Raw genomic sequence first — 56209 nt, 5'->3', positions numbered from 1 at the left:
CGCCTCGTTCTCGTTCTGCAGCTGGTGCCAGTCCAGCGCCGCCCGCTGGAACACGAGGGAGCCGGCGCTGTCGAAGGCGTAGGCGCCGGTCGGGGCCGCGGTGTCGATCCGCTCCACGCCCGGAGAGGTCTCCTTGATGATCATCTGCGACCAGAGGTCGACCGCCGCCAGCTCCTGCCAGCGCTGGTTGATCTCGTCGACGTCGAGGTCGAACTCGACATCGAGGAACTCCAGCAGGTGGAAGAGGAACAGCGGTACGTCGGCGTACGCACCCGCCGTGACGTTCGTGATCGACGAGGCGCCGCTGATCCGCGGGTTCAGCTCGCCCAGGTAGATCTCGTCGGTGTCGACGTCGACCAGGACGTCGACCTCGAAGAAGCCGCGGTAGCCCTCCTTGCCGAGGCGGTCGCCGAGACGACGCACGAGATCGCCCGCCTTGCCCCGGAGCTCGTCGGAGAGGACCTCGGGGAACATCTCGTTGCCGCACCAGCCCCCGCGGTACGGCGTCAGCTTGGCATGCCCGGTCAGCTCCGACATGAACGGCCCGACGACCGTGCCGCTCGTGGTCAGCACGGCCTCGACGGCGACGGGGCGGTTGTTGATCCGCTTCATCACCTTGACCTCGGCGCCCGCGATCTCCTTGTGGTGCTTCTTCCAGTCGGCCTCGGAGGCGATGAAGAAGGTGGTCTTGCCGGAGTCGCCGTACGCCGTCTGCACGACCAGGTCATCGCCGAGCCCCGCGTCCGCGGCGGCCTTCATCAGCGCGTCGAAGTCGTCGACGGTGGTCATCACGTTGGGCACGCTCGGCACCCCGACCTCGTTGCCGAGGCGGGTGGTGACCATCTTGGAGTCCAGGTGGTTGCGCAGCTCGGCGGGCGGCAGGATCAGGTCGTAGCCGAGCTCGTCGCAGATGCGCTCGGTCTCCTCGTCGAAGAAGACCATGGCGATCTTGGGGCGCTGCCCCTTCGCCCGCCGGCTCGCGATGAACGCGCGGACCTCGGCGTTCTCCAGCAGCCAGTTGTTGATGTGCTCGCCGCTCTCGAACTCGACGTACGGCTTGTGCTGGGGCGTGAAGACGCGCGGGTGGGCGCCGTCCCAGGCGTCGTAGTAGGTGACGTAGGTGAAGTTGCGGACCCAGCGGTCGAGGCCGAGCAGGTTGAACGGGGTCGCGCCGAGGAAGTAGATCGGGACGTCGTTGGTGCGGAAGAAGTGCCGCACCTCGGACATGTTGCGCAACGGGCGGCGGGCGGTGTCGCGCGGCGCGGCCGGCGCGAACGCGGCGTCCGTGGCCATCGTCGCCACCGGCGCCGGTCCCTGCGGTACCCGGGCCAGCGGAGCGGCGGCCTTCTTCGTGACCGTCCGCTTCGCCGCGACCTTCTTGGCAGGCGTCCTGGCGGCCGAGGCCTTCTTCGTCGGAGTGGCCATCACGCCGTCCTCTCAGCTCGTTAGGGGCCGAACTATCACCCTCCGGAAACGAGCCCGTCAAGGGTCGATCTCGTACCGACGAGTAGGTCGCGACCCTTGCCGCCTGCGCCGCCGAGTCCCTACTGTTAGGCCCCGAATCAACTTTCCGCGCGGGGGTGCGCATGCGGACGACGCCAGGGCTGGTCGGCCTGCTCAGCGACCTCGGCTCGCTCGCCGGACCCGAGGAGACGTCGACCGAGCTCCCCCACCTGCTCGGCGAGCTCGCCGACCAGACCGGCGCGGCCGCCTGCCAGCTCGACGCCACGGTGACGAGCACCCGCGGCACCGACCACGCGGAGTACCAACACGTCACCAGCGTGGGCTACCCGCCCGAGGTCGCCGACCACCTCGCCGGCTCGTTCATGGACTCCCACCACAGCCGACTGGTCCTGGCCGCCGAGGACGGCCTGCGCATCGGCGACGTCGACCCGTACGCGTTCCGCGCGTCGGACCACTTCCGCGACGTGCTGCGACCCGCGGGGTTCGACGACGGCCTCTCCCGCGCGCTGCGCGACCGCAACCACGACGTCGTCGGGATGCTCCACCTCTCCGCCACCGGACCGGACGACTTCTCCCCCGACCTGCCCGAGATCCTCGACGCCGTCGCCGGGGCACTCGCCCGGATCACGCTCGTCGCCTCCCGCACCGCCGAGGACGTCACCCTCCCCCGGGAGTACGCCGTGGCGCGGGTCGACGCCGCCGGCCGGCCCACCCCGGTCATCGGCCGGGCCCCGCTGCACGTCGCGCTGGACGAGGAGCTGGTGAGCATCGTCCGCGGCGTGCTCGCGACCGGGATGGAGTTCGCGACCTTCCTGCACCAGCAGAACGGCCGACTCGTCGAGGTCCGGGTCCATGCACCGCAGCCCGGTCCTGGCCGCCAGCCCTTCACCATCGCCACCCGGCCGGCACCCACCACGCTGGGCCTCACGCTCCGCCAGCTCGAGGTGCTCACCGCCGTGGCCACGGGCGCGGGGAACCGGGACATCGCCGACGAGCTGTGCCTCACCCAGCGCACCGTGGCCGCCCACGTCGAGGCGATCCTGACCCGCCTCGGCGTCTCGTCGCGGGCGGGCGCAGCGGCCAAGGCGACCGCCGCCGGCGTACTTCTGCCGACCGCGGACCCCGACTCCGTGCGGTCGCTGGCGCGGGTGTTCCAGCGGCCCGTCCTCTGACCGACCCAAGACGTTCGGGACCGAAAGACTGGCAATTCTGCCAATGACCCAGGTCACACCCGACGCCCACGATGTGGGGACCGCGCCGGAGCAGCCGGCGCCCCCACGTCAGGAGCGAGCATGGCGACCGGGTACGTCTACCACGAGGTGTTCGGCTGGCACGACACCGGAACGAACGCGGGCCTCTTCCCGGCCGACCACCGCCGCGGCATCCAGCCCTTCCAGCACTTCGAGAACGCCGAGACCAAGCGCCGGATCCACGAGCTCGTCGTGGTGTCGGGCGTCATCGACCGGCTGACCCGGATCGCGCCGCGCAAGGCGAGCGACGAGGAGATCCTGCTCGTCCACACCGAGGAGCACCTGGCCCGGATCAAGGCGGGCAGCGACCAGCCCAAGGGCGGTGACTCCGGCGACGGCCTCAGCCCGTTCGGCCCCGGCGGCATCGAGATCGGCCGGCTCGCCGCCGGCGGCATGATCGAGGCGACCGCCGCGGTCGTCGAGGGTCGCGTCGACAACGCCTACGCTCTGGTCCGCCCGCCGGGTCACCACGCCCGCCCGGACACCGGCATGGGCTTCTGCATGTTCGCCAACCTGGCCATCGCCGCCCAGGCGGTACGCCGGTCGCACGGTGTCGAGCGGATCGCGGTCGTCGACTGGGACGTCCACCACGGCAACGGCACCCAGGCCGCCTTCTACGACGACCCGAACACGCTGACCATCTCGCTGCACCAGGATCGGGTCTTCCCGCCGGACACCGGGATGATCGAGGAGCGCGGAGAGGGGGCCGGTCTCGGCTACTCGCTCAACATCCCGCTGCCCCCAGGCACCGGCTTCGGCGGTTACCTGTCCGCGATGGAGCGCGTGGTCCTGCCGGCCATCGAGCGCTTCCGCCCCGACCTGATCCTGGTCGCGAGCGGCTTCGACGCCAACGCGGCCGACCCGCTGGCGCGCCAGGGGCTGACCAGCTCGACGTACCGGATCATGACCCAGCAGCTGCTCGACCTGGCCGCGAAGGTGTGCGGCGGCCGGCTCGCGATGAGCCACGAGGGCGGCTACAACCCGGTCTACGTGCCGTTCTGCGGGCTCGCCGTCATCGAGGCGCTCGCCGGCGTCACCGAGCCGCTCGAGGACCCGTACGAGCCGATCTTCGGCGGTATGGCGCAGCTCGAGCTCCAGCCCCACCAGACGGCCCTGCTCGACCGGGTCGCCCCACTCGTCTCGGACATCACCGCGCCGGCCGGCGCCTGATCACCACCAGGAGAACACCATGACCACCACCGAGACCCGCGACGTCTCCCGTCGCAACTTCCTGGCCTGGACCGGCGGCGCCGGCGCGGCCGTCCTCCTCGCCGCCTGCAGCGCCCCCAGCCAGGAGACCGGCAACGGCAAGCGCGTCGTCGGCTCCGCCGACGACCTGAAGAAGATCGCCTTCGACTACCCGTTCACCTTCCTGCCCGTGTACGCCGGCGTCACGAAGTTCGCCAAGGCGCGGGCCGCCGAGCTCGGCATCAGCCTCAACGAGACCAACGACGCCGGCAAGCCCGACGCCCAGGCCTCGAACCTGAACAGCCTCATCGCCCAGAAGGTGCCGGCCATCGTGTCGTTCCCGATGGTCTTCGAGGCCCTCGAGACCCAGGCGGCGCAGGCGCTGTCCAACGGCCTGATCTGGGTGACGTACGGCGGCACGCTGTCCCACCAGAGCGCCTCGATCCAGTTCAGCTTCGAGAAGGGTGGCCAGCTGCTCGGCGCCGACGCGGCCAAGTGGGCCAACCAGACCCTCGGTGGCAAGGGCAAGATCGCCTTCCTCGTCGACAACACCATCCAGCTCGGCATCGAGCGCACCAAGGGCATGATCGAGGCGTTCACCGCGGCCGCGCCCAACGTCGAGGTCGTCGCCAAGGAGCAGGCCATCGACCCCGACAGCGGCCTGACCAAGACCAAGGCGATCCTCGCCCAGCACCCCGACGTCAACATCGTCCTGGGGATCACCGACGGAGCGGCGTACGGCGGCTACAAGGCGCTGCTCGAGAACGGTCGCTCGCAGACCGACCCGAACACCTACGTCGGTGGCCAGGACGGCGACATCGGCTCGCTGCAGCTGATCAACCAGGGCACGATCTACCGCGCCTCCGCCGCGCTGCAGCTGCGCGACCTCGGCAACGCGATCATCGACGTGCCGCGTGCCGTGGCCGCCGGCAAGAGCGACGCCGAGGCGAGCATCAACGTCCCCATCGCGCTGGTGAAGAAGGGTGACGCGCTGCTCACCTCGATCATGGCGCAGTACAGCTGACCTGGAACCGTCATGGCACTGCGCGTCACTGCACTCCACAAGTCCTTCGGCGGCGTCCGCGCGCTGCGGGGCGTGGACCTGACCATCGAACCCGGTGAGGTCCACGCCCTGCTCGGGCACAACGGCGCCGGCAAGTCGACGCTGATCAAGGCGCTGGGCGGGGCGTTCACCCCGGACAGTGGCGAGATCCAGGTCGGCGAGAGGACGTACGCCGGGCTCACCCCGCGGCAGTCGATCGCCGCGGGCATCGCGATCATCTTCCAGCACCTCAGCCTGGTGGACTCGCTCTCGGTCGTCGACAACATCTTCCTCGGCCAGGAGGTCGGCCGGGTGGGGGTGGTCGACCGGCGCGCGCAGCGTGCGCGGGCCACCGAGCTGCTGGAGCGGCTGGGCGCGCACTGCACCGTCGACGACCGGGTCGGCGCGTTGTCCATGGGCCAGCGCCAGCTGGTCGAGATCGCGAAGGCGCTCAGCCGCGACCCCGTCGTACTGATCCTGGACGAGCCGACCGCCGCGCTCTCGGCGCACGAGATCGCCACCCTCGAGGCGACCGTGCTCCGGCTCAAGGAGCAGGGCCTGGCCATCTGCTACGTCACGCACCTGCTCGGCGAGGTGGAGCGGTTGGCCGACCGGATGACCGTCCTGCGCGACGGCCGGGTGCACTCCTCGACGAGCCTGGCCGGGAAGACCCGCGCCGACATCATCGCGGCCATCGCCGAGCCGCCCGCCGCACTCCCGCCGCGCGCGCCGGTCCACGACGCCGACCCGCCGCAGCTGCTGCTCGAGGGGCTCTCCGGGGTGGGCGTCGGACCCATCGACCTGGAGGTCCGCCCGGGCGAGATCGTCGGGCTCTTCGGCCTGATCGGCTCGGGCCGGACCCGCACGCTCGAGCTCACCTACGGCCGGCACCGCCGACGCGGACGCGTCGTCGTGGGCGGGCGCGTGGTCGGCCGGGCGACCCCGCGCGCCGGTCTCCGGGCGGGCCTCGCCCTGGTGCCCGGCGACCGGGCCGGCCAGGGGCTGTTCGCCTCGCTGTCGGCCCTCGACAACGCGCTGCTGCCCGCCCAGGGCACGCTCTCCCGGTTCGGGCTGCGCCGGCGCGCCGCCGAGCGCGCGGCGTTCGACCGGATGAGCGCCGAGCTGAAGGTGCACCCGGCGACGCCGGCGGCGCCCGCCCGCAGCTTCTCCGGCGGCAACCAGCAGAAGATCCTGCTCGGCCGGTGGATCAACGGCGTGCTGCCGACCACCGTGCTGATGCTCGACGAGCCCACCCAGGGCGTCGACGTGCAGGCCCGCCACGAGATCTACCGCGTGGTCCGGACGATCGCGTCGGAGCGGCGTACCGCCGTGCTCTTCGCGTCCACCGACCCCGAGGAGATCGTCGCCCTCGCCGACCGCTGCCTGGTCATGCGCGAGGGCCGGGTCGTCACCGAGCTGGTCGGTGACGCCATCACCGAGGACGCGCTCCTCGAGTCCATCCACCACCTGACCACCACCACCGAGGAGGCCGTGCGATGAGCACTCCCCCATCCGTCCGCCGGCTCGGGCGCTACCCGCTGCTGCCCGTCGTGCTGCTGATGGCCGTCGGCTTCCAGCTCTCCACCGGCAGCTTCTTCGGCCACCAGAACCTGCTCGGCATCGCCTCGGACAGCGCGACGCTCGCGATCGTCGCGGTGCCGTCGGCGCTGCTCGTCATCAGCGGCTACCTCGACCTGTCCGTCGGGTCGACGTGGGCGCTCGGAGCCGTCGCCGCCGGCTGGTGGGCGTCCTCGCACCAGGGCAGCCTGCTCGGCTGCGTGCTGTTCGCGGTGGTCGCCGGCCTGGCCGTGGGCGCCGTGAACGGGCTGCTCTGCTGCGGCCTCGGGCTCTCCCCGTTCATCGTGACGCTCGGCTCGCTCACGGCCGTCCGCGGCCTCGCGCAGCAGCTCGCGCCGCTGCCGCTCACCGGGTTCAGCCCCAGCTTCGCCTGGCTGGGCGGGTCGAGCACGGCCGGCGTCCCGACCCCGGTCGTCCTCGCGGTGGTCGTCGTGCTCGTCGCGGCGTTCGTGCTGGTGGCGACCCCGGTCGGACGGCACGTGTACGCGATCGGCGTGTCACGGGAGGCGGCTTACCTCTCGGGGGTGCGGGTGCGCACCGTCCCGTTCGCCCTCTTCCTGCTCACCGGCGCCTCCGCCGGCCTGGCCGGCGCGATCAAGGCCTCGATCCTCGGCGCCGTGCAGTCCGGTACGTCGGGCCTCGGCTTCGAGCTCGCCGTCCTGACCGCCGTCCTGGTCGGCGGCGTGGCCCTGAGCGGCGGCTCCGGCTCGCTGTTCGGCGTGGTCCTCGGCGTCGCCTTCCTGGGGATCCTGCAGAACGGCCTCACCCTGCTCGGCGTCCCCACCTTCTGGCAGCAGGTCGCCCAGGGCGTCGCGCTCATGGTGGCCGCCGGACTGGCCTACCTGGGTCCGCGGCTCGAGGCGATGACGGCGGTCAAGCCACGGGCGGTGGCGAAGGAGCCGGCCGAACCCGTCCCGGCCTAGCGCTCAGCTCGACGGCACCAGGTCGAGAGGTACGACGCCCACGGCGAAACCCCGTGCGTCGAGGAGTCGGCCGACCAGCTTGTGGGGACGGAGAACCACGCTGCGGTCGACCACCTCGACGTGCGGGAGCCGGCGCATCAGCTGGGTCTCCAGCCGCTGCCCGTCGGCGACATTGCGCAGCCACACCGCGACCAGCAGGTTGAACGGGCCGGCGGCGGACAGCACGGCGCGCACCTCCGGGACCGCCGCCAGGACCCCGCCGGCCTCGTCGATCCGGTCGGCCGGCACTCGCAGGAAGAACCACTCCGACACCCGCCACTCGGTGAGCCCGCGGGCCATCTCGCAGCGCAGCCGCAGCACGCCGGAGCCGATGAGCGCGTTCATCCGGCGGCGTACCGTGCTCTCGCTCGCGCCCACCTCCGCCGCGAGGTCGCCGAGCGACCGCCGCCCGTCGACCGACAGCGCGGCCACCAGCCGCTGGTCGAGCGCTCCGGCCACCCGGACCCGGGCCTCCTCGGGCACCTGCGGCAGCGTCGCCACCACCGCCTGCTCCTCGGCCGAGGTGAGGGCGCGCAGCCGCCACCGGCTCGCCTCCGTGTAGGGCTTCACCACGACGTGGCTGCGGATCCCGACCACGTCCGGCACCTGCGCGACCCGCTCGAGCAGGTAGTCGGCGAGCGCCTGCTCGTCGGCGCACGCCGCCGTCACGACCAGGTCGCGGGAGCCGGCCGCGACGTCGATCGTCATGGCCTGCGGGTCACCGGCCAGGTCGTCGGCCACGTCCAGGGTGCGCCCCGGCTTCGTCATCACCTCGATCAGCGCCAGCGAGGGGTCCAGCCCCTGCAGCGGCTGGCAGGAGACCCAGGCCGCTCCGTGCTCGACCAGGCGCGCCCACCGGCGCGCCACCGTCGAGGCGTCGACCCCGAGGAGACCGCCGACCTGGGCCCAGGTCGCGCGCGGGTTGATCTGGAGGGCGTGCACGACCTGGTGGTCGAGCTCGCTGAGCTTGAGCGATCCCTGCACAGAATCCGTAGCCATGACGGAATCGTGCAATTTCGCCGGACCGGGCGCCAGCCCTTCGCATCGTAGGGACGGAACATGACCCCGATCACATCTCGAGGAGCCCGATGAGCACCGTCAGCACCCACCCGACCACGGCCCCGGCCGAGCGCGCGGAGCGTGTCGTGCGCGACGCCGCCGGACGGCTCGTGGCCCTGAGCCACGAGGTGCACGGGTACGCCGAGCTCGCCTTCGAGGAGCACCGCGCAGCGGCCGCGGTCACGGCGGTCCTCGCCGAGGCGGGCTTCCAGGTCACGCCCGGGGTCGGTGGCCTCGCGACCGCCTTCCGGGCGACGTACGGCAGCGGCGACCTCGTCGTCGGCATCTGCGCGGAGTACGACGCTCTCCCCGAGATCGGCCACGCCTGCGGCCACAACATCATCGCCGCGTCCGCCGTCGGCGCCGGGCTCGCGCTCGCCGAGGTCGCCGACGAGCTCGGCCTCACCGTCGTGGTGATCGGGACGCCCGCCGAGGAGCACGGCGGTGGCAAGGTGCTCCTGCTCGAGGCCGGTGTGTTCGACGACCTCACCGTCTCGCTGATGGTCCACCCCAGCCCCGTCGACGTCTCCCCCACGCTCACCGCCACCCAGGGCGTGGCCCGGTACGCCGCGACGTACGTCGGCCGCCCCTCCCACGCCGCGGCCGCACCCCAGCTCGGCGTCAACGCGGCCGACGCCGCCGTCGTCGCGCAGGTCGCGATCGGCCTGCTCCGCCAGCAGCTGCCCGGCACCGCGCGGGTCGCGGCGTTCGTGCGCGAGGGCGGCAAGGTCACGAACATCATCCCCGAGCGGGTCGTCGTGGACTTCGAGGTGCGCGAGTTCGACCTCGACGCCCAGCACGCGCTCGACGCGAAGGTCCGCGCCTGCTTCGAGGCCGGCGCCCTCGCCACCGGGTGCACCCTCACCATCGAGCCGACCGAGCCGGAGTACGCGCCGCTCGTCCAGGACCCGCGCCTCGGCGAGCCCTTCGCCGCGGCGATCGCCGGCCTGGGTCGCTCGCTCCTCGACACCGCCGGGCTGAGCGGCGGGTCCACCGACATGGGCAACGTCTCCCAGCACCTGCCCTCGATCCACCCGATGATCGGCGTGGTCGGCAGCGAGAACAGCCCGCACACGCACGGCTTCGCCGCCGACGTCGTGACGCCCGCCGGTGACGCGGCCGTCGTCGACGGCGCGATCGCCATGGCCGCCAGCGTCATCGCGGTCGCCACCGACCCCACCACCCGCGCCGACCTGCTCGCCGAGCAGGCCGTCCGCCCGCCCTACGCCGCCCAGGAGAAGCAGTGATGACCGTCCTCGACACCACGAACGCGACCGGAGGTCGCCAGCGCCTCGCGCAGGCCGCGCCGCTCGTCCTGATCACGCTCGCGCTCACCGTCGTCGCCCAGTGGATCGGTCCGCACCAGCTGGACCTGGGCATCGGCACCGTCGGCCTCTACCCCCTGGTCTGGGGCCTGCTCCTCGGCGGCGCGTTCAGCTTCCAGAAGGTCCGTCCGATGCCGGCGCGGCTGCAGCACTACGCGACGTACATGGTCGAGATCGCGGTGCTGCTGCTCGGTGCCCGCCTCAGCTTCGTGGTCGGCGCCAACGTCAAGGTGCTGCTGCACGCCGGGCCCGCGCTGCTGCTGCAGGAGCTCGGCCACCTCTTCGGCACGGTGCTCTTCTCCCTGCCCATCGCGGTGCTCATCAAGATGGGCCGCCCCGCCGTCGGCGCGTGCTTCTCGATCGACCGCGAGAGCTCCTTCGCCATCGTGGCCGACAAGTACGGCGCCGACTCCGACGAGTACCGCGGCGTGCTCTCGATGTACGTCTTCGGCACCGTCGTCGGCGCGCTCTACGTGACGCTCCTGGCGTCCTTCTTCGCCAACAACCACATCTTCGACCCGCGCGCCCTCGCCATGGGCTCCGGCGTCGGCTCGGGCTCGGTGATGGCTGCTTCGTCCGCGTCGATCGCCCAGGCCCACCCGGACATGGCCAGCCAGATCCTCGCGCTCGCCGCGGTCTCCAACCTGATCACCACCGTGCTGGGCGTGTACGTCGGCATGTACGTCGCCCTGCCGGCCGCCGAGCGCTTCTACCGCGTCCTCACCCGCACCGGTGCGGTGACGGCGCCGGCCCCGGTCGCGGTCGCCTCGCCGGCCACGGAGGCCCCGGCCGCCACCGCTGCCTCGGCCGACCGTCCGCCGCTGGCCCTGACCTTCCCGCTGGTCCTGGCCGCGATGCTCGCCGCGAATGTCGTCTTCCACCACTCGTTCTCGCTCACCATGCTCGCCGGCTTCGCGCTGATGACCGCCGTGGTGCTCGTCGCGCTCGCCCTCAAGCGGTGCCACATCTCCCCGATCATCGGCATCAGCACGATCGGCCTGCTGCTGGGCAGCCCGTGGTCGCCGGTCGCCGACGCGATCACCAAGGTGCTGACGCCGATCGACTTCCTCACCCTCACCACCCCCGTCCTCGTGCTCGCCGGCCTGGGCCTCGGCAAGGACTCGGCGGTGCTGCGCCGGATCGGGTGGCGGGTGGTCCCGGTCGGGCTCGTCTCCTTCGCCGCGTCCTTCCTCCTGGCGACGCTCATCGCGCAGGCGACGCTGGGGCTCGGCTGACCGTGTCCGTCAGCGTCGTCGACCTGTTCAGCATAGGCATCGGGCCCTCCAGCTCGCACACGGTGGGCCCGATGCGGGCCGCACGGAGCTTCGCCCTCGCGCTCGAGGAGCGCGGCCTGATGGAGGCCACCACCTCGGTCCGCGTGGAGCTCTACGGCTCCCTCGCCGCCACCGGTCGTGGCCACGGCAGCGACCGGGCCGTGCTCCTCGGCCTCGAGGGCGAGGAGCCGGAGACGGTCGACACCGCGCTCGCGGCGGGCGTGCTCGACCGGGTCGTGGACGGCCTGCGGCTGCTGGGCCGGCACCGGGTACGCTTCCTCCCCGAGGAGCACCTCGTGCTCGACCGGCGCGCGCTCGAGCGGCACCCCAACGGCATGCGGTTCACGGCGTACGACGTGACGGGTGCCCGGCTGCACGAGGTGACGTCGTACTCGGTCGGTGGCGGCTTCGTCGTCACCGAGGGCGAGGAGCCGGCCGCCGCGCGGGCGGCCGCGGAGCCGCCGTACCCCTTCGACTCGGCGGACGCGCTGCTGGCGTGGTGCGCGAAGGAGGACCTCGCGATCAGCGAGGTGGTGCTCGCCAACGAGGCGGCCGCACGCCCCGCGGCGGAGGTCCTCGACCACCTCGACCGGGTGTGGGAGGTCATGCAGGGCTGCGTCGAGGCGGGCTGCCGCACCGAGGGCGTCCTCCCCGGCGGGCTGCAGGTGCAACGGCGCGCGCCGGCGCTGCACCGCCGGCTCACCGGCACGACGGCGCACGACCCGCTGGCCGAGGTCGACTGGATCAACCTGTTCGCGCTCGCGGTCAACGAGGAGAACGCCGGCGGCGGGCGGGTCGTCACGGCGCCGACCAACGGCGCGGCCGGCATCATCCCGGCCGTGCTGCACCACTACCTGCGGATCGCGGCCGACGCCGGCCCCGACGACGTCCGCCGCTTCCTGCTGACCGCCGGTGCGATCGGCACGCTCTACCAGCGCAACGCCTCGATCTCCGGTGCCGAGGTCGGCTGCCAGGGCGAGGTCGGCTCGGCATCGTCGATGGCCGCCGCCGGGCTGTGCGAGGTCCTCGGCGGCACCCCGCGGCAGGTCGAGAACGCCGCCGAGATCGCCATGGAGCACAACCTCGGCCTGACCTGCGACCCGGTGGGCGGGCTGGTGCAGATCCCCTGCATCGAGCGCAACGCCATGGCCGCGGTCAAGGCCGTGAACGCGGTGCGGATGGCGCTCGCCGGCGACGGCGACCACCGCGTCTCGCTCGACCAGGTCATCCGGACCATGCGCGACACCGGGGCCGACATGGCGACCAAGTACAAGGAGACCTCGCTCGGCGGCCTCGCCGTCAACGTCGTGGAGTGCTGAGGCCTACAGGCGGGACCTGACGGCCTCGCGCAGGGCCTGCTCCGGGTCGACCCCGGCCTCGCGGGCCTCGGCCACCAGCGCGAGCAGGCGCTCGCCGAGGTCGGCGGAGCCGGGGTCGGTCGCTGCCGGGCGGCCGGCGTCGGCGAGCCGGCCGAGCAGCTTGTCGGCGTACAGGAGCGCGGGGAGGGTGGGCGGGATGCCCTCCTCCGGGCGCTCCCGGCCCTTCTCGGTCGCCTTGATCCGCTGCCACTGGGCGTCGATCTCGTCGGGCGACAGGGCGGTCGAGCCGGGCGCCGCTCCGAAGACGTGCGGGTTGCGGCGGATCATCTTCTCGGTGATCCCCCGCGCCACCTCGTCGAGGTCGAAGACCCCCGCCTCCTCGGCGATGACGGCGTGGAAGACGACCTGGAGGAGCAGGTCGCCGAGCTCCTCGCGCAGGTGGTCCCACGACTCGGCACCGTCGCCGCGGTCGAGCGCCTCAATGGCCTCCAGCAGCTCGTGGGTCTCCTCGAGCAGATAACGGGCCAGCGACCGGTGGGTCTGCTCCTGCTTCCACGCGCACTCGGCCCGGAGCCGGCGCATCACGGCGACGAACTCGGCGAGCGCGTCGCCCTCGCTCACTGCGCCGTGGACCCGATCACCGGGCGCCGGCCGCACAGCTGGCTCTCGGGCAGGGCGGCGAGCTGGGCCGCGGTCGGCTGCTGCGCCTGACCCGCGACCGCGTCGCTGCTGACCGGCACCGACAGCTGGTGGTCGGTCGCGACCAGGCCGTCGCGGGTGACGCCCATGTCGAAGCGCGGGTTGATGACGATGTGGAAGTCGGCCGGGTCGAGCTTGAGCCCGCCGGCGAGCTTGTTGATCGCGGTGGCCTGGGCCTGGTCGTCGATCAGGTCCTGCAGCGCGGCCCGCTGGTCGGCCGTCATCTGGTCGAGGCCCGGGACGCCGGAGAGGTCCTGGGTGGTGCGGGCGCCGGGGAGGTCGTGCTGGGCGGCGTACTGGATGAACGCCTGGGAGGTGACCCACGCGCCGATCTCCTGGGCGGCCGCGATGCCGCGCGTGGTCGCCTGCCCCTGCGGCGCGTTGGCGGTCGCGATGCAGACCGCGTCGACCAGGTCGTCGAGCGAGCTCAGCGACAGGCTGCTGCCGTCGACCTGGGCCGCGACGCCGGGGTGCGGTGCGTCGTTGCTGCCACACCCGGAGAGCGCCAGGAGGGCGGCCGGGACGGCGACGAGGAGAGGGGTACGACGCACGCTGACTCCTTCAGGGCTTCTGCTACTCGCGCGGGTCGATCACAGCATCGATGACCAGCCGAGCCCATTCAAGCAGTGCGACGCCCTCGATCGGCTTGCCCAGCTGTCCCGGCGTGCCGGGGCGTGGCACCAGGATCGCCTCGACCTGGTTCTTGACGATCGACTTCGGGTAGAGCCGCTGCAGCCGGACCACCCTGCTCTCGGGCAGCACGACAGGCGCGAACCGGATGTTCTTGCCCACGGTCGTGATCTCGGTGAGCCCGGCCTGGCGGGCGCGGGCCCGGAAGCGCGCGACGAGCTGAAGGGCGACGACGGGCTCGGGCGGCTCGCCGTACCGGTCCTGGAGCTCCTCGGCGATCGCGTCGACGTCCTCGTCGGAGCGGACCTCCGCGAGCCGCTTGTACATCTCGAGGCGGAGCCGCTCGCTGGGGATGTAGTCGTGCGGCAGGTGGGCCTCGACGGGCAGCTCGATGCGGACCTCGTCGAGGACCTCCGGCGCGCCGCCGTCGCTGCGGAAGTCGCGCACGGCCTCGCCGACGAGGCGGACGTAGAGGTCGAAGCCGACATCGGCGATGTGGCCGGACTGCTCCCCGCCGAGCAGGTTGCCGGCGCCCCGGATCTCGAGGTCCTTCATGGCGATCGCCATGCCACCGCCGAGGTCGGAGTGCTGGGCGAGCGTCGCGAGCCGCTCGTGCGCGGTCTCGGTGAGCGGCTTCTCGGTCGGGTAGAGGAAGTAGGCGTAGGCACGCTCGCGGGACCGGCCCACGCGACCACGAAGCTGGTGCAGCTGGGAGAGGCCGAGGGTGTCGGCCCGCTCGATGATCATCGTGTTGGCGTTGGAGACGTCGAGGCCGGACTCGACGAGGGTGGTGCAGACCAGGACGTCGAAGCGCTTCTCCCAGAAGTCCAGCATCACCTGTTCGAGCTGCTTCTCCCCCATCTGGCCGTGGGCGGTGGCGACTCGCGCCTCGGGCACCAGCTCGCGCAGCTTGGCCGCGGCCTTCTCGATCGAGTTCACCCGGTTGTGGATGTAGAAGACCTGGCCGTCGCGAAGCAGCTCGCGGCGGATCGCGGCGATGACCTGGCGGTCCTCGTAGCCACCGACGTACGTCAGGACCGGGTGGCGCTCCTCGGGCGGCGTGGTGATCGTGGACATCTCGCGGATGCCGGTGATCGCCATCTCCAGGGTCCGCGGGATCGGGGTCGCGGACATCGAGAGGACGTCGACGGAGGTGCGGAGCCGCTTCATCTGCTCCTTGTGCTCCACGCCGAAGCGCTGCTCCTCGTCGACGATGATCAGGCCGAGGTCCTTGAACTTCACGTCCGGGCCGAGCAGGCGGTGGGTGCCGACGACGACGTCGACGGTGCCGTCGGCCATCCCGGCCATGATCTCCTTGGCCTCCTTGTCGGTCTGGAACCTGGAGAGCCCCTTGAGGACGACCGGGAAGCCGCTCATCCGCTCCATGAACGTGGAGAGGTGCTGGGTCACCAGCAGCGTCGTCGGCACCAGCACCGCGACCTGCTTGCCGTCCTGGACCGCCTTGAACGCGGCCCGCACCGCGATCTCGGTCTTGCCGTAGCCGACGTCGCCGCAGATCAGCCGGTCCATCGGCACGACCCGCTCCATGTCCTGTTTCACTTCGTCCACGGTCGTCAGCTGGTCGGGCGTCTCGTGGAACGGGAAGGCGTCCTCGAGCTCGCGCTGCCACGGGCTGTCGTGGCCGAACGCGTGGCCCTGGGTGGCCTGCCGGGCGGCGTACAGCTTGATCAGCTCGGCCGCGATCTCGCGGACCGCCTTGCGCGCCTTGTTCTTGCGCTTGGTCCAGTCGGCGCCGCCGAGCCGGTCGAGGGACGGCTGCTCGCCGCCGACGTACCGCGTCACCTGGTCGAGGGCGTCGGCCGGCACGTAGAGCCGGTCCGGCGGGGCGCCGCGCTTGGAGGCGCCGTACTCCAGCACCAGGTAGTCGCGGGTCGCGCCGTGCACGACGCGCTGCTTCATCTCGACGAAGCGGCCGACGCCGTGCTGCTCGTGCACGACGTAGTCGCCGGCCTTCAGCTCCAGCGGGTCGATCTGCTTCTTGCGCCGGGTCGGCATGGCGCCCTTGTCGCGCGTCGACGCCTTCGCGCCGACGATGTCCTCGCCGGTGACGATGACGAGGCGCTGCCCCTCGTCGACCAGTCCGTGCGCGAGGCCGCCGCAGGTGACGGTGACGACCTTCGGGTTGACGTCGGCGCCGGTCGGGAGGTCCTCGACCAGGCGGGCGGGGAGGTCCCGCTCCCCCAGCGCCTCGACCATGCGCTGCGCCGGGCCGTGGCCCTGGTGCATGACGACCACGGTCCAGCCGTCCGCGTGCCAGGTCGCGATGTCGGCGAGGGCCTTGTCCACGTCGCCGTGGTAGGTGGGTGCGGCCTGGAGGCGTCGTACCTGATCGTTTGGCCCCTTTTCGGGCGATTCAGGGGCCAAACCATCAGGTACGACGGCGTCCGCGTCCAGCCCGAAGGGGCTCAGCGTCCACCAGGACTCCCCGAGGTCGAGGGCGTGCGTGCGGACGTCGCCGAGCTCGCGGTACGACGCGGCCTGCAGGTCGATCGGGGCCTGGCCACCGCTGGCGGCGGCCGCCCAGGACGCACCCAGGAACTCCTCGGAGGTGGCGACCAGGTCGTGGGCGCGGGCCCGGGCGCGCTCGGGGTCGAGCACCAGCACCTGGGCGTCGGACGGCAGCAGGTCGACGAGCAGCTCGAGCTCGTCGACGAGCACCGGGATGAGGGCCTCCATGCCCTCGACCGCGATGCCCTGGGCGAGCTTGTCGGTGATCTCGAGGAGCTCCGGGTGCTCGCGGCCGAGCGCGGCGGCCCGTTCCCGCACCTCCGGTGTCAGCAGCAGCTCGCGGCAGGGCGGCGCCCAGAGCCGGTCGAGCTTGTCGATGGTGCGCTGGTCGGCGACCGCGAACGAGCGGATCTCCTCGACCTCGTCGCCCCAGAACTCCACGCGCACCGGGTGGTCCTCGGTCGGCGGGAAGACGTCGACGATGCCGCCGCGCACCGCGAACTCGCCGCGCTTCTCCACCAGGTCGACCCGGGAGTAGGCGGCGGCCACCAGGCCCTCGACGACCTGCTCGATCTCGGCGGTGGCGCCGGTGGTCAGCTCGACGGGGTCGAGGTCGCCGAGGCCCTTGACCTGCGGCTGGAGCAGCGAGCGGACCGGAGCCACCACGACGCTGAGCGGGCCGGTGGCCGCGTCGGTCCCGGGGTGCCGGAGCCGCCGCAGGACGGCCAGCCGGCGACCGACCGTGTCCGAGCGCGGGGACAGCCGCTCGTGCGGGAGCGTCTCCCAGCTCGGGTAGTAGGCGACGGTCGCCGGGTCGAGCAGGTCGCCCAGCTCGGCGGTCAGCTGCTCGGCCTCGCGGGTGGTCGCGGTGACGGCGAGCACGGTCCGACCGGTGCGGGCGAGGCCCGCCACGAGGAACGGTCGGAGCGGGGTGGGACCCGTCAGGTCCTCGGTGCGTACGCCGGTCTGGGCGAGTGCCGCCGCGAGGGCCGGATCGGCGAGGACGAGATCAGCGAGACCGGCGAGCGACACGTTGAGTCAGTCTAGGCGGCGGCGCCCTCAGCTGGTCGGGTCGGTCACCCGGCCGAGGAACAGCGGGATCCCGTGCGCGGTGTCGTGCAGGACGAACAGGAACGGGCGGTCGGCGACGAAGGTCTCGGGGTCGAGCCGGCCCGCCGTCGTCCCCATCACCACGGCGGTCGCCGCGGCGGCCTCGGTGCCGTCCTCGTCGACCTTGATGTAGCCCTGGTGCAGGACCGCGTCGATGAGGAGGCGCTCCTGGGTCGTCATCCCGGAGAAGTCCGCCGCGTCGGTGAACGCCTGCTTCACGCCGAGCCCCTGCAGCGCCGCCTCGAGCGACACCGTGGTGCGCGCGGTCCAGCGCGGGAGGGTCAGGTCGAGGGTCGTGTCGCGGCCAGCGGCGAGGGCCGCCGTGAGCCCTCCGGACGCCAGCGCCGCCTCGACCTCGTCGAAGCGGTCGGCGACGGGGAGCACGACGGTCATCGCGAGGGCGCCGCCGGCGTACGGGATGCGCGCGGCCTGCCACCCCGAGCCGCTGACCAGGTGCACCTCGACGTCGGACTGGGTCATCATCGGCGACCGCACGGTGCTGCCGTCGGCGCGGTGGAAGTCGCCGGGGCGGGTCAGGCTCCTCTCGAACGGCTTCTCCCACGGCACGGTCAGCGACACCGCGTTGACGAGCGTCAGCCGGTCGTCGCGGGTCAGGACGCCGTGCGGGATCAGCTGCGTGATCCGCTGGTCGGTGCGGTCGGCGACCCAGGCGCTGATCAGGTCCGCGACCTTGTCGGGGTCCGAGCGGTAGTCGACGGTCCGCATGCCGGCGCCGTAGTCACGCGCGAGGACCTCCAGGAACGCCTTCTGCCACGCCTCGCCCTGCTGCCCGAACAGCGCGTCGGCGGTGGTGAGTCCGATCGTGGCCTTGCTCCCGTCGGCCCGCTTCACGGGTCCGGCCAGCCCGTCGACGTACGCCGTCAGGGTGTTCATGCTGTCGTGCCAGCGGTCGCCGAGCGTGTCGGCCCCGAGCGCCGACGCGAGCTGGGTGGCGGTCGTCCCGCGCGCTCCGGCGAGCGTCATCGACAGCGCGATCGCGACGGAGTACGGCGAGATCACCAGGTTGCCCGGCCCGGCGGCCGCGCCCCGGATCGCCTTGAGCACCGCGTCGTACAGACCGGCGGCGAAGCCCTCCAGGCTGGTCACGGCCGGCGCGAGCAGCGCCGGGTCGCCGGCCGCCCGCTGCACGTCCGCGGACACCAGCCGGATCCCGCCCTCCGACGAAGTGTCCACCGTCGTCGGCTTCGGGTTGCTGCCGCACGCCTCCATCAGTCCTCCCGCCGAGGCCAGCAGCAGGCCGAGGCCGCCTGCCCGGATCAGGTCGCGTCGTCCCATCATGACCGGTACGACGCGACCGGCCCGGATCCGGTTCCCGGAAGAGTCAGGAGGACGCGGGCGGGCCAACGGCCAGCGCGACGCCGGTCAGGACCACCACCGCGACCCCCGCGACCGCGAGGCCGCGCAGCGGCTTGTCCAGCACCCAGCGCACCACACGCTCAGGGAGCGAGAGGCCCTCGGCAGCGGCACCGCGCAGCCGCCAGGTCCCGCCGATCCAGCCGTTGCGCACGGCCACCACCTCGACGGCGTACGTCGCGAACGGCGGGATCGCCGCCGCCAGCGCGAGCAGGCCGCGGCGGGCCGACCACCGCTGGTCGACCCAGACGGTGACGGTCGCGACGACGTAGGAGATGAAGACGACGCCGTGGATCATCCCGAAGACGCGGACACCGACCTGGGTGTCGGCCGGGCCGTACTTGAGGAACATGCCGAACAGCAGCAGCGCCCACGTGATCGCCTCGGCGATCGCGACGCGGCGGAAGACGGAGACGGGGCGGGACAGGAAGCTCACGTGGGTCGAGGGTACGGAACCAGTCCCAACGACGCCGACTCAGCGGGTGCGCTGGTCGTACGCGATCGCGGCCGCGTCGACCTGGTTCACGTAGTCCTGGGAGTGGTTGTAGGAGAAGATCGCCTGCGCCCAGCCCGAGGAGTTGGCAAGGTCGTACCCGTCCGCGCAGAGGTAGGCGGCGGTCGCCACGGCCGCGTCGAAGATGTCGTTCGGGTCCGCGCTGCCGTCGCCGTCGCCGTCGGTCGCGTAGCGCGCCCACGTGTCCGGGATGAACTGCATCGGTCCGTAGGCGCGGTCCAGCCCGCCGGACAACGCCGGCCCGGTGATCGGCGCGGAGGAGTAGCCGGTCGGCAGCAGGGTGCGGCCGCCGATGGTGCCGTGCTGGGACTCCACCCAGCCGATGCCGGCCAGCGTGGTCCAACCGATCGCGCAGCCCGGATCGGCCCGGCCCTCCGCGAGCACGGCGCGACCGTAGGCACGAACCGCGGTCGCGGGGATGCCTGCGCGCGCGGCGGTGCGGGCCACCCATGCTGGGTCTACGTCCTCGACCCCGGCCGCCGGTGCGGCGGCCTGCGGAGCTGCGGCGCTCGGTACGACGGCGTACACCGGCGGGGTGGTGCTGATCAGCCGGTGGGTCGTGGGCGCCGGATCCGTGACGAGCGACCACACGGTGGGAACGGCGAGCAGGGCCGCCCCGAGCAGGACGGCCCCGCCACGTGCGAGGGACGACATCGCTCAGCCGAAGCGACCGTTGACGTAGTCGTAGGTGCGGCTGTCCTGCGGGGACTGGAACATCGCCTCGGTGTCGCCGTGCTCGACGATGACGCCAGGCGTCCCCTGCGACGCGAGGAAGAACGCGCACTGGTCGGAGACGCGAGCGGCCTGTTGCATGTTGTGGGTAACGATCACGATGGTCACCTCCTCCTTCAGCTCCAGCATGGTCTCCTCGATGACGCGTGTCGACGTCGGGTCCAGTGCGGAGCACGGCTCGTCCATGAGCAGCACCCGCGGCCGGATCGCCAGCGAGCGCGCGATGCACAGCCGCTGCTGCTGACCCCCGGAGAGACCGCCACCGGGTGCGTCGAGGCGGTCCTTGACCTCCTTCCAGAGGCCACCCTTCTCCAGGCAGGACTGGACCAGGTCGTCCTTCGTCGCACGCGAGGCCTTGGTCCCGGTCAGCTTGAGGCCGGCCAGGACGTTCTCGCGGATCGACATCGCCGGGAACGGGTTGGGCTTCTGGAAGACCATGCCGATGGCGCGGCGCGCGTCGATGAGGCGCTTCTGGCGGTCGTAGATGTCCTGGCCGTCGAGCAGCACCTCACCCGCGAGCTGGGCGGACGGCACCAGCTCGTGCATGCGGTTGAGGATGCGCAGGAAGGTGGACTTGCCGCAGCCGGACGGGCCGATCAGCGCGGTGATCTGGCCGGCGGGCATCGTCAGCGAGACACGGTCGAGGACCTTGTGGCTGCCGAACCAGGCCGTGATGTCACGCGCCTCGAGCTCGGCGAGAGGGGCCAACCGCTCCTCGCCGTACGCCGACGGGGCGGGCAGCATGGCGCTGGACAGTCCCGCCGCTGCCGGCTGGACCTCGTGGTCCGGGACGAGGGGCGGGTGACCTCCCGGGGCGGGGCCGTCGACGGCAGGGATCACCTGCGTGTCGTCGATCGCGGGGACGTCGGTGCTGGTCGGCGGAACGCTGGTCATGAGCTCTCAATCATCTGAGCGGGTCGGGCGGGCCGGAGGAGGTCCGGCCCGCCCTTCCCGCGGGGGTCTCAGGCGCCCGAGCGCCCGAAGGGGTGGTGCAGGGTCACTTCTGGGTGACGGTGAACTTCAGCGACGACGCGAGGCCGTACGCGTTGCCCGCCCAGCTGGCGACCAGGGTGTGCTTGCCCTTGGGCATCTTGATCAGCGTCAGGGTGACCTTGCCGGTGGTGGCGCTGAGCGTGCCGCTGCCGACGACCTTGGTCCCCATCTTGACGACGACCTTGCCCGTGGGGACGGTGGCCGAGCCGACCAGGTCGACGGTGACGACGCCCTTGGCCCGCGCGCCGACCTTGGTCGCCAGCGGGAAGGTCTCGGTGATCTTCGACGCGGCCTTGGTGACGACGCTCTTCGAGGCCGAGGAGTCGGTGAAGAGGGTGTCGGCGTTGTGGGTGTACGTCGCCGTGTACGAGTGCGCACCCGGCGCGTTGGTGACGACCTGGCTGACCTGACCGCCGATGAGGTTCAGGCCGCTGGCGACCACGGTCGAGCCCGACATGATGTCGACCTTGCCGGTGGGGGTGCCCGAGCCGCTGGTGACGTTGACCTCGAGGGTGGCCTTGCCGGCGGTCGTGCTGGTGCCGGTCACCGTGGTGGTCGTGGCGACCGGGGTCGGCGCGACGTTCGCGGTGAAGTTGGTCGAGGCCGTCTGCGACGCGAGACCGCAGTCACCGGGGGTGGCGGCGTCCGGGCGGGCCATCTGCTCGAAGCCGGCCTTCTTGATCAGGTCGTAGGCCGGGTCGGAGCAGAGGAAGCCGTTCGGGCCGAACATCGCCAGGATGGCCGGGTTGCTGGCGTCCGCGCCGCGCACGACGTCGTACAGCGCGCGCTTGGCGCTCCAGCCGCCGGTGGCCTTGTCGGTGTTCTCGATGTGGATCGGGCTGCCCGGCAGGATCGAGGCGCGGCCGACGGAGAACGGCGCGATGGCGTTCGGGTTGCCCTCGATCGGCGTCGGGTCGTGCTCCTGGACGGTCTGGACCGACGCCGAGTAGGTGATGGCCGTGTTGTTGTTGGCCGCCTTGAGCTGGGCGTCGAAGAAGCCGGCGGTGCCGGAGTTGGCCTGCGGCCGCATCGGGACGATCGTCGCCGTCGAGCCCGCGGCGTTGCCGGGGATCTGGTTCCAGGTCGTGTAGGTGCCGTTGTAGATGTTGACCAGGTCGTTGATGGTCAGGTTCGCCGGCGCGTTGCTGGTGTTCGCGACCGCCACACCGAGGGTGTCGATGGCGAACGGGAACTGCTGGAGGCCGTTGCTGGCGTCGGTCGCGCTCATCGAGGACGAGGCGCGGGCGAAGTCGATGTTGCTGTTGCCGGTGGGGCCGAGGAGCGCGCGACCCGCGCCCGAGCCGTTCGGCCGGGTGATGCTGGTGCCGTCGGGCAGCGGGATGGTGTCGGACGCGGTCGGCGCGACCTCGGCGCCGGTGGTGGCGTCCTTGACCGTCGCGGAGTAGGTGAAGACCCGTGCCGACGGGTTGGTGGAGTCGTAGGCGTCAGCAACCAGCTTGATCGCGTGCTGGATCGTGTCCGAACCCACGCCGATCAGGTCGCCGGCGACAGGGGTGAAGCCGGTGGTGTCGTCGGGGTCGACGGTGTAACCGGTGTTGGCACTCGCAGGACCGATCAGGCCCAGCGTGGTTGCGGCGAGAGTCGCAGCGAGGACTCCCCCCAACGTGGCGCGCTTGAACATCACATTCCTCATCTCTCGGGTTTCGTCGTGTTCGACGTCTGTGGGTGGTGCGGTTGGTGCGGTGGAGCGCGGGCGGTCAGATCAGGTTGGGCAGCAGGCGCATGACCGTGTCGGTCGTCAGCCAGCTCAGCGCCGCGAGCGGTGCGATCGCCACGACCCACACCAGCCCGAGCGACCAGCGCTGCCGGGCGGCGATGATCGCCACGACCAGACCGACCAGGAGCGCCAGCCACAGCGTCAGCAGCGGCAGGGCCTCCGTGCCGGCCTTCATCGCCTCCTCCGACGACGGCACGCTCGGCGAGTAGCCACCGGGCGAGCCGAAGCCCTTCGCGGCCTCCGCGTCGACGTACAGCGTCGAGCCGCGGGTCAGGCCCCCGAGAAAGCCATGACCGATGGAGGTCGCGAGCGTCAGGCGGGCAGCGCCGGGCGCCGCCGGCTGCGGCAGCGGGTCGCCCTCACGGCGGAGGTCGATCACGTGGAACGTGATCCGGCCCTGCCCCATGGTCACGTCGATGCGATCGCCCACGCGGAGCTCGGCGAGGCGGCGGAACGGTCCGCCGTACGTCGTCGCGCGTCCGTAGATCTGGGAGTAGCCCACCTGGCCCGGGAGGACCGTGTCGCGCTTGTGGCCCGGTCCTGCCATCAGGTCCCCCGACGAGGTGCCCTCGACAACGACCTCGTGCACGCCGATCGGGGCGATGTCGAGCAGCGCCACCGGCGTTCCCGGCTCGGTTCCCGGTCCGACCGGCGCGGTCGCGCCGGCGAGGTCGGAGCGGAGCTGACCGAACAGCAGCGACTGCTGACGGGCGTGGGAGATCGCGCCGAAGAACATCAGGTGCACGACGAGCCACAGGCACAGCACGGCGACCACGGTCAGCGTCGTGTGCCAGACGACGGCGCCACCCTGCAGCGGGGGACGCGGCGTACGTGCCGGCTTCTCGGCGGCTCGGCGCTTGCCCGCGTTGCTCGTGTCCGCGCCGCCGGTCGGGGCCGGCGGAGGCGTGTGTACGGCGGTCACGACAGCGAGCTCCGTCGGGTCCCCATGAACCAGCTCACGACCGAGCCGACCGAGGCCAGGAGGCCCAGGACCAACAGCGTGGGCAGCATCATGTAGCCGATGTCCGAGCTGGCCGCCTGCGTGGCGGCGGTGGTGACCGGGGCGGTCGGACCGCCGGACGGCGAGGCGCCGCTCGGCGAGGCGGCGGCCGATGGCGCCCCACCCGACGCGGCGGCGGGCGCGGAGACCGGACCGGACGGCACGCTGGTCGTGCCACCCGTGCCGCTGCCCGACCCGGTGGGCGAGGCGGTGGGGTCCGCCTGGGCGGCGATCTGACGGGCGGCGACCTGGGCGGCGGAGAACAGCTTGGCGGTGACGCCCTTCTTGGTCAGCGGGAGGTAGCCCGCCGGCAGCTGGCCGTTGCCGCGTCCCGGGTGCTGACCCTCGGTGGTCGCGATCCGGATGAACGAGGCGACCGTGTCGGCCTGCTTCTGCGCCAGGTTGTGGGTCTTCGCCGCCGTGTAGACGATCTGGGTGAAGGGGTAGGCGGTCCCCTTCTTCACGACGTCCTTCACGTCCATCGAGAACGGCCCCTGGGGTGCCCCGGTGGGCTCCTTGGCCACCTTGACCGCGGCCGACAGGCTGGCGCTGGTCGGGGCGACGTAGTGACCGCTCGTCGTCTGGATGGCGGCGGTCCGCAGGCCGAAGCGAGCAGCGTCGCCGAGGCTGACGATGCCCATCATGAAGCGCGAACCGAAGCTCTGCCGGTCCACCCGGCCGAGCTGGTAGGTGTTCGCGACGCCGGTGCCGTCGCAGCGGGTGGAGACCAGCGGCCACCCGGACAGGAGCGCGTCGGAGATCTGCCGCAGCGTGCTGACCGGGGCCGCGACCTGGTTGAGGTAGACCGCCGGGTTCGCCTGGTGGCAGTCGTCCTGGAACGCCGGCTCGAAATCGTCGAGCAGCGGCCAGTTGTCGGTCGGCAGCTTGAACTTGGCCTTGCCCTGGGGCCCGTACGCGGGGTTGACGACCATGCCCCACGGGTCCGGCTTGCCGGCCAGGAACTCCGAGGCCTGCTTGTCCTGGGCGAGGTACTCGGTCAGGGTCTCGATGAGGTCCGACGGGATCGACAGGGACATCAGCGTCGCCGCGGCCTCGCGGTCGGTGTGGTCCAGGCCCGGGTTCAGCTGCTCGAACTCGGGGTCGTTCACGATGCTGACCGGGTTGTCCTGCATGCCGGGGTGATCGGTGCCCGAGCGGCCGTTGTAGCTCTCGGTCAGCAGCTTGGCGATGAGCCGCGCGTTCATCCTGAGGTTCTTGTACTCGCCGCCGTTGTTCGGCTTGTCGATCACGTAGCCGATGCCGAAGCCGGTGATCGCCGTCGGGGCGTACGCCACCGGGTCGGATACCGCGGGGTGCTCGTTGGACACGAACGCGGCAGGGGCCTGGTTCGTCTGCATGTTCATCCACGCGGTGCCTTCCGGCATCGCGTTGTGCTGGAACTTGAAGCGCTTCTTGTTCAGGCAGTACGCCGGCGCCCACTGCAGCGCCGCCTGCGACATGATGTCGGACCCGACGAAGCTGACCGGCGGCCGCGGGTCGAGCAGGTCGCAGACGTTCGGCGGGAGCCCGAACTTGATCGGGACCGAGATGCGGTTGTTCCAGTTCGACGGCGACCACCACCACGCGGCGGTCACGGCCGTGTCGGTGCCGGGGCACGCCGAACCGCCGTACACGCTGCCGGGCGGGCACTTGCCGTACTGCTTCTGGCAGCTGCCCGCCGCCTCCGGCACCGCGGACGTCGAGGCGGACTGGCAGGAGATGCCGGTGATCGGGATGACTTCGATCGTGCAGGCGGTGTGGCTGTCGCAGCCGAGCGAGGCGTTGTCGTCGGCCGAGCGGACCTCGAAGTCCGCAGCGCCGTTGCCGTTCTCGTCGGTGAAGGCCGCGACCTCGGCGGGGGGCAGGGCCGAGTCGACGGCCGCCTCGGGCGGCATCGTGGCCGCGCTGCAGGCGCTGTAGACCTTGCCGCTCCTCGCGATGAAGGGCGTGAGGTGGACGTTGCTGCCGTCCGGCACGTACGCCTGGACACCGGCGGTGCCCGGGTCGGTGTCCTTCGTGCACGCGGCCGGGAGCGAGGGGTGGATGTCGCGCTGCGCGGCGGTCGCCTGGTCGTCGGCGGCCCACATCGCGCCGTACGGGTTGCTGCCCGGCAGGATCGCCGACCGCTGGTTCCAGGTGGAGGTGAAGCAGGTCGACGGGGTGACCGTCCGCACGGTGCCGCGGCACTGCAGGAGCACCATCGGGTACTCCTGGTTCATGCCGTTGGCACCGAACGGGTCGGCGGCGCGGCCCGCGCTGGGACGCGCGCCCGACCAGGTGATGTGCACCCGCTCGCGGCCGCGCAGCTCAGTCGTGTTGTCGACGTGCACGTGCACGTCGTACGACGGGGCGAAGATGGGCTGCTTCGTGCCGCTGCTGTCGACCAGGTAGCGGTTGACGACCTTGGAGCCGCTGAAGCTCGAGCTCGAGCTGCTCCGCAGCAAGGGGTCACGGTCTGCTGACAGCGCGGACGAGGCGACACGGGTGGAGTGGGCCGACGCCGACACCGTGGATCCGGGAAGGAGCAGGGCCAGCGAGAACGCGAGCGCTGCGAACAGGGCGGAGCCCACCGACACGCGACGATGCATCACTGCTGTCCCCCGGGACGGCGCCGCAGGTAGGAGACGAAGAAGCCGGGCACGAGCACGAGTGCGAGCAGCTCGATGACGGCCAGCACGCCGAACGGTCGGCCGTCACCCGCGCGGGCGGAGACGAGCGTCGGGTTGGCGTAGACCGCGCCGGTGGAGCCGGTCGCGGTGGTGCCGGTGCCGCCGGCCGACACGACCTGGCCGGTCTCCGGGTCCACGGTGCCGCCACCGGCCGCGGCGGGGCCGGAGCCGCCGGTGCTGCCCGTCGTACCGGTCCCGCTGCCGGCGGTGCTGCCGCTACCGCCCGCGGCCGCGCTCGGCGTGGTCGGGTTCGTCCCGGTGGCGTCGCCGCACGGTCCCTGGCCGACCTTGTCGCAGCTCGCGGGCTGCGGAGCGATGTCGGCGAGCTTGTTGTGCGCCAGGTTGTGACCGTCGAAGGTCGGGTTGTTGCACCTCGTCGGGTCGTTGGCGTTCAGGGTGACGGCGGGGTCCGCCTGCTTCAGCCGCGCGATCTGCTTGAACCCGGCCTGCACGAGGTTGAGCGGAAGCGGCGAGTAGCCGTACTGACCGGCCGATCCCTGACCCTCGCACAGCGAGTAGTCGAGGAAGTCCGCCAGCGTCTGCCGCTTCGCCGTGTTCATGTGCGGGTCCTGCGCGTCCGTGCCGATCGGCAGGATCATGTAGGAGTACGACGAGATGGGGTACGCCCGCGGGTCCGGGTTGCTGTAGACGCCGGTCAGGTCCTGGGTGAGGTACAGCGGGTTGCTGATCGGGAGGGTGTCGCGGATCTTGGCCTTGGTCAGCGCGACGGCGGTGTTGTACTGGTTCGGCTCCACGAAGTAGCCGGCCTTGTTGAGGACCTTGACGACCGGGTAGTTGGCGTTGACCGGGTAGGAGTACTCGACGTACCCGATCGTGCCGTTGCCGGCGAAGCTCTTGATGGTGTTCATGACCTGGTCCGAGCCACCGGCGGCGAGCTGGCGGCCCTGGCGGGGGTAGATCGAGGTCAGGCCGGCGTGGCCGTTGTACGGACGCCAGATCGACGGGTACTGGTTGTCCAGCCAGGCGGTGAACTGCGCGGTCGTCCCAGAGCCGTCGGAGCGGACCACCGGGGTGATCGGCAGCGACGGGAACTTGCGACCGTTGTTGTCCTTGGTGATCTCCGGGTCGTCCCAGTTGGTGATCTTGTTGGTGAAGATCTTCGCGATCGTCTCGCCCGAGAGGCGCAGGTTGTTGACCTGGGTGTTGCCGATCTTGAGCTGGTAGGTGAACGCCGTGCCACCGGCCACGATCGGCAGGTAGGCGTACGGGCGGTTCGACCGGTCGGCCTGCCCGGTGTTGGGGTCGGTCCCCTGGTACGGGATCTCCGAGATCGCGAAGTCGACCGTGTCGTTCGCGAAGTCCTTGCGGCCCTTGGACGAGCCGCCGCCGGTGTAGACGACCTGCATGCCGGCCGCGTTCACGTGCGAGATCCAGACGCTGACGATGTTCTGCGACCAGGTCGAGCCGGTGCCCTGGATGGTCACGTACGCGGTCGCGTCGGCAGGTCCGACCATGCCACCGGTCATCGCCAGGGCGAGCAGGGCTGCGGCGGCAGCAGAGGCGGTACGGCGAAGGCGGCGCATCAGGACGAGCTCCCAGGAATGACGACCTCGGTCTGAGGCACAGGCGGGTTGGCGGACGGGCGGGCGTCGGGCGCGGGCGTGCGACCCCGACGGATCCGGAACAGGTGGGTGATCCGCCTGACCAACGGAGTCTTGGAATTGCTCCGCGGGCGGGCGATCAAACGTGCGGTGACGAACAGGAGAAGAACCAGCGCCATCAGGGCGCACGCGGCACCGAAGGCCCGGGCGATCGAGTTCGGCTCACCGCTGCGGACGTTGGTGTAGATGAACAGCGGCAGCGAGTTCATCGGAGATCCGACCGGATTCGTCACGAGGAACTGCGCGGCGCCGGAGGTGAGCAGCACCGGGCTGGTCTCCCCCACCCCGCGGGCGACCCCGAGGATCACCGCGGTGGCCAGGCCGGGCCGGGCCGTCGGCAGCACGACGTGCCAGACGGTCTTCCACCGGCTCGCGCCGAGCGCGAGGCTGGCCTCGCGCAGGTTGCCGGGGACCACCCGCAGCACCACGTCGGACGCGCGGGCGATGATCGGCAGCATCATCACCGCGATCGCGAAGCCGGCGCAGAGCCCCGAGCGCGGCAGGCCGAGGGTCAGGATCGCGACGGAGTAGACGAACAGGCCGGCGACGATGGACGGCAGGGCGGTCATCGCCTCCACCACGGTCCGGACGATCTTGGCGAAGCGGCCGCCGACCTCGGTCATGAACACCGCGGTGCCGATGCCCAGGGGCAGGGTGATCACCAGGCCGATGCCGAGCTGGATGCACGAGCCGACGATGGCGTGCAGGATGCCGCCGTCGGTGTACGGCGCCTTGGGCTCGACCGCCGACATGTCCTGGGAGTAGAAGTTCCAGTGCACCGCCGGGCGCCAGCCGCGCACGAACACGAAGACCACGGTCGAGACGAGCGCGACGCCGACGATGATGGCGCCGACGTGCACCAGCACCCCGCCGATCCGGTCACGGACCTCGACGAAGGTGCCGGTCATCGACGTCAGCAGGCCGGTCATCACGACGCCGGTCACCACCAGCACCAGCAGGAACCAGACGAGACCGCTCATCGGCAGGAACCGCTGCGTGATCAGCCAGGTGAGGCCGAGCGCGGCGAGCCACGCCCCGCCGCGGACGAAGATCTCGTCCGCGTTCGGCGCGCTCAGCGCTGGCCGCGGCACGGCCGGCGGAGCATCGACATCCCTGGTCGGAACGTACGTCGTGGGCCCGCTGGCCTGCTCGGGCACCGTGGTGCGGGGCACCTCGCGGTCCCCGTTGCCCGCGAACGCGGTGTCGGCGGTCGTGGTGCTCATGCGTCGGCGTCCGATCCGGAGCGGCTCCGGTTGACGATGACCGCGGCGCCGGTGTTGACGACGAGGGTGATCAGGAACAGCACGAAGCCCGCCGCGAGGAGTGCCGAGATCTGGGCGGAGCTGGCGTCGCCGAACTGGACCGCGATCAGCGCACTCACCGAGTTGGCGCCGACCTCGAGGATGTTGGGCTTGATCTCGAACGCGGGCGAGATGATCAGGACCACCGCGATCGTCTCGCCGAGCGCGCGGCCGAGGCCGAGCATGGTGCCGCCGATGATGCCGCCGCGACCGAACGGGATCACCACGTTCGTGATCACGCCCAGCTTGGTGGCGCCGAGGGCCAGGGCGGCCTCGCGCTCGCCGGGCGGCGTCTGCGAGAACACCTGCCGCATCACGGCGCAGGCCATCGGGAGGACCATCATCGCGACGGCGATGCCGGCACAGAAGGCGCTGCCGATGTAGCGGCTGGCGTCCCACACGGGGCTGTTCGGGTCGGTGTCTCGGATCTGGAAGAGGGGGATCCAGCCGAAGTGCTTCTGCAGCCACCAGGAGAACGCGGCGGCGTGCGGCATCATCAGGAAGAAGCCCCACAGGCCGTACACGATCGACGGGATCGCCGCCATGAGGTCGACGGCGGAGACCAGGACGGCCTTGATCCGCGCGGGGGCGTACTCGCTGATGTAGAGCGCGGTGAGCAGCGACAGCGGGAAGGCGAAGAACATCGCGACCGCCGCGATCTCGATGGTGCCGACGACGACGCCGGCGATGCCGATCACGTCGGACTCCGGGTCCCACTGCTGCTCGGTGAGGAAGTGCAGCCCGTAGTGGTGCAGGGTCGGGACCGCCTGCCAGGCGAGGAACACGCCCACGCCACCGGTGATGACGAGGACGGAGGCGCCGACGATGCGCGCGACGTTCACGAAGATCGCGTCGGCACCGGTGGCCCTGCGGCTCAGCCGGCGAGGTGTGGCTTCGGGCGCAGCAGCATTGCGAAACGGGAGGGTCGTCACCATAGATCCAGGTCCGGGGCCCCCCGAAGGGCCGTGGCATGCCGCGGTTTGCGACGCCAGAAGGGTGAACTGATCACCCGACCGTTCGGGGTGACGCCGGTAAACGGACGGCAAACCGGGGCCGTGCAGTGATGGTCGGATTTCTCGCCGGAAACCGCGACGCCGGTGAACTGTCGGTTAACCCACCGGGTGGACCGTGCCCATCACGTTGCCGATCAGGTTCTGCAGCCCGCTCCAGTCGACGTAGCGACCGGCGACCGAGACCTCCAGGCCGACCAGGCCCGACGGCACCGTCATCCACTGGAAGAAGTTGTAGCGCTTGTGGTGGTAGCCGTCGACGTAGGTGAACCACAGCCCGTCGTTGGGCCGGTCACGGAGGAAGTGCAGGTCGAACCCGTTGCCGCTGGTCACCACCGAGCGCATGGCCGCCATCTGCTCGGCCCGCTTCTGGGCCTGGGTCTTCGTCGGGTCGAGCGCCTCGAAGCGCAAGGTGTAACCGCCGAGCTTGGGCGCGTCCGGCGGACGCCACCGCACCTCGGTCTGGTTGTCGATCTGCTTGCCGGTGAGCGAATCACCGGTGACGACGTTGGTCGCCGTCCATCCCTTCGGGACCTCGTAGCTCCAGCTCGTCGAGCCGTCCTTCGAGACGACCGTGTGGCGCTCCGTCAGCGCGACGCCGAGGCCCAAGGGCGGGAAGGTCACGTCCGGGGAGATGACGACCGGAGGCGTCGTGGACGTCGCGCCGGAGGTCGGCACCGCTCCGCCGGCCGTGCCCTTGCCCTGGTTGGCGATCAGCGCGTAGCCGCCGCCGGCGACGGCAGCGACGACGACCAAGCAGGCGGCGAGGATCCACGGGACCCGGCGGCGGCGACGGCCGGACTCCTCCGGTGCCGGAGCCACAGGGGCCGCGGGAGGGACCGGGCTCTCCAGCGAGGTGCGCTGCAGGTAGACGGTGTCGGCGTTCGCGGACCGCGGTGCCTCGTAGAGGAAGGCGTACTCCGAGCTCGCCGCCTCGTTGCGCGCGGCCCTCAGCGCACCCACGAAGGTCGGCACGTCACGCCAGCGCTGCTCGGGGTCGTGCGCGAGGGCGCGCAGCAGCACGTCGTTGTACGCCGCGAGCTCGGGGCGGATCTCGGAGGGCGGCACCGGCCGCTGCGCGGTGCCGAGGTCGGCGATGCCGCCGCTGCGGGCGATCCGGCCGGTCATCAGGTGGTAGGCGACGGCGCCGAGCGCGTGCACGTCGGCCCGGCGGTCGATGCCGAGGCCGATGGCCTGCTCGGGTGCCATGTACGCCGGTGTGCCGACCACCTGGGTCAGTCCGCTCGCGTGCAGCATCGCCTTCGCGACGCCGAGGTCGGCGACCAGGACCTCTTCGGTGTCGTCGTCGCCGGAGCGCAGCAGCAGGTTCTGCGGCTTGAGGTCGCGGTGGATGATGCCGCGCTGGTGCAGGACGTGCACCCCGATGCCGGCCTGCGCGATCAGGTCCACGGCCCGGTCCGCGGAGATCGCTCCCTCGTCGGTCAACGTCGCGAGCGAGCCGCGGTCGGCGTACGACATCACGAAGTAGGGGGTCTGGTCCGCCTCGCCGATGTCGTAGACCCGCACCACGTGGTCGGAGTCGGCGCGGCGCAGCATGCGCGCCTCCTCCAGGAACCGCTCCCGTACGTCGGCGCGCGCGGCCCAGTTGTCGGCGAGCGCCTTGACCGCCACGGGCGAGTCGAGGTCGTCGTCGTGGTAGAGCCACACCGTGGCGAATCCGCCGGCGCCGATCCGGTCGACGCGGCGCAGCCGGCCGAGCCGTTCCGGGAGAGTCACCTGGGTATTGTGGCGCACATATTCGGCACGCAAACCGGTGCATCGCCGACAGGATCTTGGGAGCCCACCGATGGACGCCGCGGAAGTTCCGGACCTCGACGAGCTGGCCGCCCGCGCCGCCGCCGGCGACCGCGAGGCCCTCGAGGACCTGCTCGCCGCGATCCAGCCCCGGGTCCGCCGGATCTGCGGCCGGATGCTGCTCTACCCCGAGGACGCCGAGGAGGCGACCCAGGACGCGCTGCTGCTGGTCGCGACGAAGATCCACACCTTCAGCGGCCGGTCGCGGTTCACCACGTGGCTGCACGCGGTCGCGTCGAACAGCGCCCGCTCGACGTACCGGACCCTGAAGCGGCGTTCCGCCGAGCGCGGGTACGACGAGCTGCCGCAGGCCGCCGATCCGCGCACCACCTCGGTCATCGCGGGTAGCCGGCTCGACCTGCTCGAGGCGCTCGAGGTGCTCGCCGCGACGCACCCGGAGCACGCCGAGGCGCTGGTGCTGCGTGACCTGCAGGACCTGGACTACAACGAGATCGCCCAGCAGATGGGCGTCCCGCTCGGCACGGTCAAGGCGTGGATCCACCGCGGCCGGCAGACCGTGCAGCCGCTGCTGCGCGTCGAGGGCTGACGCTCAGCCCCAGCGGGGCTCGGCGCAGACCTTCTGCGACCAGTGCCACAGCCGCAGCACGCGCAGCGGCGGCCACTGCTTGCACTGGGCCAGGGGCGGGTCGTAGCCGGCCTCTCCCGAGAGGCGGTCGACCCACGCGCCGCCGGCGGTGCGGTGGAGCACGTCGTAGGCGCCCTCGTCGTTGAGCGAGACGGCCGCGCCGCCGTTCGGGTCCGCGGCCACGAGCGCGCCGGCGGCCCACCAGGTCTTCGTGGCCGGGTCGTAGGCGTAGAAGGTGCTGCCGTGCTCGAAGCCCGAGAACGACCTCGGCTTCTGCTGGTGGGTCCTCGTCGCGACGGCGAGCAGCTGGTGGATGACGGCGGCGGTGAGCGGGAGGTTGTGGGCCGGGCCGGCAGGGCTGGTGCCGACGGTGGGCGTGACGGTGGGTGCGGGGTCGGCGGACGTCGTACCCCCGCATCCCGAGACGAGCAGCGGCAGCGCGAGGGCCGCGGCGGCGAGGGCTGGAGTCTTCATGCCCGGTGTGATGTGTGCCGCCTCACCTCGGTTGCAGGTCAGACCCCGTGCCGGCGTTCGCGCTGCGCGTAGGCGCGGATGGCGCGCAGGAAGTCCACGCGCCGGAAGTCGGGCCAGTAGGCCTCGCAGAAGTAGAACTCCGACTTCGCGCTCTGCCACAGCAGGAACCCGCCGAGCCGCTGCTCCCCCGAGGTGCGGATGACGAGGTCCGGGTCGGGCTGGCCCTTGGTGTAGAGGTGGTCGGCGATGTGCTCGACGTCGATCTGCTGGGCGACCTCGTCGATCGACAGGCCCTGCGCCGAGGCCTCGACCAGCAGGGAGCGGACCGCGTCGGCGATCTCGCGGCGTCCGCCGTACCCGACCGCGACGTTGACGATCATCCCGTCGACGTCGCTGGTGCGCTCGGCCGCGTGCTTGAGCCGCTCGGCCATGCCCGGCGGCAGCAGGTCGAGGGCACCGACCGGGTTGAGCCGCCACCGCTGCTGGTCGGCGAGGGAGTCGACCGCGTCGACGATGATCTCCAGCAGCGGCTCGAGCTCGGCCGCCGGGCGGTTGAGGTTGTCGGTGGACAGCAGCCACAGGGTGACGACCTGGATGCCGATCTCGTCGCACCAGGTCAGCAGCGGCTCGATGTTCGCCGCTCCGGCACGGTGGCCGTGGGCGGTGTCGTGGCCGACGGCCTTGGCCCAGCGGCGGTTGCCGTCGAGCATGACCCCGACGTGCTGCGGCAGGTTGTCAGGCATGTGGCGCAGCATCCGTGCCTCGTACGCCGGGTAGAGCACCCTGCGCACGCCACGCTTCCAATCCGCCACCTGCCGATCGTAGCCAGTCCGCGGGCAACTGGCGGGATCGCGCTGCGCCGTCAGCCACCGGGGTGTCACGATGACGCCATGACCCCCGCGAACTGGCACCCCGACCCGACCGGCCGCCACGAGCTGCGCTACTGGGACGGCACGCAGTGGACCGTGCACGTCAGCGACCGCGGTGTCGTCGGCTCGGACCCGCTGGAGGGGCCGCGCGTCCCCGAGCAGCACCAGCAGGCGGACGACGGTGGCGGCGCGACCCAGCTGATCGACACGCAGGGGCTGGGCGCCGGGGGCCAGGAGGCCGCGCGGCCGGTCGAGGAGCGGGCGGAGCAGCAGGCCGACGAGACGCCGGCCGAGGTCGGCACCGACCCGGCGTCGGGCTGGGTCCGGCCGGTCGAGGCCCAGCAGGTCGACGCCCAGCAGGCGGCTCAGCAGGTCGCGGCCCAGCCCGCCGCGGCGCAGCCGCCGGCGTACACGCCCGGGGACCCGAATCTCCAGAACGCCTTCGCCGGCATCTCCGGCGACCTGATCGACGGCCGGTTCTCCGAGGTCAGCGGCACCGGCGCCATGCTGCAGAACAAGAAGCTGCTGCGGGTGCGCATCGACCAGCCGTTCCTGGCCCGGCACGGCTCGATGGTCGCGTACCAGGGGGCGGTCGACTTCGCCTTCCAGGGCAGCGGCGCGGCGCGGTTCCTGAAGAAGGCGTTCACCGGCGAGGGGCTCTCGCTGATGCAGGTCAGCGGGCAGGGCGACGTCTTCCTGGCCGACGAGGCCAAGCACGTGCACGTGCTGCATCTCAACAACAGCGGGCTGTCGGTGAACGGCAAGAACGTGCTCGCGTTCTCGGCGTCGCTGGACTGGAACATCGAGCGGGTCAAGGGCGGCAGCATCGCCGCCGGCGGGCTCTTCAACACCAGCCTGCGCGGCACCGGCTGGGTCGCGATCACGACCGACGGCGAGCCGGTCGTGCTCAACGCGCAGGAGGCGCCGACCTTCGCCGACGCCAACGCGCTGGTCGCGTGGTCGATCCACCTGCAGACCTCGATCCGGTCCACCTTCACCGCCGGCGCGCTGATCGGCCGCGGCTCGGGCGAGGCGTTCCAGGTGGCGTTCCAGGGTCCGGGCTTCGTGATCGTGCAGCCGTCCGAGGGTTCGTCCGTCCCACCGCACACCCACTAGCCTTGGCGCCATGAGCCCAGCGATCCAGCACGCCCGCGAGCGCGCGCACGCGGGTATCGAGCACGCACGACAGGACGTCTCCGACGTCATCGCCGAGGTCAAGCCCAAGCTGCGCGGCTGGTTCCACGCCGCCAGCACGCCGCTCATCATCGCGGCGGGCACGGTCCTCATCACCCTGTCCCCGACGGCGGCCACGCGCGTCGGGTCCTCGCTGTACGTCGCCTCGGCCCTGCTGCTGTTCGGCGTCTCGGCGACGTACCACCGCGGCACCTGGTCCCCGAAGGTCTGGACGATCCTCAACCGCCTGGACCACTCGAACATCTACATCTTCATCGCCGGTTCCTACACACCGTTCGCGATCACGCTCCTCCACGGTGCCGCACGGTGGTGGATGCTCGGCGTCGTCTGGACGGGCGCGCTCATCGGGGTGGCGCTGCAGCTGCTGTGGCCGACCGCGCCGCGCTGGCTGTCGGCTCCCGTCTACATCGCGCTCGGCTGGGCCGCGGTCTTCTTCATCCCCGCCTTCCTCCACGGCGCCCTGGCGTTCGGCGTCGGTGTCGGCGTGGCCATCTTCGTGCTGATCGTGGTCGGCGGAGCGCTCTATACGGTCGGCGGCCTGGTCTACGGGTTCAAGTGGCCCGACCCCAACCCACGGTGGTTCGGTTTCCACGAGGTGTTCCACGGCTTCACGGTGCTCGCGTTCATCGCGCAGTACGTCGGGGTCTCGATGGCCACCTACGCCCTCCGCTGAGGGTGCCGCAGATTTCCCAAGGGATGTAGCGATACCAACGCCTCCCAGGCTCCACAACGCCTGGGAACTGAAGAGTTCGCTGCATCCCTTGCGAAATCTGCAAGGGTCAGCGGCGCTCCAGCAGGACCAGCACCTCGGCGTGCCCCGTCTGCGGGAACATGTCGAAGACCTGTCCCCGCACCACCCGGTAGCCCGCCATCACCCCGAGGTCGCGGGCCAGGGTCTCCGGGTTGCAGCTGGAGTAGAGGACGTGCCGCGGCCCGAGCACCTCGAGATCGGCGGCGAGCGGGCCGAGGCCCCGCCGGGGCGGGTTCACGATGACCAGGTCGGGGGCGGGTCGCCCGGCGGCGTACGCCGTCGCGTCGCCGACCTCGAACCGCAGGCTCCCTGGCAGGCCCGCCTCGTCCCGGGACCGCTCGGCGGACGCGATGGCGTCGGCACTGATCTCGATGCCGACGACGTCGCGTCCGGGCGCGGCCACGTGCAGGGCGAAGCCGCCGACGCCGCAGTAGAGGTCCCACACCGACGTCGGCGCGACGTCGTCCACCCATGCGGCCGCGCGGCGGTAGAGCGCGGCCGCGATCGCGGTGTTGGTCTGGAAGAAGCTGCGCGGGCGCAGGTGCAGGGTCAGCCCACCCACCCGCATCGGCAGCGTGTCGGCCTCGGTCAGCACGACCTCGCGCTCCCCCTCGAGCACCGCCGCGTGGGCGGGCTGGATGTTGAGCGTCACCACCCGTAGCCGCGGCAGCTCGGCGAGCAGGGTCGGCAGGTGCTTGCGGATCCGCGCCTCCGCCTCGGTCGAGCGCAGCACGAAGCGCACCATAAGCTCGCCATCGGGCGACTCGGTGACGAGCAGGTGCTTGAGCTCGCCGCTCCGCTCCGCGATGGAGTACGGCGCCAGCCCGGCCCGCCCGATGAAACCGGCCAGCGCCGGGAACGCCGCCTGCAGGGAGGCCGGGTAGAGGCCACAGTCGCGCAGGTCCACGCCGTCGCCGTCGGGTCCCAGGATGCCGAGCACCGGCGCCTCGGCGGTCCCGGTCACGACCAGCTTGGCCTTGTTCCGGAACCCGCTCGGCAGGCTCGCCTGCGGCGGCAGCCACGCACCGGCGCCGACCACGGCGCGGACCGCGGCGTCCTTGGCGGCCAGCTGGTCGGCGTACGGCTGACCGAGCCACGTGCAGGAGCGACACTCCCCCACGGCGAAGTGCCGGCAGTCGAGGACCGTCACACCTCGAAAACTACTGGGTGACCGTCAGCAGCACGGTGAGCACCGCGGACGCCGCGACCACGACCCCTCCCGCGACGAGGGCGCCGAGCGGCCGGCGCACGGCCAACCACTCCGCTGCCTGGTAGAGCCCGGTGATGGCCGCGAGCAGCACCGTGGCGTGCAGCAGCACCGCGAGCGCGATGCCGGTGACCGCACCCGCGATGGCGAACCGGCCCCAGGTCAGGCCGAGCAGCAGCGGGACCACGATCGCGCCCGCGAGGCCGCCGATCAGCTCGAGCCAGGTCGGGCGGTCGCCCATCCACGGCAGCCAGCTGACCACGTCGAAGAGGTCCAGCGTGGCGATCGCGCCGAGCACGACCACCAGGCCGAGGCTGAGGAGCATCGGCACCAGGTAGCGCAGGTGCTCGCGCCGGCTCCACCGCGCGTCGCCGCTCCAGATGGTGCCGAGCGTGACGGCGGACCAGATCAGCCAGCCGCGCACCGGCCCCACCTGCAGGTCGCGCATGGCGGTGCGCAGGACGCGGTCGGCCTCGACCCGGTCCACGACGTACCCCTCGGTCGAGAGGTACGTCGGCGGCTCGTGCGGCCCGTGCACCAGGCCGTCGTGCAGCAGCGTGGCCGGCAGGTAGCGCCCGGTCTTCGGCACCAGCCAGGTGAACAGCGTCGGGACGGACGTGAGGTCGGTGACGAAGGTGTCGAGGTCGGGCGGGACGAGGAGCTCGCCGTACTGCCGGTCCCGGTAGGCGATCCGCCGCCCCATCCGGAACTGCTCGACACCGCCGTCGTCGATCCGGATCAGCGAGATCCGTGGCTCGCGGGACGGGTCGGGCGGCTCGGTCGGCGTACCGCCGTCGTAGAAGCGGTCACGGTTGGGAGTCACCGGAGGAAGGGGAGCCACCATGGTGGCGACGCTAGACCCGACCATCCCCTTCCGCCGGGTAGAACGTGTTCCTACAGTGGGCGCATGACCGTCCACGGCACCTCCACCTCCGGCTTCGAGCCGCTCCACGACCTGCTCGCCGCGAACCTCGCCGACGGCACCGATCTGGGCGCCTCGCTCGCGGTCGTGCGCGACGGCGAGCTCGTCGTCGACCTGTGGGGAGGGACCGCGACGCCCGGCGTCGAGTGGCAGGAGGACACGATCGTCCAGGTGTGGTCGGTCACCAAGACGATGGCCGCGATCACGGCGCTGGTGCTGGTGGACCGCGGCGTCCTCGACCTCGAGGCGCCCGTGCAGCGCTACTGGCCGGAGTTCCGCGACGACCGGGTGCTCGTGCGGCACGTCCTGTCGCACACCTCGGGCTTCCCCGGGTGGACCGCGCCGCTCACGATCGAGGGCCTGCTCGACCTGCCGTACGCCAACAGCCTGCTGGCCGAGCAGGACGCGTGGTTCGAGCCCGGGTCGGCCTCCGGCTACAACATGGTCTGCTACGGCCACCTCGTCGACGGTCTGGTCCGGGGCGCGACCGGGCAGCCGCTGTCCGACGTGTTCGCCGAGCTCGTCGCCGCACCGCTGGGCGCCGACTTCCACCTCGGGGTGCCCGACGCGGACCTGGCCCGCTGCGCCGACCTCGTGCCGCCGCCTCCCGGCGGGCTCGACCTGGGCGCGCTGCCGCCCGACAACATGCTCATCCCGACCCTGGTGAACCCGGTGCTCGACATGGCCGGCTGCAACACGCCGAAGTGGCGCCGGGTCTCGGTCGCCGGGGCGAACGGCCACGGCAACGCCCGCTCGATCGCCCGGATCCAGTCCGTCGTGTCGCACGGCGGAGAGGTGGACGGCGTACGGCTGCTGTCGAAGGAGACCATCGACCGGATCTTCGAGGAGCAGGCGGACGGGACGGACAAGGTGCTGCTGGTCCCGCTGCGCTGGGGCATCGGCTACGCGCTCCCCCAGCCGCTGTCCGCGCCCGCGGTCCCGGAGGGCCGGGTCTGCTGGTGGACGGGGTACGGCGGTGCGGTGGTCGTCAACGACCTCGACCGCCGCGTCACCGTGGCCTACGCGATGAACCGGATGGTCGACCACTTCACGTCCTCGGAGCGCACCGATACCTACCTGCGCACGGCGTTCGCCTGCCTCGACTCGACGGACGGGGCCGGCGCGTGAAGGTCTGCATCATCGGCGCCGGGTGCTCCGGCATCACGACGGCGAAGCGACTGGCGGAGTTCGGGGTCGACTACGACCAGTTCGAGCTGTCCGACGACGTGGGCGGCAACTGGTACTTCAAGAACCCCAACGGCCGCTCCTCGGTCTACGAGTCGCTGCACATCGACACCTCGACGACCCGGCTGCAGTTCGAGGACTACCCGGCGCCCGCGTCGTACCCGGACTTCCCGCACCACACGCTGATCCACCAGTACTTCCGGGACTACACCGACCACTTCGGCCTGCGCGGCCGGATCGAGTTCGGGGTGGGCGTCGAGCGGGCTCGTCGGGTCGACGGCGGGTGGAGCGTGGAGCTGTCGACCGGCGAGACGCGCGAGTACACCGACCTGGTCGTCGCGAACGGGCACCACTGGAAGCCGCGGCTTCCCGACTGGGCGTCTGATCCCTTCGACGGCGAGGTGCTGCACAGCCACCACTACGTCAACCCCTTCGAGCCGGTCGAGATCCGCGGGAGGACCGTCGTCGTGGTGGGGATGGGCAACTCGGCGATGGACATCGCCTCCGAGCTGTCGTCGCCGTGGATGGCCTCGAAGCTCTACGTCTCCGCGCGGCGCGGGGTCTGGGTGCTGCCGAAGTACCGGAACGGGCAGGCGGCCGACAAGGTGATGGCGCCGCCCGACGTACCCAAGGACGTGGCGCTGGCCGCCAGCCGGCAGCTCATCCGGGAGCTGGTGGGGTCGATGAGCAGCTACGGCCTGCCCGAGCCGGACCACGAGCCGCTGTCGGCCCACCCGTCGGTGAGCGCCGACTTCCTCACCAAGGCGGGTTCCGGCGACATCCACATGCTGCCGGAGATCCGTGGGCTGTCGGGGCGGTCCGTGGAGCTCGTCGACGGCTCGTCGGTCGAGGCGGACGTGGTCATCTGTGCGACCGGCTACTCGATGGAGTTCCCGTTCTTCGACAGGGACGAGACCGACCTGCACCCGGACTCCGACCACCGATACCCGCTGTTCAAGCGGATGATCAAGCCCGGCGTCGACCACCTGTTCTTCATGGGCCTGGCGCAGTCCTCGCCCACCATCGTCAACCTGGCCGAGCAGCAGTCGAAGCTCCTCGCGCGGCTTCTGACCGGGTCCTACGCACTGCCGTCTGTCGCGGAGCAGCTCGAGATCATGGCCACGGACGAGGCCGCCCACCTCGAGCAGTACTACGCCTCGCCGCGGCACACCATCCAGATCGACTTCGGTCGCTACTGCGTCGACCTGATGAAGGAGATCGAGGCCGGGGAGGCCCGGGCTAGGGGTTGATGTCGCCCGCGTCCGTGACCGGGCGCTCGCAGACGAAACCCCGGCAGACGTACGCCGCCGGGCGGCCACCGACCGGCGTACGGCCCTCCAGCAGGGGGATGCCGGTGGGCTCCGGGGCAGTCACGACCACCGCGCCGGGGATCCGGAGCGCACGTGCCTCGAGGGCGTCGCGGTCCGGGCCGGGCTCGCCCACGATCGCCACCTCGATCGGGCCGCCGGACGCCAGCGTGGCCGCGGCGGCCAGGCTCCAGCCCGTGAACCGCGGCGCCCGCTCGGCCAGGGCCGCGACGCTCGCCAGCGCGGCCTCGGCGGCGTCGAGGTAGCGACCGGTGCCGGTGAGCGCGTGGGCCTCGACGAGGGCGTGGACCATCGCCGAGAGACCGCTGGGACTGGCGTTGTCGCCGGGGTCACGGGGCCGGGTCAGCAGCTGCTCGGCGTCGGCGTGGGTGTCGTAGAAACCCCCGTCGCCCGCGGCGAAGCCGCTCAACGCCTCGTCGAGGAGGGCGGTGGCGAGGTCGAGCCAGCGCTGCTCGGCCGTGGCCTGGGCGAGGGCGAGGAAGCCGGACGCCACGCAGCCGTAGTCCTCGAGCACGCCCGCGTGGCTACCGGCGACGCCGTCGCGGGACACTCGGAGCAGCCGAGACCCGGGTTTGTCGCCGTCGAGACCCGGGTTTGTCGCACTCGAGATGTGGACGTCGACCAGCACCTCCGCCGCCGCGCGCGCAGCATCGATCAGGTCGGGGCGGTGGAGACGGCGGCCCGCGTCGCAGAGACCGCTGATCGCGAGGCCGTTCCACGCCGCGACGACCTTGTCGTCGCGGGCGGGGCGCACCCGCTGGGCGCGGGCGTCGAGCAGCCGCGCCTTGACCTCACGGAGCCGGCGCTGCTCGGTGGGGTCGGTCGGGAAGTGCCGCAGCTGGAGGGTGGAGCTGCCGTGCTCGAAGGTCCCTTGCTCCGTGACACCGAACAGCTGGGCCGCCCACTCCCCCTTGGCCTCGCCGAGGGCCTCCTTCAGCTCGGCCCGCGTCCAGGCGTAGAACTTGCCCTCGACCCCCTCGGAGTCGGCGTCGAGCGCGGACGCGAACCCGCCCTCGGCCGTGCGCAGCTCGCGCAGCATCCAGTCGGCGGTCTCCCCCGCGATCCGGTCCCCCTGCTCGGTGCCGAGCCGGGCGTAGAGACCGAGCAGCTGGCCGTTGTCGTAGAGCATCTTCTCGAAATGCGGCACCACCCAGCCGCGGTCCACGGCGTACCGCGCGAAGCCGCCACCGATCTGGTCGTACATCCCGCTCCCGGCCATGGCGGCGGTCGTCCGGGCCAGCATGTGCGTGGCCCGGGAGGCGTGCGGACCGTCGTACCGACGCAGGAACTCCAGCACCATGGTCGGCGGGAACTTGGGCGCGTTCCCGAACCCGCCCGCCATCGGGTCGAAGTCGTCCGCGAGCCGCTCCACCGCCGCGTCCAGCACGGATTGCGTGATCGGCGTCGCCGGCGGCTGCGCCGACTGGGTGAGGTGCGAGCGGATCTGCTCGGTCGCCGCCTGCACGTCGCCCCGCCTGGTCCGCCAGGCGTCGTCGAGCGCCTCGAGGACCTGCATGAACGACGGCGACCCGTGCCGCGGCTGGTCCGGGAAGTAGGTCCCCGCGAAGAAGGGCGCGCCCTCGTGGTCGACAACGACCGTCATCGGCCACCCACCCTGCCCGGTCATGATCTGCGTCGCCTGCATGTAGATCGCGTCGACGTCCGGCCGCTCCTCGCGGTCCACCTTGACGTTGACGAAGTGCTCGTTCATGTACGCCGCCGTCGCCTCGTCCTCGAACGACTCGTGCGCCATGACGTGGCACCAGTGGCAGGCGGCGTACCCGACGGACAGCAGCACAGGGACGTTGCGCTCCTTCGCCTCGGCGAACGACTCAGGCCCCCACTCCCACCAATCCACCGGGTTCTCGGCGTGCTGAAGCAGGTACGGGCTCGTCGCGGATGCGAGACGGTTCGCCATCCCTCCAGCGTAGGAGGCACGACACGGCATCCCGTCGGGGGCGACGTGCCCCCCACCGCTTCACCGAGCCCGGCGCACCGGGAGGCCGGCGGCGAGGTCCCAGCCGGCACCGGTACGCCGCCCCGTCAGCTCCCCCACCGCAGCTGGATCCAGACCTCGTCCTCGCGTCGCACCCACCGGGGCGGCCCAGGAACCCCACGCTCGGCCGCGGAGCGCTCACCGTCGAGCACGCGCTCGCCGCGGCCGCGAGCCACGACCGACCAGCCGTGGGAGCGCTCGTGGTCCACGTGATCGATCTCGAGCAGCAGGGGTACGCCGTCGGCGTACCGATCCACGAGCGAGCCGGGTGAGGTGCGCCCCCAGCATCGGACAGGCCTGGCCCGGCTCCACAGGGTCGAAGGTCCCGCTGGGGGAGGCCTGGACGCGGCGCGATCGACAGCCATCCGGTCTGGACCGGGAACCGTGCGGGCGGTCACATCGCCAAGGTTCGCCCAAGCCGGCGTCCCTACCTTCGGAGAAAGGGCCGTTCCACCGGCCTCTCGGGCTCGACCACTTCCCACCGAGCAACGCCCCCTCTCTCCCAAGGAGGTCCCCCGATGGCCACGACTGGCGTGCCCACCGGCACCAAGCCACCGCACAACAGGCGGCTCCACCTGATCCACCACCCGGCGGCGCACCGCGTCGCCGATCCTTCACGCGAACGGGTCGTCGACCGGCTGCTGGCCGCCGAGGCCAGCGTGCACGCGATGCTGCAGCCGCTCGCCATGCCGGCGATGCGGATGTTCCTCGGCATCATCTTCCTCTGGTTCGGCGTGCTCAAGGTGATGGGTCGTTCGCCGGTCGCCGAGCTCGTCCACCGGACGCTGCCGTGGGCGCCGGAGGGCGTCGTCGTACCGACCCTCGGTGCGGTCGAGCTCGTCCTCGGCGTCGGCCTGGTCACGGGCATCGCCCTGCGCGTGGTGCTGCCGGTGCTCGCCGCACACCTGGCCGGCACGTTCCTCACGTTCGTGATGGTCCCGAGCATCATGTTCCAGCACCGCGACCCGCTGCTGCTGACGGCGGACGGCGAGTTCGTGCTCAAGAACCTGGTGCTGATCTGCGCGGCGGTCGTGCTGCTGACGCATGCAGGGGCGGGTGCGAGGCTGGCTGCCGCTCACGAGGCCTGAGTACGCCGCCCGCTGCCCGACAAGGGCAGCGGGCTCGAGCCGGGTCAGACGCGCATCGCGGCCGCGATGGCGGCTTCGACCTCGGCCAGCTGGTCGGTCGGGCTGAACTCGACGAGCTCGGTGCCCTCCTCCGCCTCGGGTGCGTGCCCGGGCGCCATGTAGAAGGCGTCGCCGGGCCCGAGGACGTCCTCGTGGTCGTCGTACCGGACGACGACGCGGCCCTTGATGACGTAGCCCCAGTGCGGGCAGGTGCACTTGCCGGTCGGTAGCGCGGCCAGCACGGGTGCCAGGTCGTGCGACTGCGTGATGCTCGTGAAGCTGACAGTGAACCCGTCCAGCTGGCTCGAACGGTCGAGCGCGACGCCGTAGTCCACCACTCGCTCTGCGGTGGCGCTGGATGCCTTGGCCATGACTTGCTCCTCTCGTGGATGTCGGATCCTGACCGTACGGAGCGCGACGGTGTCGGCACATGAGGCGATCCCCTCATCTTCGGAGCCGTGGCAGCGGCGATCTCCTACGCTGGAGGACGTGGCAGATCCCCCACGATCCGGTGTGCGGTTGGCCGAGGTCCTCGGTTCGATCTCGCTGGGGATCGACCTCGGTTTCGGCCAGCCGATGGAGCACGTGCTGCGCCAGTGCCGGATCGCGATGCGCCTGTGCGACCTGCTCGGCGTCGACGACAAGACCCGAGCCGCCGCGTACTACAGCGCCCTTCTGGTCAACGTCGGCTGCCACACGGACGCCCACGAGCAGGCGCAGTGGTTCGGCGACGACATCGCGTTCAAGGCGACGAAGTACGACGACGCGGACGGCAGGCTCGAGGAGGTCGTGGGCCTGCTCCGGATGCTGGGCGCCGGAGCGCCGCCACTGCATCGCCTCCGGGTCGCGTGCGCCTTCGTTCTCGGCGGTCACCGGGACGTGGAGGCCATGGTCGCCGGACACGCCCGGCTGGCTCGCGCCCTGGCCGACGAGCTCGGTCTCGACGGGGCGGTGCTGGACGCGCTCGGGGCCTCCTACGAGCGCTGGGACGGGAAGGGCTGGCCGGGCGAGGTAGCGGGATCGCGGATCCCGCTGGCGTCCCGGGTGGTCCAGCTCGCCGAGTATGCCGAGGTCGCGCACCGGGAACGCGGCGTCGACGCGGCCGTCGCCCTCGCCGCACGAGGGGCGGCCACGCAGTTCGATCCGGACGTCGCGGCATGCTTGTGCGCGGACCCGGAGAAGGTCTTCGCCGGGCTCGACGAGGTCGGCTCCTGGGGCGCTGTGCTCGACGAGGACCCAGGGCTGCACCTGCTGTCCGACGACGAGCTCGACCAGGCGCTCGCAGCGATCGGCCGGTACGTCGACCTGAAGACCCCGTGCACGGCGGGGCACTCCGACGCGGTGGCAGCCCTCGTGTCGGCGGCTGCGTCCCACCTCGGTCTCGCTGCCGTCGACCGGAGAAACCTGCACCGCGCCGCGCTCACCGCCGGCTACGGCCGGCTCGGGGTCTCGAACGCGATCTGGGACAAGCCCGGGCCGCTCACCGTGGCCGATTGGGAACGGGTGCGGCTCGCGCCGCAGCTGGCGGAGCAGATGCTCCGGCAATCCCCGTCACTGACACCCGTGGCCCGGATCGTCGCGCACGTCCGCGAGCGCCTCGACGGATCGGGTTACCCGCTCGGCGTCGACGGTGCCGCGATCTCACCAGCAGCCCGGCTCCTCGCGGTCGCCGAGACCTACCAGACCAAGATCGAACCGCGACCGCACCGCGGCGCGCTGACGTCGGCGGACGCCGCCCACGTGCTGAGGACCGAAGCCCGGCTCGGGCGCCTCGACGCCAGCGCCGTCGAGGCGGTGCTCGCCGCCGCTGGTCAGCCGACCGGGCGCCGCCGTACCCACGTCGCAGCCCTCACGAGCAGGGAGGTCGAGGTGCTCCGACTCGCCGCCAGCGGGATGTCGAACCGGCAGATCGCGCAGCAGCTGACGATCACACCGAAGACCGTGGGCAACCACATCGAGCACATCTACACCAAGATCGGCGAGACGAGCCGGGCCGGTGCGGCGCTGTTCGCCATGCGCCACGGCCTCTTCGCCGCCGGCGAGCCCGGAGAGATCAGACAGCGTCCCAGGTGACGTGCAGCTCGTCGCGCTGCCCGAACCGCTCGAGGTGCTCGGCGACCACCTGCGCGAAGCGGTCGGCGTCACCGTCGGCCGGAACCTCGACGACGATGTCGAGCGCACCGTCGGCGGGCGTGAGCCGGACGACCTGGCCGCTCTCGAACCGGATGACGGTGACGCCGTCCTCGACGTCGGCGCTGCCCTTGCGCGCCCAGTGCCCGGCGAGCTGCTTGGCGTAGCGCTCCGGTCGGTCGGTCGGCATGGTGCCGTGGCGGGTGTCGCTCATGGGTCCATCCTGCCCGGTGCCGGCTGCTCCCGCTGTTAGCCTCCGAGCAACCGGCCAGGGAGGAGCCCACCATGACCGATCGGACCCCGGAGCAGCACGAGCACGCTCACGACCCGCTGCGCAGCTCGTGGACCAGCAAGACCTGGACCGCCGTCGTCGGCCTGGCCGTGCTGCTGGTCCTGTTGATCATCTTCATCGCGCAGAACACTCGCGCGGTCGCCGTGCGGTTCCTCGGGTGGACCTGGCACCCGCCGTTGGCCGTCGCCCTCCTGGCCGCCGTCGCGGCGGGGCTGCTCATCGCGGTCTGCGCGGGCACGCTCCGCATCCTGCAGCTGCGTCGGCGGGTCCGGCGTACCAAGCGCGCCGGGAAGCACGAGCCGGACCCGACCGACGACTGAGCGGCGTCAGTACTCGCCCTTGATGACGAAGAAGGTGCCGCGGATCTCGCCGGCGAGCTTCGACTTCTGACGGGCGAACTTGAACTTCTCGGCGAGCTCGGCGGGGACCTCCATGCCCTGGGAGAGCTTGAAGCCCACGGCGCGCTTGCCGCCGTCCTCGATCGTGTAGAGCACGTTGACGACGAGGCCCGACTCGTAGATGACGTAGGGCCACTTGATGCCCTCCACCGCGATGTCGGCCACCTCGAGGGGCGTCGACTCGATGACGATGTCGCGCTCCTCCTTGAGGATCCGCTCGATCCAGGCCAGCAGCTCGGGCGCCTCGGTGGCCGGCACGGTCGTGAAGGTGAGGTCGTACTTGTTCTTGAAGTAGCGCGCCTCGTTGGCACGCAGTCCGGCGAGGGCCTCCGCGACCGGAGAGGACTCCAGCCCGGTCGTCGAGACGTTCACGAAGTCGACTTCGTAGGACATGAGGTGCTCCTTGAGGTGGATCGGATGCGTTCGTCGGCTCGACGTCGGCGGGCACGTGGATGTGACACGAAGCGTCGCACGCCGTCCCACGCGTCACACGAAGGGCGCGGATCCGTCCACAGCCACGGCGTCGCGGCGCATCCTCCACAGGCGGTACGGCGGCCCGCCGGCCGCTGTCGGGCGCGCTTCCTAGCGTGCGAGGTGCCGGATGGTCCGGCGTACGTCACTCGGGAGGCAGCCATGCTCCGCTCCACCACGTCCCTCCGTCCGCTCCGGGCCCTTCTCCTCGCCCTGGCGACACTCGTCGCCGGCCTGGCGCTCGGCGTCGGCCTCTCTCCCTCGCTCGGCGACACGGTCCGGGCGCCGCGGGTCAGCGGGCTCACCATCGTCGACATCCGCGGGGACGCCGCCAACGGCTTCGACGTCCACCACCTCAACGGCACGATCGACTACACCGAGACGATCTCCGAGGCGCTCGCCGAGTGCCAGGGCTACGACACGGTGCGCGCCCGGGCACGGTGCCGCGGCCACCTCTCGACCTGGTACGCCGACCTCGGGAAGCAGCAGCAGACGATCCGCTACTACCAGCGACTCCTCGACTGAGCCCGTCAGGCAGGGCGATCGACGAGCGCCACCAGCTTCGCCGGCGCCTGCAGGCAGTAGGAGTCGGTCAGCAGCTCGCCGACCTCGACCCAGTCCGTGGCGTCGTCGAGCAGCAGGCCGACGACGTTGCCGCCCCACTCGGTCTTGAAGTAGGGGTCGCCGAGGTGTGCGAACGCCATCACCTCCTCGGGCTCGGCGCGGAAGATCACCCGGAACAGCTGGTCCTCCCCGCCGAAGACATGGGCGATCGTCGCGGCCCCGACCCGCCAGCGCAGGCCGACCCAGGCCGACTCCTCGCGCACCTGCGGGAGCGGATCGAGCACCGCGCGGATCCGCTCGACCATCTCGAGGGGGACGTCGGGACGCTGGGCCACGGGCTCAACCTGTCACACGCCGCCGACAGCGGCGAGCGCGCTCAGTGGCTCGGCTGGCCGGTGACGGCGAGGCCCACGCCGAGGCCGATCATCGACGTACCGCCGACCGCGCCGAGGCGCTGGACCCGCTTCGGGGAGCTGGCGAACCAGTGGCGGGCGCGACCGGCCACCAGGGCCCAGATCGAGTCGCTGAGCAGGCCGATCACGATCGCGATCCAGCCGAGCATCAGCATCTGCTGGGCCGCGGGCGGCGCGCCGGCCGACCGGTCCACGAAGGGAGGCAGCAGGGCCGCGTAGATCATGAAGCCCTTCGGGTTGGTGACCCCGACGACGAAGCCCTGCCGGGCGGCCCGCAACGGCGTCATCGGGCCACGCACGCCGACCGCGGTCAGCTCGACCTGCGTGCGGTGCCGCCAGGCCTGGATGCCCAGGTAGACCAGGTACGCCGCTCCGATCAGCTTGATGGTCATGAAGACCGCGTCCGAGGTCGCGACGACGGCGCCGAGGCCGCCTACGACCAGGCACATGATGACGGTCAGGCCGGTGGTGTTCCCGGCGACGGTCGCCAGTGCGACCCGCGGCCCGTAGCTGATGGCCCGACCGATCGCGAAGGGCACGCTCGGCCCGGGGATGACGATGATGATGAACGCGGCCAGCCCGAAGCCGACCAGCTGGTCGAGGCTGACCATCGCGGCCTACGCCTCGGCGTCGTGGGTCTCGGGCTCCTGGACGTCCGCGTCGCGGTCCACCGGCTCGTCGCCGAAGACGCCCGCGTCCTTGGCCTTCTGGGCCTTCTTCAGCTGCTTGGTGAAGCTCCAGCAGATGAGCACCGTCATGAGGATCAGGAACGCGAACATGGCCGCACCCCAGGGGCCGGCGACGACCGAGTTGTCCGGCGGCGGGCTCGGCGGGGTGGTGGCGGTCAAGGCGTACACGTCGTCATTCTCCCACTTCGGCGGTGACTCCGGCGAAGAGGTCGTCCTCCGGGGTCTCGGTCGGGACGTGGCTGGTGACCAGCTCGTAGTCCTCGGTCGGCCAGACCTTCTCCTGGATCTCCCGCGGCACGGCGAACCAGAAGCCGTCCGGGTCGATCTGGGTCGCGTGCGCGAGCAGCGCCTGGTCGCGGACACCGAAGTACTCCGAGCACGGCACCTTGGTCGTGATCCGGGCGTCCCAGGCAGGGTCCGGCTTCCACTCCTTGAGCCGCTCCTCCCAGGGCGACTCGAGCCCGTGCTCGACCATGGCGTCGTGCAGCGCCTGCATCCGCGGGCGGTTGAAGCCGTGGTGGTAGTACAGCTTCTGGGTCTGCCAGACGGGCCCGAGCTCCGGTTCGTACGCCGGGTCGGCGGCCTTCTCGAAGGCGTACACCGACACCTCGTGGCACTTGATGTGGTCGGGGTGCGGGTAGCCCCCGTTCTCGTCGTACGTCGTCATGACGTGCGGCTGGAAGCTGCGCACCAGCCGGATCAGCGGGCGGGCCGCCTCCTCCACCGGCACCAGGCCGAAGCAGCCCTCCGGCAACGGGGGCTTGTTGCCGTCCTCGTCCGGCTCGGGCCAACCGGAGTCGACGAAGCCCAGCCAGTCCTGGGTGACGCCGAGGATGTCGCGGGCGCGCTCCATCTCCTGGCGCCGGATCTCGTGGATGTTCTCCAGGATCCCGGGCCGGTCCATCTTCGGGTTCAGGATCGATCCCCGCTCACCGCCGGTGCAGGTGACGACGTGCACGTCGACCCCCTCGGCGACGTACTTCGCCGTCGACGCCGCGCCCTTGCTGGACTCGTCGTCGGGATGGGCGTGCACGTGCATCAGACGCAGGCCGGAACGGTCGGTGGGCATGCGCAAAACAGTAGTGCCGGAGGGCATGTCACCATGAACCCGTGAGCAGCACGCCCGATTCCCTGGCTCAGCGCTACGGCAGGCCGTCGGGCACCAGCCGCCTCGTCGTGGCGGTCGTCGTGGGCCTGCTCCTCATCGCGCTGGTCGCGTGGCTGGTCTGGGCGATCGCCGGCAACGCCGACCCCGCCGTCTCCTCCCAGGAGGGCCCGAAGGGCCACAGCCAGCACCAGGCGTGGATCAAGTACCAGGTCAAGTACGGCGACGGACCCGTCGACGCCACGTGCACGGTCCGGGCACTGGCCGGCGACGGCGAGGAGGTCGGGCGCACCAGCGTCAACCCGCCGCGCGACGCCAACCCCGACACGCTCTACACGATCACCTTCCGCACCACCCGCGAAGCCGACTCGATCGAGTGGCTGGGGTGCACCGCACCGGGGCAGCCCCGCCCCCATTGACCTGCGTCCGCACGGCCTCCGATGTAGACTGAGATTTCCGCCGCCCGAGGGACAGCCCCGGGCGGTGATCCTTTAGTGGCACGGCATCGGCCGTGCGAAGCACCGAATGCAGGAGGCCCCGATGACGCAGACCGAGCACGGCAAGGTCGCGCTGACGCAGGACGCCTACGACAAGCTGAAGGCGGAGCTGGAGCACCTCAAGGGCCCCCGTCGCGCCGAGATCGTCGCCGAGATCAGCGCCGCCCGCGACGAGGGCGACCTCAAGGAGAACGGCGGCTATCACGCCGCCCGCGAGGAGCAGGGCAAGAACGAGGGCCGGATCGCCCAGCTGCAGGAGATGCTGGAGCGCGCCGAGATCGTCGCCCCGCCGGCCGACGACGGCGTCGTCGAGCCCGGCATGGTCGTCACCTACAAGTTCGAGGGCGACGACGATGACGAGGCCGAGACGTTCCTGCTGATCGGTGCCCGCGAGGGCGCCCCGTCCGACATCGCGGTCTACACCCCGGAGGCGCCGCTCGGCGCGGCCATCAACGGCCGCAGCAAGGGCGAGACCGTCTCCTACGAGGTGAACGGCAAGACCCAGACGGTCATCATCCTCGACGCCAAGCCCTACGGTTCCTGATCAGCAGCTACTGATCCACCACGAAGCCGTGCTCGCGCACCCGCGCGAGCACGGCTTCGGCATGTTCCGGCCCCCGCGTCTCGAGCTGCAGGTGGACGACGACCTCACCGACGTGCAGCGTCGGTGAGACCCGCTCGTGGGCGACCTCGAGCACGTTCGCGCCGGCGTCGGCGATCTCGCGGAGCAGCCCCACGAGCCCGCCCGGTACGTCGGGGATGTGCACGTCGACGCTGAGGTACCGGCCCGCGGCGGCCATGCCGTGCTGGATCACCTTGCCGAGCAGCAGCGGGTCGATGTTCCCGCCGGACAACACCACGACGACCGGACCGGGCAGCCGCTCCCCCGCGGCGAGCAGGTCGGCGAACCCGGCCGCGGCCGCGGCACCGGCCGCCTCCACGACCAGCTTCTCGCGCTCGACCAGCGCGAGGACGCCGCGCGACAGCGACTCCTCGGAGACGGTGCGGATCTCGTCGACGTACTCCTCGACGAGCGGGAGGGTGAACTCCCCCGGTCGGCCCACGGCGATGCCGTCGGCCATCGTCGACATCCGCTCGAGGCGGATCGGGTGACCGGCAGCCAGCGACGGCGGGATGGCGGCCGCACCCGCGGCCTGGACGCCGATGACGCGCGTGCCAGGACGGCGGCCCTTCACCGCGACAGCCACGCCCGCCAGCAGGCCGGCTCCTCCTGCCGGCACCAGGACGGTCTCGACGTCGGGGCACTGCTCGACGACCTCGAGGCCGAGCGTGCCTTGCCCGGCGACGATGTCGGCGTGGTCGAAGGGGTGGATCAGCGTCGCGCCCGTCTCGTCGGCCCGCGCCTGGGCGAGCGCGAGGCAATCCTCGAGGGTGGGTCCGCCGAAGACGATGTCGGCGCCGTACGCCCGCGTGGCCCGCTCCTTCGGCAGCGGTGCGCCGTCGGGCATGAAGACCGTGGCCGGGATGCCGTGCTGCTGCGCGGCGAGCGCGACGCCCTGCGCGTGGTTGCCGGCCGAGGCGGCGACCACCCCGCGCTCGCGGACCTCCGGGGCCAGCTGGGCGATGCGGACGGCTGCGCCGCGAACCTTGAAGGAGCCAGTGCGCTGGAGGTTCTCGCACTTGAGCCACACCGGTACGCCGGCGAGCTGGCTCAGCCAACGCGACTCGTGCAGCGGCGTACGGACGGCGACGGAGTCGACCAGCGGGCGGACCGCCTCGATGTCGGCCAGGCCGAAGTCAGGCATCGGGAGCTCCCTCCGGGACGGGTTCGGGATCGGTCGCGACCTCGGCCAGCGCGGCGAGGTGGAGGACGACGGCGTTCCCCGCGGCCGCGAGGGGTACGGCGACCAGGGCGCCCGCGACGCCGGCGACGAGCACCCCGCTGGCGATCGCCACGATCACGCCGAGCGGGTGCAAGGACACCCAGCGGCCCATCAGGAACGGCTGGAGCACGTGGCCCTCCAGCTGCTGGACGCCGATCACGACGGCGAGCATCAGCGCAGCGGTCACCGGGCCGCGATCGACCAGGGCGACGAGCACGGCCACCGTGCCGGCGATCGTGGCGCCGATCATCGGGACGAACGCGCCGAGGAACACCAGTACACCGATCGCCAGCACGAACGGCACCCTGAGGATGCCCGCGCCGATCGCCACCCCCAGGGCGTCGACGAGGGCCACGATGACCGTGGCGCGCACGAACTGCACGAGGGACAGCCAGGCGACCTGCCCGGAGCTGTCGACCCGTGCGCGGGCCGCCCGCGGGGCGAGGCGGACGAGCCAGGCCCAGATCTGCCGGCCGTCGGCGAGGAAGAAGTACGTCGCGAACAGGGTGATGAAGAAGGCCGCGAGCACGTGGCCGAGGGCCGAGCCGAGCTCGGTCACCCGGCCGAGGACCTGACCGCCCTCGGACTGCTTGGTGATCGCGTCCTGGGCCTTCTGGATCCAGTCGTTGATCTGGCTGTCGCTCGCGTGCAACGGCCCGGTCTGCAGCCAGCTGCGGATCTCGCCGAGACCCTTGACCGTCGAGTCGGCCAGGTCGTTGGCCCCGTTGGCGACCTGCTGGCCCGCGAAGGTCAGCAGCGCGACGACCGTCGCGATGCCGAGGACGACGACCACCAGCGACGCGAGCCCGCGGGGCACCCGGAGCCGCTCCAGGTGGGCCACCGAGGGCGCGGCCAGGGCGCTGACCAGCAGCGCGACGGCGATCGGCACGGTCACGACCGCGAAGAACGCGAGCAGGCGCAGCAGCACGTAGAGCGCGCCGCCGATGAGCAGCAGCCGCCAGGCCCAGCTGGCGGCCAGGTCGAGGCCGTGCGGCACCTCGGCACGGCGCAGGTCCGAGGGACCGGTCGTGATCCGGATCTCCTCGCGCTCACGCTCACGCTGGTGCCACAGCTGCGCGAAGCGGCGGATCAGGTCCCGCTCCCGGCGGTCGCCCGGCTGCTCGGGGTCGGCCCGCTCCTCGGTCTGCTCCTCGGCCTCCTCCCCCGGCGGCGCCGGCGGCGGCTCCTCCGGATCGGCCTCGGTCATCCCAGGGCCTGCTCGAGGTCGGCCACCAGGTCGTCCGCGGTCTCGATGCCGACGCTGAGCCGCACCAGGTCGGCGGGCACCTCGAGCTCGGTGCCGGCGACGCTGGCGTGCGTCATCCGGCCGGGGTGCTCGATCAGGGACTCGACACCGCCCAGGGACTCACCGAGCGTGAACACCTTGGTCGCGGCGCAGACCGCGAGCGCCTTCTCCTCGCCGCCGCGGACACGGAAGGACACCATCCCTCCGAACCGCTTCATCTGCCGCTGCGCGAGTTCGTGGCCGGGATGCGTCTCCAGCCCCGGGTAGATGACCTCACCGACGGCCGGGTGCGAGCAGAGGAAGTCGACGACGCGCTCGGCGTTGTCGCAGTGCCGCTCCATCCGCAGCGCGAGCGTCTTCAGTCCGCGCAGCGTGAGCCAGGAGTCGAACGGGCCGGCCACCGCGCCGATCGCGTTCTGGTGGTAGCCGAGCTTCGCCGCGATGTCGTCGTCGTCCGTGACGAGGGCGCCACCCACCACGTCGGAGTGGCCGCCGGCGTACTTCGTCGTGGAGTGGACGACGATGTCGGCGCCGAGCGCCAGGGGCTGCTGGAGGTACGACGACGCGAAGGTGTTGTCCACGACGAGCAGCGCCCCCGCGGCGTGGGCGATCTCGGCGATGCCGGCGATATCCGCGATGTTGAGCACCGGGTTCGTCGGCGTCTCGAGCCAGACGAGCTTGGTGCGGCCCGGGCGGATCGCCTCGGCGACCGCGGCGACGTCGGTGATGTCGGCCGGGCTGTGCTCGATCCCCCAGGCCTGCTCGACCTTGTCGAAGAGGCGGAAGGTCCCGCCGTACGCGTCGTTCGGAAGCACCACGTGGTCGCCGGGCGTGCACAGCGAGCGCACGAGGGTGTCTTCGGCCGCCAGCCCGGAGGCGAACGCGAAGCCGTGCGCTCCACCCTCCAGGGAGGCGAGCGTGGACTCCAGGGCGGTGCGCGTCGGGTTGGCCGAGCGGCTGTACTCGTAGCCGTTGCGCAGGCCGCCGACGCCGTCCTGGGCGTAGGTCGAGGTGGCGTAGATCGGCGGGATCACCGCACCGGTCGTGGGGTCCGGCTCGTATCCGGCGTGGATCGCGCGGGTCTCGAAACCGGCGTCGTCGAAGTCATGGGAGAGGTCGCGATCGCTCACCCCGGCGAGCCTACTCAGGTCGGGTTGCCGGGCGCGTGCCCCAGCGCCCGGAGATGCCCGCGCCGATGAGCAGCACGGCGGCGAGCGGCAGCTCGTACGGCGCCGCCTCGAACCACAGGTGGGTCGAGGGCAGCCGCACCATCGCGTGCAGGAAGCCCTCGTTGTCGAGGACGAACCAGGCGAAGGGGGCCACGCCGTACAGGACCCCGGCGACGACCGGACCCAGCCCCGAGATGCGACCGCAGGCCGCGACGAGGAGGAGCAGCACGCACGCCGTACCGATGAGGGCGACGTCCTCGATCGTGTCGCTCCTGCCGATCGCGACGAGGACGTTGACGCGGCGCATGTAGTCGTCCGCACCGTAGTCGAGGACGGCGAGCGCGACCGGGGTCAGGACCAGGCAGACACCGAGGCTGACGAGGTGCCGCAGCCCCATCGGCAGGTCCCGCCATCGCCTCATGTCTCCACCATGCCAGCACTTGCGCGCGCGGGGAGAATGGAGGGGTGTTCGCCTCCCGCAAGACCCAGATGATCGATGCCCCGGACGCGCTGCCGGGCCGCTCCACCTACCCGTTCCCGCTGCCCGCGGAGAACATCGTGCTGCACACGCCCCTCGTCACCGACGAGGTCCCGGACGGGCTGGAGGTCGCCGAGTTCGGCCTCGGCTGCTTCTGGGGCGCCGAGGAGATCTTCTGGCAGAAGCCGGGCGTCTGGTCGACGTCGGTCGGGTACGCCGGCGGCTTCACCCCGCACCCGACGTACGAGGAGGTCTGCACGGGCCGCACCGGCCACACCGAGTCCGTGCGCGTCGTCTTCGACCCCGCCGTCGTCTCGTACGCCGACCTCGTCAAGCAGTTCTTCGAGGTCCACGACCCCACCCAGGGCATGCGCCAGGGCAACGACATCGGCACCCAGTACCGCTCCGCCATCTTCTTCCACTCCCCCGAGCAGGAGCAGACCGCGCGCGAGCTGACCAAGATCTACGGCGACGAGATCGCCCGTCGCGGGTACGGCGAGATCACCACCGAGATCACCCCCGCCGGCGAGTACTTCTACGCCGAGCCCGTGCACCAGCAGTACCTGCACAAGAACCCGCACGGCTACCGCTGCCACGCCAACACCGGGATCCCGTTCCCAGCGTGAGCAACGAAGGCGGCACAAGCGCGGGCTCGGGCGAGTGGCGCAAGGCGCTCCTCGGAAGTCAGATCGAGTTCGCACAATCCCGGTTGAGGAAGACGGGCAACCTCGCGCCTTTCGGCGCGAAGGCTGTAGCCCCCGAAGGCGAGATCGTGCTGATCGCGGCGGATGCCACCCTGACAGCAAACGAGCAACTCGACGTGATGCTCGAAGGCGTCCGAGAAGAGCGCGACCGGCTACTTGGCGCAGCATTCACCTGCGACGTGCGGCTGACCGACGGCTCGGACGCAATCCGGATCCAGTACGAGGACTCGTCGGGCCAAGCACGACAGATGCTCATCCCATACCGCCGTACTCGACTCCCCAGGAGTCTGACTCTGATGAAGCAACAGTGGAGTCCAGCAGAGTGGTGTACGAGGGCCTGAGTGAGCGCGTGCCTGCAACGTAGGCGCGGCCACCAGGTGGATCCTTCGAGTGATCTCTCACAACCGACTCGAAGAAGGACACCTTGATGACC

The 56209-nt window shown here is 71.5% G+C and carries 54 protein-coding genes (1 of these 54 cut by a window edge); 21 read left to right on the top strand and 33 right to left on the bottom strand.

Translation table 11 applies throughout. The features are described 5' to 3' along the window. A protein-coding gene (locus ACYVAQ_RS17930; RefSeq protein WP_460791805.1) for a biotin carboxylase crosses the window boundary here: on the bottom strand, positions 1-1425 show its 5' portion. 225 nt of this gene lie to the left of the window's left edge; the window shows 1425 of its 1650 coding nt (coding positions 1-1425); the start codon lies at positions 1423-1425; the stop codon falls past the left edge of the window. A 161-nt stretch (positions 1426-1586) separates the two neighbouring features. Here ACYVAQ_RS17930 and ACYVAQ_RS17925 point away from each other — a divergent pair, with 161 nt between their 5' ends. The 5 genes from ACYVAQ_RS17925 (at position 1587) to ACYVAQ_RS17905 (ending at position 7445) form a co-directional block, all read left to right on the top strand. Then, positions 1587-2636, top strand: a complete 1050-nt coding sequence (locus ACYVAQ_RS17925; RefSeq protein WP_460791804.1) for a helix-turn-helix transcriptional regulator — start codon at positions 1587-1589, stop codon at positions 2634-2636. Between the two features lie 120 nt (positions 2637-2756). Then, a complete protein-coding gene (locus tag ACYVAQ_RS17920) occupies positions 2757-3884 on the top strand; it encodes a class II histone deacetylase (RefSeq protein ID WP_460791803.1) in 1128 nt (375 codons plus the stop codon). 19 nt (positions 3885-3903) lie between these two features. After that, positions 3904-4926 carry a sugar ABC transporter substrate-binding protein gene (locus ACYVAQ_RS17915; RefSeq protein WP_460791802.1) on the top strand — a complete coding sequence of 341 codons (1023 nt, stop codon included), beginning with the start codon at positions 3904-3906 and terminating at the stop codon, positions 4924-4926. 12 nt (positions 4927-4938) lie between these two features. Then, positions 4939-6444 (top strand): sugar ABC transporter ATP-binding protein, encoded by a 1506-nt coding sequence (locus ACYVAQ_RS17910; protein WP_460791801.1) that lies wholly within the window; start codon positions 4939-4941, stop codon positions 6442-6444. Continuing rightward, positions 6441-7445, top strand: coding sequence for an ABC transporter permease (locus ACYVAQ_RS17905; RefSeq protein WP_460791800.1), 1005 nt, complete (start codon positions 6441-6443; stop codon positions 7443-7445). Before ACYVAQ_RS17910 ends, ACYVAQ_RS17905 begins: the two co-directional genes overlap by 4 nt. Positions 7446-7448: 3 nt before the next feature. On the opposite strand, the gene ACYVAQ_RS17900 is transcribed toward ACYVAQ_RS17905, so the two are convergent. Further along, positions 7449-8483: an Lrp/AsnC family transcriptional regulator gene (locus ACYVAQ_RS17900; protein WP_460791799.1), complete on the bottom strand. Its 1035-nt coding sequence runs from the start codon at positions 8481-8483 to the stop codon at positions 7449-7451. A gap of 89 nt (positions 8484-8572) precedes the next feature. Here ACYVAQ_RS17900 and ACYVAQ_RS17895 point away from each other — a divergent pair, with 89 nt between their 5' ends. The 3 genes from ACYVAQ_RS17895 to ACYVAQ_RS17885 are packed head-to-tail and all read left to right on the top strand — an operon-like array spanning position 8573 to position 12461. Continuing rightward, complete coding sequence (locus ACYVAQ_RS17895) at positions 8573-9790, top strand: amidohydrolase (protein ID WP_460791798.1); 1218 nt, start codon at positions 8573-8575, stop codon at positions 9788-9790. Continuing rightward, positions 9790-11103 (top strand): DUF3100 domain-containing protein, encoded by a 1314-nt coding sequence (locus tag ACYVAQ_RS17890; RefSeq protein ID WP_460791797.1) that lies wholly within the window; start codon positions 9790-9792, stop codon positions 11101-11103. The genes ACYVAQ_RS17895 and ACYVAQ_RS17890 overlap by 1 nt, the downstream gene beginning before the upstream one ends. After that, positions 11100-12461 (top strand): L-serine ammonia-lyase, encoded by a 1362-nt coding sequence (locus ACYVAQ_RS17885; protein WP_460791867.1) that lies wholly within the window; start codon positions 11100-11102, stop codon positions 12459-12461. Before ACYVAQ_RS17890 ends, ACYVAQ_RS17885 begins: the two co-directional genes overlap by 4 nt. A 3-nt stretch (positions 12462-12464) precedes the next feature. Here the strand turns inward: ACYVAQ_RS17885 and ACYVAQ_RS17880 are convergent, their stop codons facing one another. From ACYVAQ_RS17880 to ACYVAQ_RS17815, 14 genes are all read right to left on the bottom strand, one after another. After that, a complete protein-coding gene (locus ACYVAQ_RS17880; protein WP_460791796.1) occupies positions 12465-13082 on the bottom strand; it encodes a MazG nucleotide pyrophosphohydrolase domain-containing protein in 618 nt (205 codons plus the stop codon). Next, positions 13079-13711 (bottom strand): hypothetical protein, encoded by a 633-nt coding sequence (locus ACYVAQ_RS17875; RefSeq protein ID WP_460791795.1) that lies wholly within the window; start codon positions 13709-13711, stop codon positions 13079-13081. Before ACYVAQ_RS17875 ends, ACYVAQ_RS17880 begins: the two co-directional genes overlap by 4 nt. Positions 13712-13733: 22 nt before the next feature. After that, positions 13734-17291, bottom strand: coding sequence for a transcription-repair coupling factor (gene mfd, locus ACYVAQ_RS17870; protein ID WP_460791794.1), 3558 nt, complete (start codon positions 17289-17291; stop codon positions 13734-13736). Between the two features lie 27 nt (positions 17292-17318). Further along, positions 17319-18668 carry a serpin family protein gene (locus tag ACYVAQ_RS17865; RefSeq protein WP_460791793.1) on the bottom strand — a complete coding sequence of 450 codons (1350 nt, stop codon included), beginning with the start codon at positions 18666-18668 and terminating at the stop codon, positions 17319-17321. A gap of 43 nt (positions 18669-18711) precedes the next feature. Next, the gene (locus ACYVAQ_RS17860; RefSeq protein ID WP_460791792.1) at positions 18712-19179 is read right to left on the bottom strand and encodes a DUF3817 domain-containing protein; all 468 of its coding nucleotides are present in this window, start codon (positions 19177-19179) and stop codon (positions 18712-18714) included. A gap of 39 nt (positions 19180-19218) precedes the next feature. After that, positions 19219-19911: a lytic transglycosylase domain-containing protein gene (locus ACYVAQ_RS17855; RefSeq protein WP_460791791.1), complete on the bottom strand. Its 693-nt coding sequence runs from the start codon at positions 19909-19911 to the stop codon at positions 19219-19221. Positions 19912-19914: 3 nt separating this feature from the next. Continuing rightward, positions 19915-20733 carry a phosphate ABC transporter ATP-binding protein gene (locus tag ACYVAQ_RS17850; RefSeq protein ID WP_460791866.1) on the bottom strand — a complete coding sequence of 273 codons (819 nt, stop codon included), beginning with the start codon at positions 20731-20733 and terminating at the stop codon, positions 19915-19917. A gap of 253 nt (positions 20734-20986) precedes the next feature. Further along, entirely contained in the window at positions 20987-22624 is a 1638-nt protein-coding gene (locus tag ACYVAQ_RS17845) for a substrate-binding domain-containing protein (RefSeq protein WP_460791790.1), read from the bottom strand. Positions 22625-22700: 76 nt separating this feature from the next. Continuing rightward, positions 22701-23642, bottom strand: coding sequence for a class E sortase (locus tag ACYVAQ_RS17840; protein WP_460791789.1), 942 nt, complete (start codon positions 23640-23642; stop codon positions 22701-22703). Then, positions 23639-26308, bottom strand: coding sequence for a hypothetical protein (locus ACYVAQ_RS17835; protein ID WP_460791788.1), 2670 nt, complete (start codon positions 26306-26308; stop codon positions 23639-23641). Before ACYVAQ_RS17835 ends, ACYVAQ_RS17840 begins: the two co-directional genes overlap by 4 nt. Next, positions 26308-27933: a phosphate ABC transporter substrate-binding protein PstS gene (locus ACYVAQ_RS17830; RefSeq protein ID WP_460791787.1), complete on the bottom strand. Its 1626-nt coding sequence runs from the start codon at positions 27931-27933 to the stop codon at positions 26308-26310. The genes ACYVAQ_RS17835 and ACYVAQ_RS17830 overlap by 1 nt, the downstream gene beginning before the upstream one ends. Beyond that, on the bottom strand, positions 27933-29234 hold the full coding sequence (gene pstA, locus ACYVAQ_RS17825; protein ID WP_460791785.1) for a phosphate ABC transporter permease PstA: 1302 nt from the start codon (positions 29232-29234) through the stop codon (positions 27933-27935). The genes ACYVAQ_RS17830 and pstA overlap by 1 nt, the downstream gene beginning before the upstream one ends. Beyond that, a complete protein-coding gene (gene pstC / locus ACYVAQ_RS17820; protein ID WP_460791783.1) occupies positions 29231-30154 on the bottom strand; it encodes a phosphate ABC transporter permease subunit PstC in 924 nt (307 codons plus the stop codon). The genes pstA and pstC overlap by 4 nt, the downstream gene beginning before the upstream one ends. A 267-nt stretch (positions 30155-30421) precedes the next feature. Continuing rightward, positions 30422-32059, bottom strand: a complete 1638-nt coding sequence (locus ACYVAQ_RS17815; protein ID WP_460791782.1) for a serine/threonine-protein kinase — start codon at positions 32057-32059, stop codon at positions 30422-30424. Positions 32060-32129: 70 nt separating this feature from the next. On the opposite strand from ACYVAQ_RS17815, the gene ACYVAQ_RS17810 reads away from it, so the two are divergent. Next, positions 32130-32684 (top strand): RNA polymerase sigma factor, encoded by a 555-nt coding sequence (locus ACYVAQ_RS17810; RefSeq protein WP_460791781.1) that lies wholly within the window; start codon positions 32130-32132, stop codon positions 32682-32684. A gap of 3 nt (positions 32685-32687) precedes the next feature. Here ACYVAQ_RS17810 and ACYVAQ_RS17805 read toward each other — a convergent pair whose 3' ends face one another. Both ACYVAQ_RS17805 and ACYVAQ_RS17800 read right to left on the bottom strand, forming a co-directional pair. Next, positions 32688-33197: a hypothetical protein gene (locus ACYVAQ_RS17805; RefSeq protein WP_460791780.1), complete on the bottom strand. Its 510-nt coding sequence runs from the start codon at positions 33195-33197 to the stop codon at positions 32688-32690. 38 nt (positions 33198-33235) lie between these two features. After that, positions 33236-34009 (bottom strand): isoprenyl transferase, encoded by a 774-nt coding sequence (locus ACYVAQ_RS17800; RefSeq protein WP_460791779.1) that lies wholly within the window; start codon positions 34007-34009, stop codon positions 33236-33238. Between the two features lie 78 nt (positions 34010-34087). On the opposite strand from ACYVAQ_RS17800, the gene ACYVAQ_RS17795 reads away from it, so the two are divergent. Continuing rightward, positions 34088-35182, top strand: a complete 1095-nt coding sequence (locus ACYVAQ_RS17795; protein WP_460791778.1) for an AIM24 family protein — start codon at positions 34088-34090, stop codon at positions 35180-35182. A gap of 10 nt (positions 35183-35192) precedes the next feature. Then, complete coding sequence (trhA, locus tag ACYVAQ_RS17790) at positions 35193-35933, top strand: PAQR family membrane homeostasis protein TrhA (protein ID WP_460791777.1); 741 nt, start codon at positions 35193-35195, stop codon at positions 35931-35933. A gap of 106 nt (positions 35934-36039) precedes the next feature. Here trhA and rlmC read toward each other — a convergent pair whose 3' ends face one another. Together rlmC and ACYVAQ_RS17780 are read right to left on the bottom strand one after the other, a co-directional pair. Beyond that, the gene (rlmC, locus tag ACYVAQ_RS17785) at positions 36040-37161 is read right to left on the bottom strand and encodes a 23S rRNA (uracil(747)-C(5))-methyltransferase RlmC (protein ID WP_460791776.1); all 1122 of its coding nucleotides are present in this window, start codon (positions 37159-37161) and stop codon (positions 36040-36042) included. Positions 37162-37171: 10 nt separating this feature from the next. Then, positions 37172-38041 carry a DUF1353 domain-containing protein gene (locus ACYVAQ_RS17780; RefSeq protein WP_460791775.1) on the bottom strand — a complete coding sequence of 290 codons (870 nt, stop codon included), beginning with the start codon at positions 38039-38041 and terminating at the stop codon, positions 37172-37174. An 84-nt stretch (positions 38042-38125) separates the two neighbouring features. Between ACYVAQ_RS17780 and ACYVAQ_RS17775 the strand changes: the two genes are divergently transcribed. Beyond that, on the top strand, positions 38126-39268 hold the full coding sequence (locus ACYVAQ_RS17775; protein ID WP_460791774.1) for a serine hydrolase domain-containing protein: 1143 nt from the start codon (positions 38126-38128) through the stop codon (positions 39266-39268). Continuing rightward, positions 39265-40575 (top strand): flavin-containing monooxygenase, encoded by a 1311-nt coding sequence (locus ACYVAQ_RS17770; RefSeq protein WP_460791773.1) that lies wholly within the window; start codon positions 39265-39267, stop codon positions 40573-40575. The genes ACYVAQ_RS17775 and ACYVAQ_RS17770 overlap by 4 nt, the downstream gene beginning before the upstream one ends. Here ACYVAQ_RS17770 and ACYVAQ_RS17765 read toward each other — a convergent pair. Together ACYVAQ_RS17765 and ACYVAQ_RS17760 are read right to left on the bottom strand one after the other, a co-directional pair. Beyond that, the gene (locus tag ACYVAQ_RS17765) at positions 40565-42571 is read right to left on the bottom strand and encodes a thioredoxin domain-containing protein (RefSeq protein WP_460791772.1); all 2007 of its coding nucleotides are present in this window, start codon (positions 42569-42571) and stop codon (positions 40565-40567) included. The two genes, ACYVAQ_RS17770 and ACYVAQ_RS17765, sit on opposite strands and share 11 nt — an antisense overlap. 125 nt (positions 42572-42696) lie before the next feature. Continuing rightward, complete coding sequence (locus ACYVAQ_RS17760; protein ID WP_460791771.1) at positions 42697-43014, bottom strand: pyridoxamine 5'-phosphate oxidase family protein; 318 nt, start codon at positions 43012-43014, stop codon at positions 42697-42699. 153 nt (positions 43015-43167) lie between these two features. Here ACYVAQ_RS17760 and ACYVAQ_RS17755 point away from each other — a divergent pair, with 153 nt between their 5' ends. Beyond that, a complete protein-coding gene (locus ACYVAQ_RS17755; protein WP_460791770.1) occupies positions 43168-43737 on the top strand; it encodes a hypothetical protein in 570 nt (189 codons plus the stop codon). A gap of 44 nt (positions 43738-43781) precedes the next feature. On the opposite strand, the gene ACYVAQ_RS17750 is transcribed toward ACYVAQ_RS17755, so the two are convergent. Continuing rightward, positions 43782-44147: an AraC family ligand binding domain-containing protein gene (locus ACYVAQ_RS17750; RefSeq protein WP_460791769.1), complete on the bottom strand. Its 366-nt coding sequence runs from the start codon at positions 44145-44147 to the stop codon at positions 43782-43784. Positions 44148-44265: 118 nt separating this feature from the next. Here ACYVAQ_RS17750 and ACYVAQ_RS17745 point away from each other — a divergent pair, with 118 nt between their 5' ends. After that, positions 44266-45849, top strand: coding sequence for an HD domain-containing phosphohydrolase (locus tag ACYVAQ_RS17745; protein WP_460791768.1), 1584 nt, complete (start codon positions 44266-44268; stop codon positions 45847-45849). Here the strand turns inward: ACYVAQ_RS17745 and ACYVAQ_RS17740 are convergent. Next, positions 45830-46120: a DUF2218 domain-containing protein gene (locus tag ACYVAQ_RS17740; protein WP_460791767.1), complete on the bottom strand. Its 291-nt coding sequence runs from the start codon at positions 46118-46120 to the stop codon at positions 45830-45832. The genes ACYVAQ_RS17745 and ACYVAQ_RS17740 overlap by 20 nt on opposite strands. 71 nt (positions 46121-46191) lie before the next feature. Between ACYVAQ_RS17740 and ACYVAQ_RS17735 the strand changes: the two genes are divergently transcribed. Then, entirely contained in the window at positions 46192-46518 is a 327-nt protein-coding gene (locus ACYVAQ_RS17735) for a lipopolysaccharide assembly protein LapA domain-containing protein (RefSeq protein ID WP_460791766.1), read from the top strand. Between the two features lie 6 nt (positions 46519-46524). Here ACYVAQ_RS17735 and ACYVAQ_RS17730 read toward each other — a convergent pair whose 3' ends face one another. Continuing rightward, complete coding sequence (locus ACYVAQ_RS17730) at positions 46525-46989, bottom strand: phage tail protein (protein WP_460791765.1); 465 nt, start codon at positions 46987-46989, stop codon at positions 46525-46527. Between the two features lie 240 nt (positions 46990-47229). Between ACYVAQ_RS17730 and ACYVAQ_RS17725 the strand changes: the two genes are divergently transcribed. Continuing rightward, positions 47230-47592, top strand: coding sequence for a hypothetical protein (locus ACYVAQ_RS17725; protein ID WP_460791764.1), 363 nt, complete (start codon positions 47230-47232; stop codon positions 47590-47592). 5 nt (positions 47593-47597) lie between these two features. Here ACYVAQ_RS17725 and ACYVAQ_RS17720 read toward each other — a convergent pair whose 3' ends face one another. Genes ACYVAQ_RS17720 through mca form a run of 4 tightly spaced genes read right to left on the bottom strand, consistent with a single transcriptional unit; the run spans position 47598 to position 49802 of the window. Next, positions 47598-47966 carry an MmcQ/YjbR family DNA-binding protein gene (locus ACYVAQ_RS17720; protein ID WP_460791763.1) on the bottom strand — a complete coding sequence of 123 codons (369 nt, stop codon included), beginning with the start codon at positions 47964-47966 and terminating at the stop codon, positions 47598-47600. Between the two features lie 41 nt (positions 47967-48007). After that, positions 48008-48655, bottom strand: coding sequence for a LysE family translocator (locus ACYVAQ_RS17715; protein WP_460791762.1), 648 nt, complete (start codon positions 48653-48655; stop codon positions 48008-48010). Between the two features lie 6 nt (positions 48656-48661). Beyond that, entirely contained in the window at positions 48662-48901 is a 240-nt protein-coding gene (locus tag ACYVAQ_RS17710; RefSeq protein WP_460791761.1) for a hypothetical protein, read from the bottom strand. Positions 48902-48905: 4 nt separating this feature from the next. Next, positions 48906-49802 (bottom strand): mycothiol conjugate amidase Mca, encoded by an 897-nt coding sequence (gene mca / locus ACYVAQ_RS17705; RefSeq protein WP_460791760.1) that lies wholly within the window; start codon positions 49800-49802, stop codon positions 48906-48908. 41 nt (positions 49803-49843) lie between these two features. Here mca and ACYVAQ_RS17700 point away from each other — a divergent pair, with 41 nt between their 5' ends. Together ACYVAQ_RS17700 and greA are read left to right on the top strand one after the other, a co-directional pair. Continuing rightward, positions 49844-50257 carry a DUF4307 domain-containing protein gene (locus ACYVAQ_RS17700; RefSeq protein ID WP_460791758.1) on the top strand — a complete coding sequence of 138 codons (414 nt, stop codon included), beginning with the start codon at positions 49844-49846 and terminating at the stop codon, positions 50255-50257. 121 nt (positions 50258-50378) lie between these two features. After that, positions 50379-50879 carry a transcription elongation factor GreA gene (gene greA / locus ACYVAQ_RS17695; protein ID WP_460791756.1) on the top strand — a complete coding sequence of 167 codons (501 nt, stop codon included), beginning with the start codon at positions 50379-50381 and terminating at the stop codon, positions 50877-50879. A gap of 7 nt (positions 50880-50886) precedes the next feature. Here greA and ilvA read toward each other — a convergent pair whose 3' ends face one another. The 4 genes from ilvA to ACYVAQ_RS17675 are packed head-to-tail and all read right to left on the bottom strand — an operon-like array spanning position 50887 to position 55015. Next, entirely contained in the window at positions 50887-52101 is a 1215-nt protein-coding gene (gene ilvA / locus ACYVAQ_RS17690) for a threonine ammonia-lyase (RefSeq protein WP_460791755.1), read from the bottom strand. Continuing rightward, positions 52094-53386 (bottom strand): AI-2E family transporter, encoded by a 1293-nt coding sequence (locus ACYVAQ_RS17685; protein ID WP_460791753.1) that lies wholly within the window; start codon positions 53384-53386, stop codon positions 52094-52096. The genes ilvA and ACYVAQ_RS17685 overlap by 8 nt, the downstream gene beginning before the upstream one ends. Then, positions 53383-54555, bottom strand: coding sequence for a cystathionine gamma-synthase (locus ACYVAQ_RS17680; protein ID WP_460791752.1), 1173 nt, complete (start codon positions 54553-54555; stop codon positions 53383-53385). Before ACYVAQ_RS17680 ends, ACYVAQ_RS17685 begins: the two co-directional genes overlap by 4 nt. Positions 54556-54565: 10 nt before the next feature. Then, entirely contained in the window at positions 54566-55015 is a 450-nt protein-coding gene (locus tag ACYVAQ_RS17675; RefSeq protein ID WP_460791751.1) for a hypothetical protein, read from the bottom strand. Between the two features lie 44 nt (positions 55016-55059). Between ACYVAQ_RS17675 and msrA the strand changes: the two genes are divergently transcribed. Beyond that, a complete protein-coding gene (gene msrA, locus ACYVAQ_RS17670) occupies positions 55060-55698 on the top strand; it encodes a peptide-methionine (S)-S-oxide reductase MsrA (protein WP_460791750.1) in 639 nt (212 codons plus the stop codon). Further along, positions 55695-56117 carry a hypothetical protein gene (locus ACYVAQ_RS17665; protein ID WP_460791749.1) on the top strand — a complete coding sequence of 141 codons (423 nt, stop codon included), beginning with the start codon at positions 55695-55697 and terminating at the stop codon, positions 56115-56117. The genes msrA and ACYVAQ_RS17665 overlap by 4 nt, the downstream gene beginning before the upstream one ends. Positions 56118-56209: the final 92 nt, after the last annotated feature.

The sequence above is a fragment of the Nocardioides maradonensis genome (assembly GCF_054777115.1).
This window is presented reverse-complemented; position numbering and strand designations above follow the sequence as displayed.

Bases quoted from the DNA above. Each gene is read 5' to 3' on its own strand.
- ACYVAQ_RS17810 (WP_460791781.1), top strand. From the start codon at position 32,130: ATGGACGCCGCGGAAGTTCCGGACCTCGACGAGCTGGCCGCCCGCGCC.
- ilvA (WP_460791755.1), bottom strand. From the start codon at position 52,101: ATGCCTGACTTCGGCCTGGCCGACATCGAGGCGGTCCGCCCGCTGGTC.
- ACYVAQ_RS17920 (WP_460791803.1), top strand. From the start codon at position 2,757: ATGGCGACCGGGTACGTCTACCACGAGGTGTTCGGCTGGCACGACACC.
- ACYVAQ_RS17725 (WP_460791764.1), top strand. From the start codon at position 47,230: ATGCTCCGCTCCACCACGTCCCTCCGTCCGCTCCGGGCCCTTCTCCTC.
- ACYVAQ_RS17730 (WP_460791765.1), bottom strand. From the start codon at position 46,989: ATGTCCTACGAAGTCGACTTCGTGAACGTCTCGACGACCGGGCTGGAG.
- mca (WP_460791760.1), bottom strand. From the start codon at position 49,802: ATGCCCACCGACCGTTCCGGCCTGCGTCTGATGCACGTGCACGCCCAT.
- ACYVAQ_RS17760 (WP_460791771.1), bottom strand. From the start codon at position 43,014: ATGGCTGTCGATCGCGCCGCGTCCAGGCCTCCCCCAGCGGGACCTTCG.
- ACYVAQ_RS17915 (WP_460791802.1), top strand. From the start codon at position 3,904: ATGACCACCACCGAGACCCGCGACGTCTCCCGTCGCAACTTCCTGGCC.
- ACYVAQ_RS17795 (WP_460791778.1), top strand. From the start codon at position 34,088: ATGACCCCCGCGAACTGGCACCCCGACCCGACCGGCCGCCACGAGCTG.
- ACYVAQ_RS17765 (WP_460791772.1), bottom strand. From the start codon at position 42,571: ATGGCGAACCGTCTCGCATCCGCGACGAGCCCGTACCTGCTTCAGCAC.
- ACYVAQ_RS17750 (WP_460791769.1), bottom strand. From the start codon at position 44,147: ATGGCCAAGGCATCCAGCGCCACCGCAGAGCGAGTGGTGGACTACGGC.
- ACYVAQ_RS17905 (WP_460791800.1), top strand. From the start codon at position 6,441: ATGAGCACTCCCCCATCCGTCCGCCGGCTCGGGCGCTACCCGCTGCTG.
- greA (WP_460791756.1), top strand. From the start codon at position 50,379: ATGACGCAGACCGAGCACGGCAAGGTCGCGCTGACGCAGGACGCCTAC.
- ACYVAQ_RS17925 (WP_460791804.1), top strand. From the start codon at position 1,587: ATGCGGACGACGCCAGGGCTGGTCGGCCTGCTCAGCGACCTCGGCTCG.
- ACYVAQ_RS17910 (WP_460791801.1), top strand. From the start codon at position 4,939: ATGGCACTGCGCGTCACTGCACTCCACAAGTCCTTCGGCGGCGTCCGC.
- ACYVAQ_RS17855 (WP_460791791.1), bottom strand. From the start codon at position 19,911: ATGTCGTCCCTCGCACGTGGCGGGGCCGTCCTGCTCGGGGCGGCCCTG.
- ACYVAQ_RS17685 (WP_460791753.1), bottom strand. From the start codon at position 53,386: ATGACCGAGGCCGATCCGGAGGAGCCGCCGCCGGCGCCGCCGGGGGAG.
- ACYVAQ_RS17775 (WP_460791774.1), top strand. From the start codon at position 38,126: ATGACCGTCCACGGCACCTCCACCTCCGGCTTCGAGCCGCTCCACGAC.
- ACYVAQ_RS17850 (WP_460791866.1), bottom strand. From the start codon at position 20,733: ATGCTGCCCGCCCCGTCGGCGTACGGCGAGGAGCGGTTGGCCCCTCTC.
- ACYVAQ_RS17895 (WP_460791798.1), top strand. From the start codon at position 8,573: ATGAGCACCGTCAGCACCCACCCGACCACGGCCCCGGCCGAGCGCGCG.
- ACYVAQ_RS17675 (WP_460791751.1), bottom strand. From the start codon at position 55,015: ATGAGGCGATGGCGGGACCTGCCGATGGGGCTGCGGCACCTCGTCAGC.
- ACYVAQ_RS17835 (WP_460791788.1), bottom strand. From the start codon at position 26,308: ATGCATCGTCGCGTGTCGGTGGGCTCCGCCCTGTTCGCAGCGCTCGCG.
- ACYVAQ_RS17865 (WP_460791793.1), bottom strand. From the start codon at position 18,668: ATGATGGGACGACGCGACCTGATCCGGGCAGGCGGCCTCGGCCTGCTG.
- ACYVAQ_RS17805 (WP_460791780.1), bottom strand. From the start codon at position 33,197: ATGAAGACTCCAGCCCTCGCCGCCGCGGCCCTCGCGCTGCCGCTGCTC.
- pstA (WP_460791785.1), bottom strand. From the start codon at position 29,234: ATGAGCACCACGACCGCCGACACCGCGTTCGCGGGCAACGGGGACCGC.
- ACYVAQ_RS17715 (WP_460791762.1), bottom strand. From the start codon at position 48,655: ATGGTCAGCCTCGACCAGCTGGTCGGCTTCGGGCTGGCCGCGTTCATC.
- ACYVAQ_RS17830 (WP_460791787.1), bottom strand. From the start codon at position 27,933: ATGCGCCGCCTTCGCCGTACCGCCTCTGCTGCCGCCGCAGCCCTGCTC.
- trhA (WP_460791777.1), top strand. From the start codon at position 35,193: ATGAGCCCAGCGATCCAGCACGCCCGCGAGCGCGCGCACGCGGGTATC.
- ACYVAQ_RS17900 (WP_460791799.1), bottom strand. From the start codon at position 8,483: ATGGCTACGGATTCTGTGCAGGGATCGCTCAAGCTCAGCGAGCTCGAC.
- ACYVAQ_RS17735 (WP_460791766.1), top strand. From the start codon at position 46,192: ATGACCGATCGGACCCCGGAGCAGCACGAGCACGCTCACGACCCGCTG.
- ACYVAQ_RS17890 (WP_460791797.1), top strand. From the start codon at position 9,790: ATGACCGTCCTCGACACCACGAACGCGACCGGAGGTCGCCAGCGCCTC.
- ACYVAQ_RS17755 (WP_460791770.1), top strand. From the start codon at position 43,168: ATGGCCACGACTGGCGTGCCCACCGGCACCAAGCCACCGCACAACAGG.
- ACYVAQ_RS17845 (WP_460791790.1), bottom strand. From the start codon at position 22,624: ATGTTCAAGCGCGCCACGTTGGGGGGAGTCCTCGCTGCGACTCTCGCC.
- ACYVAQ_RS17740 (WP_460791767.1), bottom strand. From the start codon at position 46,120: ATGAGCGACACCCGCCACGGCACCATGCCGACCGACCGACCGGAGCGC.